Source organism: Pedobacter nutrimenti (assembly GCF_003208655.1).
In the GTDB taxonomy this organism is placed as follows: domain Bacteria; phylum Bacteroidota; class Bacteroidia; order Sphingobacteriales; family Sphingobacteriaceae; genus Pedobacter; species Pedobacter nutrimenti.
The window spans coordinates 230,687-288,357 of the sequence record NZ_QKLU01000009.1; the positions used below are offsets into that span (position 1 = coordinate 230,687).

General features: G+C 43.1%; 46 protein-coding genes (2 of these 46 running past the window's edge). 20 read left to right on the plus strand and 26 right to left on the minus strand.

Annotated features, from left to right (window positions below):
• The 12 genes from B0O44_RS22065 to B0O44_RS22120 all read left to right on the plus strand — a co-directional run.
• A protein-coding gene (locus tag B0O44_RS22065; protein WP_110834325.1) for a YceD family protein crosses the window boundary here: on the plus strand, nt 1-291 show its 3' portion. The gene continues 243 nt to the left of window position 1, outside the view; the window shows 291 of its 534 coding nt (coding positions 244-534); its start codon lies off the left edge, out of view; it ends in the stop codon at nt 289-291.
• Between the two features lie 18 nt (nt 292-309).
• A complete protein-coding gene (rpmF, locus tag B0O44_RS22070; RefSeq protein WP_108555155.1) occupies nt 310-501 on the plus strand; it encodes a 50S ribosomal protein L32 in 192 nt (63 codons plus the stop codon).
• Nucleotides 502-601: 100 nt separating this feature from the next.
• Nucleotides 602-1,540 (plus strand): phosphate acyltransferase PlsX, encoded by a 939-nt coding sequence (gene plsX / locus B0O44_RS22075; protein WP_110834262.1) that lies wholly within the window; start codon nt 602-604, stop codon nt 1,538-1,540.
• An 11-nt stretch (nt 1,541-1,551) separates the two neighbouring features.
• Entirely contained in the window at nt 1,552-2,541 is a 990-nt protein-coding gene (locus B0O44_RS22080) for a beta-ketoacyl-ACP synthase III (protein WP_110834263.1), read from the plus strand.
• Between the two features lie 68 nt (nt 2,542-2,609).
• Complete coding sequence (accB, locus tag B0O44_RS22085; RefSeq protein ID WP_110834264.1) at nt 2,610-3,098, plus strand: acetyl-CoA carboxylase biotin carboxyl carrier protein; 489 nt, start codon at nt 2,610-2,612, stop codon at nt 3,096-3,098.
• 36 nt (nt 3,099-3,134) lie between these two features.
• On the plus strand, nt 3,135-4,475 hold the full coding sequence (accC, locus tag B0O44_RS22090) for an acetyl-CoA carboxylase biotin carboxylase subunit (RefSeq protein ID WP_110834265.1): 1,341 nt from the start codon (nt 3,135-3,137) through the stop codon (nt 4,473-4,475).
• Nucleotides 4,476-4,599: 124 nt separating this feature from the next.
• Nucleotides 4,600-5,487 carry a twin-arginine translocase subunit TatC gene (gene tatC, locus B0O44_RS22095; RefSeq protein ID WP_110834266.1) on the plus strand — a complete coding sequence of 296 codons (888 nt, stop codon included), beginning with the start codon at nt 4,600-4,602 and terminating at the stop codon, nt 5,485-5,487.
• Nucleotides 5,488-5,532: 45 nt separating this feature from the next.
• Nucleotides 5,533-5,967: a ribose 5-phosphate isomerase B gene (gene rpiB / locus B0O44_RS22100; RefSeq protein WP_110834267.1), complete on the plus strand. Its 435-nt coding sequence runs from the start codon at nt 5,533-5,535 to the stop codon at nt 5,965-5,967.
• A gap of 39 nt (nt 5,968-6,006) precedes the next feature.
• Entirely contained in the window at nt 6,007-7,629 is a 1,623-nt protein-coding gene (locus tag B0O44_RS22105) for a M28 family peptidase (RefSeq protein WP_110834268.1), read from the plus strand.
• 216 nt (nt 7,630-7,845) lie between these two features.
• Nucleotides 7,846-9,228 (plus strand): LutB/LldF family L-lactate oxidation iron-sulfur protein, encoded by a 1,383-nt coding sequence (locus B0O44_RS22110; RefSeq protein ID WP_211321432.1) that lies wholly within the window; start codon nt 7,846-7,848, stop codon nt 9,226-9,228.
• Between the two features lie 34 nt (nt 9,229-9,262).
• Nucleotides 9,263-11,239, plus strand: a complete 1,977-nt coding sequence (locus B0O44_RS22115) for an alpha-ketoacid dehydrogenase subunit alpha/beta (protein ID WP_110834270.1) — start codon at nt 9,263-9,265, stop codon at nt 11,237-11,239.
• A 56-nt stretch (nt 11,240-11,295) separates the two neighbouring features.
• Complete coding sequence (locus tag B0O44_RS22120; protein ID WP_110834271.1) at nt 11,296-12,108, plus strand: hypothetical protein; 813 nt, start codon at nt 11,296-11,298, stop codon at nt 12,106-12,108.
• Here B0O44_RS22120 and B0O44_RS22125 read toward each other — a convergent pair.
• The 22 genes from B0O44_RS22125 to B0O44_RS22225 form a co-directional block, all read right to left on the minus strand.
• The gene (locus tag B0O44_RS22125) at nt 12,057-12,671 is read right to left on the minus strand and encodes a SprT-like domain-containing protein (protein ID WP_245943771.1); all 615 of its coding nucleotides are present in this window, start codon (nt 12,669-12,671) and stop codon (nt 12,057-12,059) included. The two genes, B0O44_RS22120 and B0O44_RS22125, sit on opposite strands and share 52 nt — an antisense overlap.
• Before the next feature lie 18 nt (nt 12,672-12,689).
• A complete protein-coding gene (gene feoB, locus B0O44_RS22130) occupies nt 12,690-14,807 on the minus strand; it encodes a ferrous iron transport protein B (protein WP_110834272.1) in 2,118 nt (705 codons plus the stop codon).
• A gap of 3 nt (nt 14,808-14,810) precedes the next feature.
• A complete protein-coding gene (locus B0O44_RS22135) occupies nt 14,811-15,026 on the minus strand; it encodes a FeoA family protein (protein WP_110834273.1) in 216 nt (71 codons plus the stop codon).
• Nucleotides 15,027-15,088: 62 nt separating this feature from the next.
• Complete coding sequence (locus B0O44_RS22140) at nt 15,089-17,893, minus strand: outer membrane beta-barrel family protein (RefSeq protein ID WP_245943772.1); 2,805 nt, start codon at nt 17,891-17,893, stop codon at nt 15,089-15,091.
• Nucleotides 17,894-18,032: 139 nt separating this feature from the next.
• On the minus strand, nt 18,033-18,182 hold the full coding sequence (locus B0O44_RS25010) for a lipoprotein (RefSeq protein ID WP_170123388.1): 150 nt from the start codon (nt 18,180-18,182) through the stop codon (nt 18,033-18,035).
• Nucleotides 18,166-18,492 (minus strand): VanZ family protein, encoded by a 327-nt coding sequence (locus tag B0O44_RS22145; protein ID WP_245943773.1) that lies wholly within the window; start codon nt 18,490-18,492, stop codon nt 18,166-18,168. Before B0O44_RS22145 ends, B0O44_RS25010 begins: the two co-directional genes overlap by 17 nt.
• An 84-nt stretch (nt 18,493-18,576) precedes the next feature.
• Complete coding sequence (gene gcvH, locus B0O44_RS22150; RefSeq protein WP_110834275.1) at nt 18,577-18,957, minus strand: glycine cleavage system protein GcvH; 381 nt, start codon at nt 18,955-18,957, stop codon at nt 18,577-18,579.
• 54 nt (nt 18,958-19,011) lie between these two features.
• The gene (gene sov, locus B0O44_RS22155; RefSeq protein ID WP_110834276.1) at nt 19,012-26,169 is read right to left on the minus strand and encodes a T9SS outer membrane translocon Sov/SprA; all 7,158 of its coding nucleotides are present in this window, start codon (nt 26,167-26,169) and stop codon (nt 19,012-19,014) included.
• A 51-nt stretch (nt 26,170-26,220) separates the two neighbouring features.
• On the minus strand, nt 26,221-26,805 hold the full coding sequence (ruvA, locus tag B0O44_RS22160; RefSeq protein WP_110834277.1) for a Holliday junction branch migration protein RuvA: 585 nt from the start codon (nt 26,803-26,805) through the stop codon (nt 26,221-26,223).
• A gap of 3 nt (nt 26,806-26,808) precedes the next feature.
• Entirely contained in the window at nt 26,809-29,124 is a 2,316-nt protein-coding gene (locus B0O44_RS22165) for an NADP-dependent malic enzyme (RefSeq protein ID WP_110834278.1), read from the minus strand.
• Between the two features lie 62 nt (nt 29,125-29,186).
• Nucleotides 29,187-30,461: a lytic transglycosylase domain-containing protein gene (locus B0O44_RS22170; RefSeq protein ID WP_110834279.1), complete on the minus strand. Its 1,275-nt coding sequence runs from the start codon at nt 30,459-30,461 to the stop codon at nt 29,187-29,189.
• Between the two features lie 91 nt (nt 30,462-30,552).
• On the minus strand, nt 30,553-31,977 hold the full coding sequence (gene gatA, locus B0O44_RS22175; RefSeq protein ID WP_245943774.1) for an Asp-tRNA(Asn)/Glu-tRNA(Gln) amidotransferase subunit GatA: 1,425 nt from the start codon (nt 31,975-31,977) through the stop codon (nt 30,553-30,555).
• Nucleotides 31,978-32,010: 33 nt separating this feature from the next.
• The gene (locus B0O44_RS22180; protein WP_110834280.1) at nt 32,011-32,220 is read right to left on the minus strand and encodes a Sec-independent protein translocase subunit TatA/TatB; all 210 of its coding nucleotides are present in this window, start codon (nt 32,218-32,220) and stop codon (nt 32,011-32,013) included.
• A gap of 10 nt (nt 32,221-32,230) precedes the next feature.
• Nucleotides 32,231-32,599, minus strand: coding sequence for a Sec-independent protein translocase subunit TatA/TatB (locus tag B0O44_RS25255; RefSeq protein WP_245943775.1), 369 nt, complete (start codon nt 32,597-32,599; stop codon nt 32,231-32,233).
• Between the two features lie 41 nt (nt 32,600-32,640).
• Nucleotides 32,641-33,897, minus strand: a complete 1,257-nt coding sequence (locus B0O44_RS22190; RefSeq protein ID WP_110834281.1) for a murein hydrolase activator EnvC family protein — start codon at nt 33,895-33,897, stop codon at nt 32,641-32,643.
• Between the two features lie 21 nt (nt 33,898-33,918).
• Nucleotides 33,919-34,710, minus strand: a complete 792-nt coding sequence (locus tag B0O44_RS22195) for a DUF4292 domain-containing protein (RefSeq protein ID WP_110834282.1) — start codon at nt 34,708-34,710, stop codon at nt 33,919-33,921.
• Entirely contained in the window at nt 34,688-36,058 is a 1,371-nt protein-coding gene (locus B0O44_RS22200; protein WP_110834283.1) for a tetratricopeptide repeat protein, read from the minus strand. The genes B0O44_RS22195 and B0O44_RS22200 overlap by 23 nt, the downstream gene beginning before the upstream one ends.
• 2 nt (nt 36,059-36,060) lie before the next feature.
• A complete protein-coding gene (gene dut / locus B0O44_RS22205; protein WP_110834329.1) occupies nt 36,061-36,492 on the minus strand; it encodes a dUTP diphosphatase in 432 nt (143 codons plus the stop codon).
• 4 nt (nt 36,493-36,496) lie between these two features.
• Nucleotides 36,497-37,978, minus strand: a complete 1,482-nt coding sequence (locus B0O44_RS22210; RefSeq protein ID WP_110834284.1) for a lipopolysaccharide biosynthesis protein — start codon at nt 37,976-37,978, stop codon at nt 36,497-36,499.
• A 56-nt stretch (nt 37,979-38,034) separates the two neighbouring features.
• Nucleotides 38,035-38,307: an acylphosphatase gene (locus tag B0O44_RS22215; protein WP_110834285.1), complete on the minus strand. Its 273-nt coding sequence runs from the start codon at nt 38,305-38,307 to the stop codon at nt 38,035-38,037.
• A 34-nt stretch (nt 38,308-38,341) separates the two neighbouring features.
• Nucleotides 38,342-39,298, minus strand: coding sequence for an NAD(P)H-dependent flavin oxidoreductase (locus B0O44_RS22220; protein ID WP_110834286.1), 957 nt, complete (start codon nt 39,296-39,298; stop codon nt 38,342-38,344).
• 5 nt (nt 39,299-39,303) lie between these two features.
• Nucleotides 39,304-40,473, minus strand: coding sequence for an amidohydrolase family protein (locus B0O44_RS22225; RefSeq protein WP_110834287.1), 1,170 nt, complete (start codon nt 40,471-40,473; stop codon nt 39,304-39,306).
• Between the two features lie 148 nt (nt 40,474-40,621).
• Between B0O44_RS22225 and B0O44_RS22230 the strand changes: the two genes are divergently transcribed.
• Nucleotides 40,622-41,311 carry a helix-turn-helix transcriptional regulator gene (locus B0O44_RS22230; protein WP_110834288.1) on the plus strand — a complete coding sequence of 230 codons (690 nt, stop codon included), beginning with the start codon at nt 40,622-40,624 and terminating at the stop codon, nt 41,309-41,311.
• Nucleotides 41,312-41,530: 219 nt separating this feature from the next.
• On the opposite strand, the gene B0O44_RS22235 is transcribed toward B0O44_RS22230, so the two are convergent.
• Nucleotides 41,531-44,611, minus strand: coding sequence for an AsmA family protein (locus tag B0O44_RS22235; RefSeq protein ID WP_110834289.1), 3,081 nt, complete (start codon nt 44,609-44,611; stop codon nt 41,531-41,533).
• Between the two features lie 116 nt (nt 44,612-44,727).
• Between B0O44_RS22235 and B0O44_RS22240 the strand changes: the two genes are divergently transcribed.
• From B0O44_RS22240 to B0O44_RS22255, 4 genes are all read left to right on the plus strand, one after another.
• On the plus strand, nt 44,728-45,225 hold the full coding sequence (locus B0O44_RS22240; RefSeq protein WP_110834290.1) for a DinB family protein: 498 nt from the start codon (nt 44,728-44,730) through the stop codon (nt 45,223-45,225).
• A 72-nt stretch (nt 45,226-45,297) separates the two neighbouring features.
• The gene (gene rluF / locus B0O44_RS22245; protein WP_110834291.1) at nt 45,298-46,305 is read left to right on the plus strand and encodes a 23S rRNA pseudouridine(2604) synthase RluF; all 1,008 of its coding nucleotides are present in this window, start codon (nt 45,298-45,300) and stop codon (nt 46,303-46,305) included.
• Nucleotides 46,306-46,372: 67 nt separating this feature from the next.
• A complete protein-coding gene (rlmN, locus tag B0O44_RS22250) occupies nt 46,373-47,428 on the plus strand; it encodes a 23S rRNA (adenine(2503)-C(2))-methyltransferase RlmN (RefSeq protein ID WP_110834292.1) in 1,056 nt (351 codons plus the stop codon).
• A gap of 46 nt (nt 47,429-47,474) precedes the next feature.
• Nucleotides 47,475-48,170 (plus strand): ComF family protein, encoded by a 696-nt coding sequence (locus tag B0O44_RS22255; protein ID WP_110834293.1) that lies wholly within the window; start codon nt 47,475-47,477, stop codon nt 48,168-48,170.
• A 242-nt stretch (nt 48,171-48,412) separates the two neighbouring features.
• Here the strand turns inward: B0O44_RS22255 and B0O44_RS22260 are convergent, their stop codons facing one another.
• Together B0O44_RS22260 and glyA are read right to left on the minus strand one after the other, a co-directional pair.
• Nucleotides 48,413-51,184, minus strand: a complete 2,772-nt coding sequence (locus B0O44_RS22260) for a PAS domain S-box protein (RefSeq protein ID WP_110834294.1) — start codon at nt 51,182-51,184, stop codon at nt 48,413-48,415.
• 18 nt (nt 51,185-51,202) lie between these two features.
• Nucleotides 51,203-52,474: a serine hydroxymethyltransferase gene (gene glyA / locus B0O44_RS22265; RefSeq protein ID WP_110834295.1), complete on the minus strand. Its 1,272-nt coding sequence runs from the start codon at nt 52,472-52,474 to the stop codon at nt 51,203-51,205.
• Nucleotides 52,475-52,774: 300 nt separating this feature from the next.
• On the opposite strand from glyA, the gene dxs reads away from it, so the two are divergent.
• From dxs to B0O44_RS22280, 3 genes are all read left to right on the plus strand, one after another.
• Nucleotides 52,775-54,703, plus strand: a complete 1,929-nt coding sequence (dxs, locus tag B0O44_RS22270; protein ID WP_110834296.1) for a 1-deoxy-D-xylulose-5-phosphate synthase — start codon at nt 52,775-52,777, stop codon at nt 54,701-54,703.
• Nucleotides 54,704-54,869: 166 nt separating this feature from the next.
• A complete protein-coding gene (locus tag B0O44_RS22275) occupies nt 54,870-55,181 on the plus strand; it encodes a hypothetical protein (RefSeq protein ID WP_110834297.1) in 312 nt (103 codons plus the stop codon).
• Nucleotides 55,182-55,264: 83 nt separating this feature from the next.
• Nucleotides 55,265-56,602, plus strand: a complete 1,338-nt coding sequence (locus B0O44_RS22280) for a sigma-54-dependent transcriptional regulator (protein WP_110834298.1) — start codon at nt 55,265-55,267, stop codon at nt 56,600-56,602.
• Here B0O44_RS22280 and B0O44_RS22285 read toward each other — a convergent pair.
• Nucleotides 56,587-57,671, minus strand: partial view of a hybrid sensor histidine kinase/response regulator gene (locus tag B0O44_RS22285; RefSeq protein ID WP_110834299.1) — the 3' portion only. Its footprint extends 1,417 nt past the window's final position; only the last 1,085 of its 2,502 coding nucleotides appear in the window; its start codon lies off the right edge, out of view; its stop codon occupies nt 56,587-56,589. The two genes, B0O44_RS22280 and B0O44_RS22285, sit on opposite strands and share 16 nt — an antisense overlap.

Here is a 57,671-nt window from a genome sequence, read left to right on the forward strand (position 1 = left end):
GATATTAAGGAGCGGCAGATTGTAAAGTTTGCTGAAGATGAACTGGAAAGTGATGATCTGGAAATTATTGTGCTGAGCAAAAAAGAAAGCGCAATTGATGTTTCGGAGATCCTGTACGAATTCATCAATGTTTCAGTGCCTTTTATAAAGATCTGCGGGCAGAACGGAGATGGTCAGCAATGTGACCAGGAAATGATCGACAGACTGGAAAGCCTGTCACATGGTGGCGATAAAAAAGAAGAATTAACCAATGATGACCCCCGGTGGGCAGCATTAAAAAAATTAAAATAATAATTAAATCAATTAGTAATGGCACATCCAAAACGCAAGGTTTCTAAAAGTAGAAGAGACAAAAGAAGAACACACTATAAAGCAGAAGCTCCTTCTCTGGCTACTTGCCAAACAACTGGCGCAATCCATGTACCTCACCGTGCATATAACGTTGATGGTAATTTATACTACAACGGTAAATTAGTTATTGAAAACACCTCTATAGGGTAATTTTTCTTGAAAAATAGTTTGTGTTTTGCCGGTGTTTAAGTTTATCTTAGACCTATAAAAGAAGCACAATAATGCTGTTTACACAAACTGATTTTTTACTATGAAAATAGGTCTCGATATAATGGGCGGAGACTATGCTCCCGAAGCGAATGTTTCGGGAGCAATAGCTGCCCATCAATTACTATCGCCCGGAGAGCATATTGTGCTGATTGGCGATACACATCAGATTAAACCTTTATTATCTGAAAAGGGATTCAACCCGGATCACTTCGAGTATGTTCATACCGAAGAAGTGATCGGTATGGGGGAACACCCCACCAGGGCGATCAGCCAAAAACCCAATTCCAGTATTTCTGTCGGATTCAACTTACTCAAACAGGGTAAGCTCGATTCCTTTGCCAGTGCGGGCAATTCAGGCGCAATGATGGTCGGTGCCGTGTTCAGTGTAAAAACTGTTCCGGGTATCATCAGGCCTTGCCTGTGCACTATTGTACCCAAACTTGCCGGAGGTATGGGCTTAATGCTCGATGTAGGGGCCAATGCCGATTGTAAACCAGACGTACTGGTCCAGTTTGGTATTGTAGGCAGCCTTTATGCTGAAAATGTGATGCACATCAGCAATCCCAAAGTTGGCCTGATCAATATTGGGGAAGAAGATGAAAAAGGAAATATGCTTAGTCTTGCAACCTTTCCTTTAATGAAAGATTGCAGTCAGTTTAATTTTATTGGTAATATTGAAGGCCGTGACCTGTTTAACGAAAAAGCAGATGTCATTGTGTGTGATGGTTTTACTGGAAATATTATGCTGAAACTTGCTGAATCCTTTTACATCATGACCATCAAAAAAGGACTGAAAGATGAATTCTTTGATCGTTTCAACTATGAGAACTATGGTGGCAGCCCGGTTTTGGGTGTCAATGCCCCGGTCATCATAGGCCATGGAATTTCCAGCCCTACTGCGGTAAAAAACATGATCCTGCAGTCCAGAGATATGATAACTACAGGCTTGGTAGAAAAAATACAAGCTGCATTTAAATAAAATAAAGCAAAATGAGTAAAATCCACGCCGCTATTACTGCGGTTCATGGTTATGTTCCCGATTATGTTTTAACCAATAAGGAACTTGAATCAATCGTTGACACCACCGATGAATGGATCATTTCCAGAACGGGGATCAAAGAACGCAGAATATTAAAAGGTGAAGGATTAGGTACATCGGATATGGCAGTGCATGCTGTAAATGGTTTACTTAAGAAACGTGGCATAACGGCTGAAGAAATTGAACTGATCATTTTCTGTACCACCACGCCTGACATGCCTTTTCCAGCTTCAGCAAATATCCTGGCCGATAAAATAGGTGCAAAAAATGCTTGGGGTTACGACCTTCAGGCAGCTTGTTCGGGTTTTATCTTTGGTTTGTCCACCGGGGCCCAGTTTATTGAATCCGGAAAACACAAAAAGGTTTTAGTTGTTGGTGGAGATAAGATGTCTTCCATTATCAATTACCAGGACCGCACGACCTGCATCATTTTTGGCGATGGCTGTGGGGCCGTTCTTTTAGAACCCAACAGCGAAGGTAACGGTGTTATAGATTCTATTCTCCGTACCGACGGTGCCGGCAGACAATACCTGCACCAAAAAGCAGGCGGTTCTGCCAGACCTGCTTCGCATCAGACCGTAGACAATCAGGAACATTTTGTTCATCAGGAAGGCCAGGCGGTATTTAAATTTGCCGTGACCAATATGGCCGATGTTGCTGCCGAGATCATGGAACGCAATCAACTGACCTCTGAAGAGGTGACCTGGCTGGTACCTCACCAGGCCAATAAAAGAATCATCGATGCCACCGCTTCAAGAATGGGTGTTGGTGCTGAAAAAGTAATGATCAATATAGAAAGATACGGTAATACAACGAACGGAACCATCCCCCTTTGTTTATGGGAGTGGGAAAGCCAGCTGAAAAAAGGAGATACGCTGATACTGGCGGCTTTTGGAGGCGGATTTACCTGGGGCTCTGTTTATTTGAAATGGGCATATTAATTTTTATATTACAATTAATCTTAACTTAGTTCATTCTAAGGCATACATCTTTTTAAAATCACTTAAAAATGGATATTAAGCAAATTCAGGAACTTATTAAATTTGTTTCCCGTTCAGGCGTAAATGAAGTCGCTATTGAGCAGAAAGACTTCAAAATAACGATTAAAACCAATCAGACTCCTACAGTTATTACTGCAACAGTTCCTGCGGCTCCCCTAGCAAGTACTGCACAGGTATTACCTGCAGCTGTGGCGCCTCAACCAGTATCTGCTGTCGAAACCAAAGCAGCAGCCCCTGCTGCTGAAGATACTTCAAAATACATTACCGTTAAATCACCAATGATTGGTACTTTTTACCGTTCATCCAGCCCTGATAAACCTTCTTTTGTAAATGTGGGCGATGAAATCGGAACAGGTAAAGTGATTTGCATTATCGAAGCGATGAAACTGTTCAATGAAATTGAAAGTGAAGTTTCAGGAAGAATCGTAAAAGTACTGGTTGATAATGCATCTCCGGTAGAATACGATCAACCATTATTTTTAGTAGAACCTATGTAATATTTGCCTTTGAGCAAATCATTATCTAATCAATATATGTTTAAAAAAATATTAATTGCCAACAGGGGCGAAATCGCCTTACGTATCATACGTACCTGTAAGGAAATGGGCATTAAAACCGTTGCTGTCTATTCTACAGCAGATCGTGAGAGTTTACATGTCCGTTTTGCCGATGAAGCCGTATGTATTGGCCCTCCCCCGAGTAAAGATTCTTATTTAAGCATTCCGAACATTATCTCTGCAGCAGAACTGACCAATGCAGATGCCATTCATCCGGGTTACGGGTTCTTATCAGAAAATGCAAAATTCTCTTCTGTATGCCGCGATTACGGAATTAAGTTCATTGGGGCAACACCTGAACAAATCAACTCCATGGGTGATAAGGCTTCGGCTAAAGACACCATGAAAAAAGCAGGCGTTCCGACCATTCCAGGTTCAGAAGGCCTGCTGGAAAGCGTCAAAGATGGCATCCGGATCGCTAATGAAATGGGCTATCCGGTGATCCTTAAAGCAACTGCCGGTGGTGGTGGCCGTGGGATGCGTGTCGTATGGAAAGATGAAGACTTTGAAAACGCATGGGACAGTGCAAAACAGGAGTCCGGTGCTGCTTTCGGAAATGATGGTTTATATCTGGAGAAGTATATTGAGGATCCCCGCCATATTGAAATCCAGATCATCGGTGACCAGTACGGAAAAGCCTGTCATCTTTCAGAACGCGACTGTTCTATCCAGCGCAGGCACCAAAAACTCGTTGAAGAAGCCCCTTCCCCTTTCATGACACCTGAATTGCGTGAAAAAATGGGCGAAGCGGCCATCAAAGGCGCAATTGCAGTTCAATATGAAGGTGCCGGAACCATTGAATTCCTGGTTGACAAACACCGGAATTTCTATTTCATGGAAATGAACACCAGGATCCAGGTAGAGCACCCGGTTACTGAAGAAGTGATCAATTACGATCTGATTAAAGAACAGATAAAAGTTGCTTCGGGTGTTCCGATTTCCGGCCGGAATTATTTACCGGACATGCATGCTATTGAATGCAGGATTAACGCGGAAGACCCTTTCAACAACTTCCGTCCTTCTCCGGGAAAAATCACCAACTTCCACTCACCCGGAGGTCATGGTGTAAGGGTTGACACGCATGTTTATGCAGGTTATCAGATCCCGCCGAATTACGATTCTATGATTGCCAAACTGATCTGTGTTGCTCAAACCAGGGAAGAAGCCATTAGTACAATGGAAAGGGCTTTAAGTGAATTTGTCATTGAGGGCATTAAAACCACAATTCCTTTCCACTTAAAACTCATGAAAGATCCAAATTTCAGGGCTGGTAACTTCACCACCAAGTTTATGGAAACTTTCGAATTTTCGGAATAAGCAGGTGCCGGACCTTTCCGGCATTTTAAACAAAATAGATGAATTTAAATCTATTTGTAATATTTAAAACGTAAATACCATTCTATATAAAACAGAATGGTATTTTTGTTTAACACTAATTTACATGAGCGACAACAAAACGCAGAATCTAATTGATTCCATTAAAAACAAAGGTAAAAATCTGGAATCGGAAATGTCTTTCTTCGACCATATTGACGTTTTAAGAAAACATTTGCTAAGGGCATTACTGGTTATTGTGATCTTCACCGGTCTGGCTTTCTGGTATTATGATTTTATCTTCAATACGGTCATCATGGGCCCTAAAAAACCTGATTTCTGGACTTACAGAATGATGTGTAAACTGGTCGATTTTTTCCCCTCCCTGGGTTCTGACTTTTGCATTACCAAAATTAACGGTAAAATCATCAATACAGAGATGGCTGGTCAGTTTACCTTACAAATCAATTCCTGTGTCATGACCGGAATTATTTTTGGTATTCCTTACCTTCTTTTTGAAATCTGGCTTTTTGTTAAACCCGCCCTGCATGAAAATGAAAAAAAATCAACCAGCGGCTTTGTCTTTTTTGCTTCCAGCTTATTCCTGATCGGGATTCTTTTTGGTTATTACATCATTTGCCCCCTTTCGATAAACTTCCTGACCAATTTTTCTGTCAGTAAAGAAATTGAAAATACCTTTACAATTGATTCCTATCTATCTTCGGTGGCCACGCTGACCATAGGAACAGGAATAATTTTCGAGCTGCCGGTGGTGATTTACATTCTTTCCAAGTTTGGAATTATGACGCCAAAATTCATGAGGGCAAGCAGAAGATATGCAATTGTCGTGATCCTGATTATTGCAGCCATTGTTACCCCTACTCCGGATATCATTACCATGCTGGTGGTTGCCTTCCCTCTTTTTATTCTTTATGAATTGAGTATTTTCATTTCGGCCAGCATTGAAAAAAGACGGAATAAAGAACTATACGGCACCGCAAAAACAAGGGCCTAACAGAAAAATTACTTTTGATATTTATTATTCTCTATACATTTGAATATGTCAGCTAAGCTAAAAATTGCCATCGGTTCTGACCATGCAGGTTATGAATACAAAGAAATGCTAAAAACTTTCCTTCAGGATGATGAACTGAAAGACTTTGGAACAGATTCTCTAGCATCTGTTGACTACCCTGATTTTGCACATCCTGTCGCCTCAGCGGTAGAAAGCGGAGCCTATAATTTTGGGATATTGGTTTGTGGCAGTGCCAATGGTGTGGCAATTACAGCCAACAAACACCAGCACATCCGGGCGGCCATTTGCTGGGAAAATGAAATCGCAGCTTTGGCCAGACAACACAACAATGCCAATATTATTTGTATCCCGGCCCGATTTGTCTCCCAGGACCTCGCAAAGGAAATGGTAAAAACCTTTCTACAAACTGCTTTTGAAGGAGGAAGGCATGCTGGCCGGGTCGATAAAATATCATGCTAAACCACTGTCTGACCAGCAGTATAACCAACTAACTAAAAAATGAAAAAACCATTACTTTACGCAGGCCTTGTTCTTTTTATGGGTTTTGGTGCTTTTGCACAAAACAAAACCGCTATAAAATTTAGCCAGAGCATTTCTAAGGACAATGCCTACAAACACCTCTCGGTCCTCGCATCTGATGAATATGAAGGAAGAGAAACCGGTAAAAAAGGCGCCTGGATGGCTGCTGATTATATCCGGAACCATTTCAAATCCCTCGGGCTGAAAGGACCTGTAGGCGGCAATTATTTCCAGCCTATTGATATGGTCAGTTATGATGTCGTTCAAAGCATCCTGACCATCAACGGACAAGCCAAAGAACTGCTTAAAGATTTTATCATCTCACCTTCCAGTGTAACCCAAAATGGTTTCACCCTGAATAAAAATGCGGTCATTTTTGCGGGTTACGGACTTTCTAAACCTGATTTTAATGAGTTTGAAGGGTTGAATATAAAAGACCGGATTGTCATGGTTTTTGCTAGCGGGGATCCAACGCAAAAAAGTACGGAAAAACCTGCTACCGACAGGGCAGCCATGCGTGCTGCACTGGTCGCCCGACAGGCCAAATTAAAATACCTGAGCGACAATGGGGCATTAGCCGTAATTCAAATTGATCCTTCTCTGGACAATCCTAACGAAGAGACCATTGCCCGCTACAACAATGGTGCAGGTCGTCTGACCTTAAAAACGCCGGATCTGCTGGAGAAAATGAAAGAACAAAAATCATTACCGGTCATCAATATATCAACAGCAACCGCTAATGAGATTTTAAAACAGAGCGGCAGCAATGTGCAGTCTGTACAACAGCAAATAACAAATACCGGCAAACCTGCTTCAAAAGAACTAAGTGTTGTTTTATCGGTCAGTGCCCTGAAAAAAGAAGTAAAAGTCCGTGCAGAAAATGTACTTGGCTTTCTGGAAGGTTCAGATCCTAAACTCAAAAAGGAAGTTCTTGTTGTGACCGGCCACTACGATCATATTGGACTGACCACCTCGGGAACAGATAAAGTAAATAACGGGGCAGACGATGACGGTTCGGGAACCACAGGGGTACTGATGATTGCCGAAGCTTTTGCCAAAGCCAAAAAAGCAGGCAAAGGGCCAAAAAGAAGTATCCTTTTTATGACAGTAGTTGGAGAAGAAAAAGGTCTTTTAGGCTCTGAGTGGTATTCTGAGCATCCTGTGTTTCCTATGGAAAATACCATTACCAACCTGAACATTGATATGATTGGAAGAGTTGATCCCGACCATGAACAAAACCCCGATTATGTGTACATCATTGGTTCTGATATGCTGAGTTCGGACCTGGATAAACTTGGAAAAAAAGCAAATACAGATTATGTAAAAATGAATCTGGATATGAGATACAACAACCGTACAGATCCTAACCGGTTCTACTACCGTTCAGACCATTACAACTTTGCAAAACATAATGTTCCTGTCATTTTTTACTTCAATGGTGTGCATGCGGACTATCATCAACCTGGTGACGAAGTGAGTAAGATCAATTTTCCACTTCTTGCCCGGCGGGCAAAACTGGTTTATTTTACGGCCTGGGAGCTGGCCAATGGAGCTAAAAGGCCCCTTGTCGATAAAAATGAAGACGGTACACCCAAAAAATAATCTGTTTAAAACAAATAAACCTGCGATGAGCAGGTTTATTTGTTTTAAACCCATTTCGAGATTTAATTCTTTTAGCTGTTTGCGAATTATTTATATTTGAAAGGATGAAAACGTCATAAAGACGGAGAAACACGATTACACCTATGAAAACTGCCAGAGCTTTATTCCTTAAAAAGAACAAGCTGGGGCAGGCTTCCTAACCAACATAATATATCTATGAAACTTGCTGAGGAATTTTTGGTAAAGGCGGATGAGAAAGCATTTGATCTGGAACATCGAACAATAATTAACCACAATATTGGTAAATACAATACTGCCGTAGACAGGGGGCTGTCCAGGTTTGAGAACCTGGATAATTCTAAAAAAAGGGCCCATGTGATCAAATGGAGGGTCATGGAAAACCTCGATAAATTCCTGCCTGAATTTGAATCTAATTTTCAGCGCAGGGGCGGAAAAGTGATCTGGGCAAATGACGCCAATGAAGCCCAAAAGGAAATTTTAAACATCATTAACCGGGCAGGTGGAAAATCAGTGATCAAATCCAAGTCCATGACCACCGAAGAAATCCACATCAATGAATTTCTGGAAAAACATGGTATCGAATCCTTAGAGAGCGACCTGGGAGAATACATTGTACAACTTCTCGGCCAAGCCCCTTACCATATTGTTACCCCGGCGATGCACTTGAGCAAGGAAGACATTGCCAAGCTCTTTCATGAAAAATTTGGGACGCCCCCGGACGCAAGCCCTGAGCAGTTGACCCAAAAAGCCCGTGAACTGCTCCGTGAAAAATACCTGCAGGCCGATATTGGCATCAGCGGAGGAAATTTTCTGATTGCAGATACTGGCAGTATCGCGCTCACAGAAAATGAAGGCAATGCCAGGTTATGTACTACATTTCCCAAAATACATATCGCTGTTGTAGGTATTGAAAAAGTAATCCCCTCGATGACCGATCTGGACCTGTACTGGCCCCTTTTGGCCAGCCATGGAACCGGACAAAACCTTACCGTATACAATACCATTTTAAGCGGCCCCAGACAAGTGCACGAAACCGATGGCCCTGAAGAAATGTATGTCATTCTGCTGGACAATGGCAGAACAAGTTTGCTTGCCCAGAAAGAACAACGTCAGGGATTGTATTGCATCAGGTGCGGGGCTTGTCTGAATGCCTGTCCGGTGTACAAAAATGTTGGGGGACATACTTATAATACCACTTACAGTGGACCGATAGGCGCTGTGATTACGCCGCACTTAAAGGGAATGAAAGACTTTAAACACCTGAGTTATGCTTCCAGTCTTTGCGGAAAATGTTCTGAGGTATGCCCCGCCAAAATTGACATTCACAAAATGCTGCTGCTCAACAGAAGAGATGCTGCAGCGCAGCATGACAATACAAAAACAGAAGAGATGGGTTGGAAGTTGTGGAACACCGGCATGAAAAAAAGATCCCGCATGGACATGTTCGGAGGTAAACTCAAGAATTTCTTTTTAAAATACTTTTTCCGGAAAGTCTGGGGCAAATACCGTTCTATGCCGGAGATCGCCCCAAAATCTTTTTCGAAACAATGGCAGGAAAGGAACAAGGAGCAAAATTAAATCTGTAACTTAAGCCCAACCAAATAGCCATCCTATGCATTTTGACAGAAAAGATAAAGACGACCATTCTTTGTTAAATCTATATGAGCAACTCCTTTATCCCAGAATGATAGAGGAAAAAATGTTGATATTGCTTCGTCAGGGACGCATAGGAAAATGGTTTTCCGGAATTGGCCAGGAGGCCATTGCAGTTGGAAGTACCCTGGCCATGCAGTCTTCGGAGTACATCCTGCCCATGCACAGGAACCTTGGGGTTTTTACCACCAGGGAAGTTCCCTTAAAAAAACTGATGGCCCAGTGGCAGGGTAAACTGACCGGCTTTACCAAAGGAAGGGACCGCTCCTTTCATTTTGGTACGCAAGACCATAAAATCATAGGCATGATCTCTCATTTAGGCCCTCAAATGGCCCTGGCAGATGGCATTGCCCTGGCAGATGTCCTTGCAGGCCATGCACATGCAACTTTGGTATTTACCGGTGAGGGTGCAACCAGTGAAGGCGATTTTCATGAGGCCCTGAATGTGGCTGCCGTTTGGGACCTGCCTGTTATATTTCTAATTGAAAATAATGGTTATGGTTTGTCTACGCCTGTCCAGGAGCAGTTCCGTTGTAAAAACCTCTCGGATAAAGCCATTGGCTATGGCATAGAGGGTATACAAATCGACGGCAATAATATTCTTGAGGTCTATGATACCTTGCATGAAATTGCAGAAAAAATACGTAAAAATCCCCGGCCGGTCCTGGTCGAATGCCTGACATTTAGAATGAGGGGGCATGAAGAGGCCTCCGGAACAAAATATGTCCCTGCCCAGCTTTTTGAAGAATGGGAAAAAAAAGATCCGGTAAAATGCTACGAACAATACTTGTATGACCTCGGGATTTTAACAGAAAGAATAGCCGATGAGCTCAAAAGCAGGATAAAAATTGAAATTGAAACAGAAATTGAATCTGCTTTTGCCGAACCGGAACCCCATGCAGATCCGGAAACAGAAGCACAGGACATGTATTTTCCTTTTCAACAGCAGCTCATCCACGCTGAGGGACCTTCAGCAGAAATCCGTTATCTGGACGCTATTACCCAGGGCTTGAGCATGGCCATGCAGAAATATCCAAACCTGGTTTTAATGGGGCAGGACATCTCTGAATACGGTGGCGCGTTTAAGATTACAGAAGGCTTTACCAAAGAATTTGGCAAACACAGGGTACGCAATACACCTATTTGTGAATCGGCCATTGTCGGGGCAGGCCTGGGCCTTTCCATTAATGGTTATAAAGCCATGGTAGAAATGCAGTTTGCAGATTTTGTGAGCTGTGGTTTTAACCAGATTGTGAATAACCTGGCCAAAACCCATTACCGCTGGGGGGAAAAAGCAGATGTCGTGGTCCGCATGCCTACTGGTGCGGGTACAGGCGCCGGTCCTTTCCATTCGCAAAGCAATGAAGCCTGGTTTACCAAAACCCCCGGGCTTAAAATTGTCTATCCTGCCTTTCCTTATGATGCCAAAGGCCTGTTGCTTGCGGCCATTGAAGATCCCAATCCGGTGATCTATTTTGAACATAAATACCTCTACAGGAGTTTAACTGGTGCTGTGCCTGAAGGTTATTATACCCTGGAAATTGGCAAAGCCAATGTATTGAAACACGGAAATGACCTCAGCCTGATTACTTACGGTTTGGGTGTTCATTGGGCCCTTGCTTATCTGGAACAACACCCCGATCTGTCGGTCACGCTGATTGACCTGTGCAGCCTTCAACCCTGGGACAAAGAAACTGTGGCAAGCGCTGTAAGGGCTACAGGCAAAGTCCTGATCCTTCATGAAGATACAATGAGCTCTGGCTTTGGTGCCGAAATTGCAGCCTGGATTTCTGAAAATTGTTTTGAATACCTGGATGCCCCGGTCATGCGCTGCGCAAGCCTGGACACCGCCATCCCTATGAATAAAGTACTGGAAGACAGCTTCCTTGCAAAAAGCCGTTTACACCAAAGCATAGAAAAACTACGTAGCTACTAAGCGGCTTGGCACGATAATCGCCCTGATCGGGGAGTTGCTCATCAAACCACATCAATATGAAGTTTTTGTATGTCCTGCTCCTTAGCCCGTTCTGTGTACTTTACAGTTGTAACCTGAAATCCAGTCATCCCCAGGCCGATATAGCCCAGGACCCGGCCGCAACGGCAATGAATGAAAAAATCATTAGCCATTATGCCGACAGCCTGGATAAAAGTATAGATACTGCACACAAAAAAATCAGTTTAATTTATACAAAAGGACAACATTCTTTTTATGCAGAACAATATGAGTTTAATGGAAAAACCGTTTTGCTATCGGTTTATGAAGACAATGGGGCTTTAAAAAACACCCGAAAAAAATATTACTTCAAGAACGACAGCCTCATTCTTGTCAGGAGCAGTTCCATTCAAGATGAGGGGACCAGCCCCATTTTAAAGGACAGTGTAAGTTATTTAAGAAACCATACGGTCTTCAAAATTACATTCAGGTCGGCTGCCAGTCAGGCACAACTCAAAGCAACACCTTTCCACAGCCTTGCCACAGATCAAAAAAAGAATGCCGAAACTTACCTGCAGCAGGTTGACCTTTTAAAAGATGCCATACAGCAGCAAAATCAATTTGAAATGGTGTTTGAAAGTATAAACGGAGCTCCCGATGAAAAGTATCTGATCCTGAAAAGTAAAACAGATGCTGTTTACGAAGCATCGGTCCTTTTAACAGACAAAGATGCCCTTATCGACAGTCTGCAAACAGACCCATTGAAATTTAAAGGAGAAAAGATCCATTTGAACTGGACCATCAAAGACAAACAGGCGATTTATGTTCCTGTAGCCAGTAAAGTCACTTCTGCCAGGGGGTTAAATAAATAAGTATTCCCATTATCCAGACAGACACATCTGTATCTTTTTCGCAAACGCTCCCCTTTTTTAAACTTCCTTCCATCCTTTATCGTAAAGAGCGTATTTAACGGGATTTCTTCCAGGCGGGAAGACCTGAGTTCGGGATCATGTTTTTTCAGCGCCCTGGACAGCTGTAAATCCGTACAGCTCGAAGCCGAAGGGTTACTCAGGTAAATTAAAATCGCTTTGCGGACATCTTCGGGAAAAACATTCTGTTCCAGAAAGGGGCTCATCATTCTTTTAAAGTTGTTCTTCCATTCTGCCCCATGGGGCTTTACCTTATTTTTATGATCATTCCAGGTCAGTAAATGGGCAAATTCATGCACAGTGGTCACCAGAAAAGCATAAGGGTTCAGGTTGTTGTTAACGGAAATTTTATGCCCGGAATTTTTAAAAGGGTGCCGGTAATCACCCAGTTTGGTTGCCCGGCTCTTGGAAATTTTAAACTCACACTGGAAATAATCTATCCACCTGGCAATCACAGCTGCTGCTGCCTGCGGCATATACTGGGCAAGAACCTGAACCTTTTCCACAGCAACTAAGATAGGAAATTACTTTAAAAGCTGGTAGGCAATTAAACTTGCTATATAAGCCATTCCTGTCATATACACAATCTGGATCATTGGCCATTTCCAGGATTTGGTTTCCCTGAATACCACTGCCACAGTACTCATACACTGCATGGCAAAAGCATAGAACAGCATCAACGAAAATCCGGTTGCAAATGTAAAAATAGGTAAGCCTGTATTTGCATCTTTTGCGGCCAGCATTTTAGACCTGATGGTCGTCGCCTGGGCATCTCCACCTTCTACACTATAAATGGTGGCCATGGTGCCCACAAAAGCTTCCCTTGCGGCAAAAGAAGTGATCAGTGCAATTCCTATTTTCCAGTCAAAACCAAGAGGTTTTATAACCGGTTCTATGGTTTGTCCCAATATCCCTGCATAAGAATTCTCCAGCCTTTCAGCGGCTTTATCCCTTTCCAGTGTGCTGATCTGTAAACTATCCTTAGCGGCCTCAATCCGGGCGTACTTTTGATCTACCTGGTCCATGCGTCCGGGAGGACCAAAAGTAGCCAGTACCCACAGCACAATAGAAATGGCAATGATGACCTTACCTGCTTCAAATACAAATGTTTTTGATTTTTCATACATGGTAAAGAGCACATTTTTCCATCTGGGCATCCGGTAAACCGGTAATTCCATGATAAAGTAAGATTTCTCTTTCGCTTTAATGACAAGTTTCATTACAAAAGCAACCAGGATGGCTGCTGAAATACTGATCACATACATCCCCATCAGGGTAAGTCCCTGCAGGTTAATGAAGCCGAAAATATGCTTGTTTGGAATAATCAGGGAGATCAACAGGGTATATACCGGTAAACGTGCAGAACAGCTGACCAAAGGCGCAACCATAATGGTAATGATCCTGTCTTTCCAGCTTTCAATATTCCTGGCACTCATGATCGATGGTACCGCACAGGCAAGACTGCCAATCATCGGGACCACTGACTTTCCGCTCAGACCGAATTTTCTCATGATCTTGTCCATCATAAAGGTAACCCTGGCCATATAACCGGTATCTTCCAGTATAGAGATAAAAGCAAAAAGAATGGCAATCTGAGGGATAAAAATCACAATTCCACCCAGACCGGCAACAATACCATCCAGAAACAAATTGGTCAAAACCCCATCGGGCAAATGCTGATGGCCATAATTGGTCAGCCAGGCAAAACTGCCCTCGATGAGCTCCATTGGATAAGAAGACCAGGAAAAAATGGAATTAAAAATAAAAAACAGGATCAGGATAAAGATCAAAAAGCCAGAAAACTTATTGGTCAGTACCGCATCCAGTTTATCACTGAAAACAAATTTACGGGCAGCTCCGGTATCTTTAATCAGCCCCGTCATCACGGTGCTTAAATACCTGTACCTCGCGATGGTTTCGGCTGCCTGAAGTTTAGAAGATTCAAAGCCAGTTTCTGTTTTGATCTTTTCGAGTTTGCCGTGTTCCTCACCGGTTAAAGTATCCAGGTGCTGGTGCTGGTGCAACAGCTGCATGGCAAAATAATCCCGATCAGAAGAAAGTACCGATTTTGCCTTTGAGACTGCCTCAGGTGCAAGGGCATGCATATCGGCGCCCGCAACCTGTGTTGGAACAGATGTACGGTTCCCAATGGCCAATTTCAACTGGTCAAGGCCTGCATTGGCCCTGGCCGAAATGGCCACCACTTGTACGCCCAATCTTTCCGACAGCAGGTCAACGTCGACTTCAATCCCTTCTTTGCGGGCCATATCGGTCATATTAAGCGCCAGAATAACCGGAAGGCCTAAATCTGCTACCTGGGTATACAGCAGCAGGTTTCGTCTCAGATTGGTTGCATCAGCCACCAAAATGATTAAATCAGGATGGCTTGGATTTTTTTGATCTGCAAGCACCTGAAAAACAATACTTTCATCCTTACTTTTTGGGTAAAGACTATAGGTACCCGGTAAATCGATAACGGTTGCCTGTTTCCCATCAGGCAGTTTACAATAACCTGTTTTTTTATCGACCGTAATTCCAGGAAAATTTCCTATTTTCTGGTTTAAACCGGTCAATAAATTAAAAAGTGTTGATTTTCCTGTATTGGGGTTTCCAACCAGGGCTATTTTCAGATCAGAAGCCAAACCTTATTGAATTATAATAACAGATGCTTCATTTTTACGTAAACAAAGCTGATAACCCGCAACCCTGATTGCCATAGGGTCCCCAAGTGGCGCAAAACGTTCCACCTCAACGACCTCACCAGGCAAACAACCCATTTCCATAAGCTTTACAGACATCTCAAGATCTGTAAATGCGACAATAGTTCCCCGTTCTCCTTGACTTAATTGCGATAGTTTCATTATCCTGAATTAGGACGGCAATTTAGTCTTTATCTATAATAATTCCAAATAAAGAATCAATATTACATCCTCATCCGCATTCCTCCACGGCCACCAGGTCCTCTCATATCGCCCGGAATGTTTTTACCACCCATACGGTTCAGGGAATAAGTGAAGGAAACCATGTAATAACGTTTCAACACATTATAATTCAAATCGGTAATGGTGTTGTTGGTAGAAGTCCTGCTGATGCCCTGATTTTGATTCAGTAAGTCGTTGACTGCAAATTTCAGGGTACCCCTGTTTTTAAAGAACTGTTTGCTCAGGTAAGGATTAATCAGTGTATAGTGGCTGTCGAATCCAGCCCCTCTTCCGGTATTCTGAAAATAATCTACATTGACCGCCAGTCTGATTTCTGCAGGGAAAAGATAACTGGCATCTACAGTTGGATTTAAAGTGTAATAGGTTGTATTGGCACTTGGCTGGGCAGAATAAGTGGAACGGTATAGTGTTCCGGTAATCCCTACTGTAAAATCAAATTTATCATAATTGGAAACCAGTTTATATCCATTGGTCAGGCTAAAGTTGTTGGACACATTTTTCAGGGAATTGGTAAAGTTTACTCCTCTGGCATAAGAAGTACTCAGGTTAATGTTCAGGTTTAGTTTATTACCAGGAATCAATGGAATTCCGCTAAAGGCACCACCATTGATCTGGTATACGCCATTCACATTGACCGGAAGCACAGCCAGTTTGCCATTTTTAGTGCTATCGGGATCATTAACAATTAAATGACTGTCGTTGGCAAAGGCATTGAAAGTCTGGCTGGCATTCATAAAGATAAACAGGGAACGATAGTGCGCAAAATCAAAGTTGTTGTAAAAAACACTCAGGTTATTGGTAAAAGAGGGCTTTAAATTTGGATTACCAATAGGGTAACTTTGTGTATTTGAGTTATCTGGAATCGGCTGGATCTGGGTAATGCTTGGCTGTTGGGTCGTTCCACGATAATTGATCCTTAAACGTTTACTGTTGCTGAAAGTGTATCTGAATTGTGCGCTTGGTGTCAGGTTATAAAAATTTTGTTTAAAAGCGTAACCGGTGCTGATGTTATCATTTTCGCGACTGGTATTCTGCACCGCAAGCCCGGCATTCATGGTATACTTTTTACCGGTTTTATTAAAACTAAAACCTAGTGCATTTGTAAAAGTTGTGTTTTTATAAGTGTTGCTATAGGTATTGTCAATGATGTCATACTCGGAGGTAACCGGGTTAAAGTTATACGTGAAACGTTCAGACTTGTCATAATTATAGGTGTTCTGGTAGTTCAGTTCCAGGCTTAGCGTTTTTGACAAAGGTTCGGTATATACCAAACGGGCAATGTTTGCAATAGAATTTGCCTTCTGGTCATTAAACTGATTGGTCACACGCTGGGAAGCGACTCCGCCAGTAGTGGTATTTTCCAGGATATCATTATAATTATCAGATTTATTATCATTGACACTGGTGTTCACATTCAGGGACATGGTACGTCCTCTGCGAAGGAATTTTCTACGCAACAAGATATTATTGCTTAATGTCGGTGAGGTAGATTTTGTCGTAAAGGTTTGTTTACCTATGGTCTGCGAATTTGCATAAGTATTGGTGTAATTGCTGCCCTGATCCAGATCGGTTTCCGTGTAACTCAGGTTTGGTTGTATTTTGATGGACGTTGCAGAGTCTATTTTTGTGTCAATCATCAGATTAAGCCTGTGATTTAATTTTTTCGTGGTACTCAGCAGGTCATTGCCAAAAGTAGTCTGGGTATTTCCCAAAAGGTTTTGGGTTAAACTGTTCTGATCATTGAAAAGAGAGGTTTTATTAAAAAAGTAACTGGCATTAACCTGGGTCTGATTTTTAAACTGGTTCGCATAATTAAAACCAAGGGCATTGGTAGTTGTAATTCCGGATGGCGTAGAAGAACTTCCTCCACTGAGCTGCATCATCCGGCCTCCGCCTCCGCCACCGCCGCCGCCGGTCACACCTCCACCAAAATTCTGTTTATTGACATTGTTAAACTGCCCTACCACAGACATTTGTTCTTCACCTTTAAATTTGTTGACATTCAGGTTCACGTCGTAACGGTCATCGGAACCATAACCGGCAGAACTGTTTCCAAAAATTCCATTTTTGCGGTCTTTTTTGGTGGTGATGTTAATCACCTTCTCCCGGTTACCATCATCCACCCCTGTAAACTGGGACTGATCGGACATTTGGTCAATGACCTGAATTTTATCGATCATATCTGCCGGCAAATTTTTAGTTGCCAGCAAAGGATCATTTCCAAAAAATTCTTTCCCGTCCACTTTAACTTTGGTGACGGTTTCTCCCTGCGCCTTAACAGTACCATCTTTAGCCACTTCAACCCCAGGTAACTTTTTCAAAACATCTTCCACCACCGCGTTTTCCCTGACCTTAAAAGAGGAGGCGTTAAACTCAATGGTATCTTTTTTGACCACAACAGGGGGTGCTTCCCCTTTAATTTCTACGGTTTTCAGGTCGACACCTTCATTTGCCATAGCAACACTTCCCAGATCTACGGTCTGGCCTGTGGCAACAGTAAAATCTTTGGTTATATTTTTTAAGCCGAGATAAGCGACATAAAGACGATAATTGCCTGCAGACAGACCTTTGATTTCAAAACTGCCATCTTTGTCTGTATTGCTTGTACCCACAACACTGGAGTCCTTTAAACTTTTTACTGCTACAGTGGCATAGTCTATCGGCTGCTTGTCTTTCGTATTTACTACTTTTCCTTTTACAGATCCGTTTTTTGTTTGAGCCATTGTAAAAGAACTCATCAGCATCAGTACAAAAAGGATCAATCCCTGCGTTAAATTTTTAGTCATAAATATAAATATATGTATTTTACCTGATCTGACTATAGAAGCGCGCGATGGATTAGTCAGTGGTGCTGAATTATGGGTAACAATTTAAATACAAGAACAGATTAGCCCGTTCCTGTAGTAAAAAATGCTAAAAAAGAGCTTAAGAATTTAAAATGGTTTTTGTGGTTTTATAACCACCCAGGGGCAGTGCACTCACTTTGGGGCAACCACAACCAGGTTTAAAAACAGCGCAGCCACTGAGCAGAAAGATGGCCAGCAAGAAGAAGATGACGTTAATTTTTCTTTTCATTATAATCAGATTTATGGAGTAGCACATAACTAAATACCCCCATCAGTACACCAATCATGTCACAGCCAAAGTCCCACCATTCAGCAGAACGATAGGGAAAAAATTCAAGCTGGATCAATTCAATTCCTCCGCCCACAAAGGCGGTGATCACCATAATTTTAAAGATCGTCAGCGAACTGAAAGTATAGTTATGCTGGTGCCGGATTTTACCAAAAAAAAGAAGTACGGTAAGGACAAAAAAGAAACCCAAATGCACCAGTTTGTCAAAACCCTTAAAAAAAATGCCAGACCCACCTACGGAGTCTGGCATTTTTATACAGCAAAGAATTAAAATAAAAACGGTCCAAACCAGGGCCCAGACCTGATATTTTAATTCTTTAAAAATATTCATAAACTAAGCGCCAACTAAAGTTTTGTAAGCAGCAGCATCCAGTAAAGCATCTACAGCAGCAGCATCAGTTAAAGTTACTTTAACCATCCATCCTTCTCCGTAAGGATCAGAATTTACCAGTTCAGGATTATCATTTAAAGCAGCATTCACTTCTGTTACTGTACCAGTTACAGGCATAAAAAGGTCAGAAACTGTTTTTACAGCTTCTACAGTACCGAAAACATCGTCTTGTTTTACCTCATCCCCTACGGTATTGATGTCAATATAAACGATATCACCCAGCTCACGTTGTGCAAAATCGGTAATACCAACATAAGCTTCATTGCCTTCCACTCTGACCCACTCGTGGTCTTTAGTGTATTTTAATTCTGATGGAAAATTCATTCTTCTTTTATTTTATGTGTCAAAGTTAATTATTCTTGTGTTCTTATACCAACCTTAATTCAGGGTAATCCTTAAACTAAAACCAAAATTACTGAAAGAAGTATTAAAGGTCTGCGAGGTATAAGGCTTGGTTACATTGGAATCATAAAATAGCTTAACGTTAAATCTTTGATTAAGTATATAATCCACACTTGGTCTTAAGGTAATATTTTTAGCACCTGAAGATACCTCTGCTTCTGTAACATCTGCCCTGTAAATAACCGTCTTGTTGTCCCTCACCTGTACATCCAGCTTAAAGTCCATGTTGTTATCCATTTTCAGTTGCTTAAACAAGCCAAAAGGGAACCTGAATTTAGACGTCCTGTAACCCAGTCCGAAAGTCAGGTTATTTTCCGACAACTGTGCCAGCTGGCTGTTTGCGAGACTTAAACCAAGCAACCTGGTTTTTCCAATTTCAAAGCGGGCCGTAATGTTATTTTTAAGGCGCGTATCAATCCCGATCAGTGGTGCAAACTGCTCGGCAATGGTCACCTGGGAATATTGATAAAAAGGAAGGAAATTTCCATTTTCATCCCTGCTGTACACATGGCCTTCATTTTCAGCATACCTCTGCAGAGAGTTAAAACCATTCACAGAATAAACCGAGCGGTAAGAATGGCTTAAATCTACAGATTTGAAATACTCTTCCACTAAAGGAATCCTTGTCAAGCCGCTATAATTAAGTCTCCAGTTTGGAAGCGGGATCTTGGGAAAAGAGTTCAGGCTTACCGAAGAGGCACTCTTTCCGGTATAAGCGGCAAGAAATGCAGAAATCACCACATCCTGTGAGCTCTTATCGTACCCATCTGAAAATCCGCCCGAACCTCCATTGGAGTTTGGATTTTGTACACCCAATCTCTGAGAAATCACCTGCCGGTTTGCCATAAACTGGTTAAATAGTTTAGATACCGTGCTGCCATTTCCATCAGAAAATGCCGTTCCGATAGAAATAAAGGAAACACTGTAATCTCCAGTGGTGGAAGGGCTCAGGTTATTAAAACTATGGGTATTGTCATTGTAACGGAAATTGGTTGAATAATTCAATGTCCGGTTTTTATTTGCTGTCAGTGTAATCCTGAGGTCTTTGATCGGCTCCAGGGTACTGGTAAAACTCATGTCTTCCCGAAGGGTATTGATGTAAAGTTGCGACTGCAGGGTGTCTGTTGTGATCCAGCCATTGTTAATGGCCATTTGACGGATGTCCCTTTGACTACCAAACACGAAACCAAGACCCGGGGCACCAGTTGCTCCATCTATACCAAAAAACTTGGTCTTAGGCAAGTAGCCAGGTAAAAAGATCCCTTTGGTTTGAGTATAAGCTCCATTAATGGTTTTAATACTTGTTAACAAACCAATCCAGAAATTTTTGCCTTTCTCCTGATTGGAACTTCTGCGGATAAAGCCAAATTTATTATACAGGCTCGCTAAATTCAAAGTCGGGTTAAGCTGGATTGTCCTGGAGTTCTGAATGGTATTTCCCAGGTTAATGTTCGGGTCCCTTAAGGTGGCCAGCGGTTCGGTTTGCCAGTTAAAATTGGTTCCGTAACGGGTGGCCACATTTACCCAGTCCAGACCAGGTATTTTATTGATCGGCAAAGCATAAGTAATGTTCAGGTTATGGGTATAATCTGTTGTTCTGCCCAAACGCAGCAGGTTCTGCCATACCGTATCTCTTTTCAGCCCGTTCACCCTACCATTAGGCTCATCAACAATAGAGTAGTTGGTGGCATCAAAATCAAGCGTCAGTGAACGCGTCAGGTTCCAGGAAATGCCATACACCCTGGTGATCAGGAAATTTTTATTGTATGTCGTATTAATTGGTATTCCATTTACAGGGCTGTTGTCCCGCAGGCTGTTCTCGGAATAATAACGGTCTACATCTATCCTGAAATTGATCGCACTCGGAAGAATACTAAAATTCACATCCTTCAATAAGGCAAGGGTATTGGATTTGATCAGTTTGTCAAAAGGGGTAATCACTTTTGATGGCCCGGAATAATTATAGGCCAGTGAAGCCCTGTAGGTTTTCTGAATGGCATTCTCGGTTATAAAATCCCGGTGCGAATAACTGGTATAGGCATAGCTGGCACTAAGGTTTTCCACATCCCAGAGCTTTGGTTTTTTATTTGGATCGGTCCGTTCTTTATGGACATTGGTAAAATTAATGCTGTTCCGGGTGGTATAATCCTGTGCATAGTTCAGGATGGCTTTTTTCTCTTCTTTGGTTGTATTTTCCAATGATTTTTTCAACTCAATATCTGGTTTCAAAGGATCGTACTGAGGGGTGCTCACCTGATTGGAATAGCTGATGAACATCGGTACTTTTATACCTGTTTTCTGAGGAAAAAACTTACCCAGCTCTATACTGGAAGAAATATCAAAAAACACATTATCTGCCCGGTTCCGTTCACTGACCCTTTTTTCCAGGGAACCAAAACCGATGGTCGATTTACTGCCGGAAATGTTCACATCAGCAAAATCTGCCAGCTTCGCATTAAGCCTTGCCGTCGCGGCCCAACCTCCTCTTTCATCAAATTCGGTTAAACGCAATTCATTAAACCAAAGCATTGCTGTTTTATCCAGGCCATCATCTGCCCCCGGATTGGCCAGGTTCCTCTTCGGGTTTTTAACCCCGAGCATATATACCCGCACTTTACTCATATCGGGCTGACCCTTGATAATCACTTTGTTTTTTCCATCAATATATTCATAGGGAATATTCGGTGGCCAAAGCTGACCACCAGGAAGAGTTGCCTTATTACGGGCCAGTTTGGCTTTCTGGAAAAGCTCCAGCTGGATGTCCATTTTATTCTGATCCGGCCAAATGGCATAAGGGTTATTTGTTCCTGGTTGGGTAACCACGAGCGGCATATTGTACTCATAATAATTGTCCTGGTTATCTGTCCCGATTCTTAAAAAGGCACTTAGGTCGTAGTCTTTAACCACTGAATTGTCAATGGCCTCCAGGTGGACAAACATTTCCAATCGTTTATAAGACCTGAAATCGTTATAAGCCGTTTTAAAAGTAGCCCTTCCATAACCATCGCGCAGGTTTTTCACCGTCAGGGTCAGGGATTGCTCATTCTGTTTGGTATCTCCACGGTAATTGCTGTAATCTCTTTCCCTTTGAATCCCCGGCGGAACCACATAAGGAATCGGGGTCCTTTTTCCATTTTCCTCAATGTTGATGGTGGCCACTTCTATAGAAGAATTATCCGGGCCAACCGGGCCGAGCAAAGGATCTACGATGATTTGAGAAGCCTCGTTATTGGAATTGTATTGTCTCCACTCCCCTCTCACCAATTGCATTTTTGCAAACCTTAAAACAGTGGTATCTGAAAAGTCTGTCATAAACATCCGGATAAAACGGATGGATTTAAAGTCCGATATGCCCCCTACCCGAAGGTCATAGGCCGCCACTGGAATCCGGATCTGGTACCAGGTCACGGGCTGGGTTTGCCCATTGGCCAGCTTCACCTGTGAGGTAACTTTATCGGTGATGTATTTTTTCCCTACCATAAGATCTGCAGGACGCATGGAAATCTTATACTGGTAATACTCATCACTTTGGGTCATGTTGTTGTCCCGGTTGATGTCTTCTCCATCGGGAAGGGAGGTTGAAGCTGAATTGTCCACTCCAAAATCTTCCTGGCTTTGCTGAGAGGTTTTTGAATTTCCTTCTGTTCCGTTGTAACTTTCGTAACGTTTTAAAATCTTGGCCCTGGACGCATCAAGCGCTGATCCTCTGAAGTAAGCATAATCGTCGGAAGATGGGTCATTTACAAATTTCGCTGCTGCATCGGGGTTGAGCTGTCCTCTGATCTGGTTGATCTGTGCTGCAAATTTTCTTCTTTCCTGATCATTTGACAAACCATCCAAACCCACATCCTGCGCTTTCCTTGCATCAGGATTGTTGTCAAAGGCCTGTACCACCGGCTGCAACTTTGGCACCCTGCCCCAATTGGTTTCGTCAAACTTCGATGGATCGCCATCAGGTGGCAAACCATTTTCTAAAGATTTACGGCCATCCTTAAGAATGTCTTCGGAGATGTTACCAATGTTAAAATACAAATCACCACCAGCAGAACCCGGTTTATAGATAAAAGGGTCCATCATCCAAAGCTCAATATATTCTATATTCAATGCTTCGAAATCATTGGTTTCTATTCTTCTGAACAGGCCTCCCCAGCGGCTTCGTGGATTTTTTAAAGAACCATCCGGATTAAAGCCTGTAGTCACATAGTTATACGGACCCCTGACCGTCGGATAAAAAGCAATGTCCAGAGTCGGAAGGGTAGTTGGTTGCCCGGTAGGAATTTCTTTAAATGGAAAAACTTCCTGTTCCAGGACCTGTCTTACATAATGATTGGACATCTCGGCCTGATCATTTTTCAGATAACTCGGAATATTGGATGAGGTCTTGTCGTAAAAAGTAGGGTCTATATTATAAAAGGCAATTTTTGCCCTGTTGTAACCATAAGCCAGGTTATCGATCAACGCAGACTCGGGGAACTGTTGGGGGGTTCCCGACAACTGCCAGGAAATGGCGCTTTTTAATTCTATAATTGACCTGGAAGCCTCAAAATCGTCCAGATAGCTGGTTCCACCCTTGCTTCCATCTGAATTGATTGCACTTGGATGCCCCGGAATCAACTGGGCAAACTCTCCTGAAAAGGTAATGCTGGAAGGGGCTTTTGTGGAGATAAAAGGAATTTTATCTACCAGTTTTGTTAAAAATCGGGAAGGCGAACTGTAATTGATATCGAATCCCCACATCGTATTGGATATAGGTTCCTCTCCGATATTGACCTTTGCCGTTAATGGTTTTTCGGTAAGGTTCATATACGTTGCTCCCAGGTTCAGCTTATTGTTCACCTTATAGTCAAACCGGGTCCCAAATAAAGACCTTTGCTGCAACCCAAACATTTCGCTGTTTTCGGTCGTAATTTTAATGGGCTGGCCCGAGGTTAGTAAACCCGTATTGAGGATTTTTACCCGGCCACCCTGATAATCGACCGTAAAGTCTATACCTTCCTGCAAAGGGATCGTACCTGCAAAAACCCGTACAGAACCTTCAGGTACATTGATTGAATTCAATGGAAATTCCGTTGAAATTTCAGACTGATAAGTTCCTTTGATGATGTACCTGTTTTGTTTTAAAAACAATTGCTGGGCAATCACCTGTGTCGAATCATAGAGGGCCTGATACGTGTATTTATCAATCAGGTTTTGCTCTGATGGAAGGAACTGCGATTTCAGGTCCTTACCAAAAGGCTCTAAAACGGGAAAAATTACCCGGCCGTTCAGCGGATCAATGGTGATGTAACCACTGCTCATATTAGAAGCAAAACCAGCCAGACTTGCATTCGAATTAATGGTTCCCGGACTGGTATTGCTGTTGGTGTTATTGGTAAAATTATTGCTGCCGGTAAAGGGTTTGTTCTCGGCCTGGAAATCAAAGACCCCGTCGGGTTTTCTCTCTCCCTGCTGGTTCAAACGGTCTAAACGCGTCACCTGGATCCACTGTTTGTTTTTCAAAATGGTCTTGGTTTCCTGATCCAGTTTTTCGCCTTCAGGAATAACCGGATTTTCTACACCCGTAGATTCATCGATCCGGAAGATGTCCAGTTTAAAATTCTGCTGGCTGATCTGGTAACCCCCAATAGAATAAATGTTTTTCATCATTAAGTTCCAGGTAGGAAGACCTGTTTTAATGGTTTCATTTTTCAACAACTTTACATAAAGTAATTTTGGGGCTGTAGGGTCAAAAGCCACATCTGTTGAAAATTCCCCGACCTGGTATTCCTGTCCGGAATAGGTATACCGGTAAGCTACGGTAAGGATTTCATCAGCATTGAGTGCGGTATTCAGGGAAATATAACCCAATTGAGGATTAAATTTGAACTCCCTGTCGGTCAGTTTTCTTGCATAAGTCAACTTCCCATAATTGTCCGTCCCGCCACTGCCCTGAAAAAAAGTAATCAGGTCATTGGAATTGGTCAGTTTAGCCGTAGCTGGTAATCTGGACAAGAGGTTATTGGATTGCCTTGGAAACTGGTTCGAACTAAATCCAGAAGGCAGCAAAGAACCATTTCCCTGCAAGGTTGTATTGTAAGGGCTGTTTTCACCCAAATCCAAAAACCCGACCACATCCCTGGAATCCTGGGTATTGCCGGTTTTATTGGTGATCCAAACCTCTATTCTGGTGATGTTCAGGCCCGAAGAAATGATAGGCGCGGTGGACATCCATTTGTTATAATTATCCCTGAAAAACTGGGCCAGAAAATAATGTTTGTTGGCCTCATATTTATCACCGGTCAGACGGTACTCATTTTGCTGGGCGCCATTGTTGATTTTAATCTCCCGGCTTTGGGATTTCTGCTGGGAAAACACTGAAGTAACACTCAGTTTTCCGAACTGTAACTGGGTCTTGATCCCAAACAAGGCCTGGGTACCATTGATCAGGGAACTTTTAAGCGGCATACTGACGTTACCAGCTTCGATTTTTTTAATAATGTCGTCTTCACCACCTGTGTAATCCAGCTTAACCTGATTTTCAAAATCGAATTGCGCCTCGGTATTGTAGTTCATGTTGATCTTCATCCGGGTACCAATATTTCCGACCACATCCATTTGGATCCGCTGGTTAAAATCAAAATTGCTCTGGACCCGCTGACGTTCATTAAAAAGCGGGTTCGCATTTTTATTGATCCTGCCCAGCAAGGTCAACTCGGCCTCTCCCCTTGGTTGGATGTCAATGACATTACTTCCAAATATTTTTTCAAAAGCCTTACTGTTCACTTTCAGGCTCGGAATGATCCCGGTTTGTCTGACCCCTTCCACTTCTGTATTGGAAAACATCCTCCAGTTTTCTCTTTTGATCTCACTGTTGATCAGCCGCTGGTATTCTTCAATGCTCAGGTATTGGGGCGGGCCGAGGAACCTTCCACCGATCCTTTCCCGGATGACATAGCGTTTATTGACCGCATCGTACTCTACCTCTCTGGTCACATTGGAAGGCAGGGGATTAAATGGATTATAGTCGGGCCGCAAACCCAGTCTTTGTTTTTCTTTTAAGCTAAAGGTATTTCTTGTGGTATCTGTTTTGGTCTTTGCCGGGGCGACCTGAGAAAAAGTCTGCTCTGCCCGGAAGGCAACCACCACAAAAATCATTAGGATGAATATTTTTCTCAAGAGCTGATTTAATTTAAGAGCGTGAATAATTTAGAGGTTTTTCAAAGCTATTTTAATCATTTCCTCAACCGTAAGATCAGGTCCGCCGCTTTTAACGGCATTGTCTATGGCCTTTTCAGCCGGTTGTTTGGCAAATCCAAGCATCATTAATGCAGAAAGGGCTTCTTCCCTTACCGTGTTGTTTAAAGGAGCAGCAATCAATGATCCTGTACCTTCTTTTTTCAGTTTGTCCTGCAGTTCCAGTACCAATCGCTGGGCCGATTTAGCTCCGATTCCTTTAATACGCTGTATAAGGGGTAGGTCACCCTGTACAATAGCGGTTTGAATTTCGGTTGGGGTAATCGAGGAAAGCATCATTCTTCCTGTGTTGGGCCCAATGCCCGAAACAGAAATCAAATGCAGGAAAAGCCGTCTTTCTCCTTCATCGGCAAAACCGTAAAGGGTATGGGCATCCTCCTTAATATGCAGCCAGGTAAATACTTTGCACCGCTCGGTATTTGCCAGGCTGCTATAGGTGTTTAAAGATATATTAATGTGATAACCTATCCCCCCCGCCTCTACAACAATATAAGTGGGGCACTTAAAAGTTAATCGTCCATCAATATATTCAAACATAATTTATGCTTTAATTTTTCTTTTTAGTAATCCGCCTTTTTTTGTTGCGGCTTCACTTTGTTTTGCCTGTACATCCAGTACGGCAATGGTCACCATATTTACAATTTCACGAACAGAACTGCCAAGCTGCACAATATGTACTGGTTTTTTCAAGCCCAGTAAAATTGGCCCAACGGCTTCCGCACCTCCAAGTTCCTGCAACAGCTTATAGGCTATATTGCCTGATTCCAGGTTAGGGAACACCAGGGTATTTGCCGGAGCATCTGCTAATCTACTAAAAGGAAAGTTATCTTTTAATAAAGAATTGTTAATTGCAAAATTTCCCTGCATTTCGCCGTCAACGAGTACTTCAGGATGTTTTTCATGAAGAATTTTAACCGCTTTTCTGGCTTTTTCAGGAATAATACCTTCGTTTGAACCAAAATTTGAATAAGAAAGCATCGCAATTCTTGGCTGGATGTTAAACTTACTTACAGAGCGTTCAAGCAGCAAGGTCAGATCGACCAGTTCTTCTACAGTAGGATCTACGTTTACCGTCGTATCCCCAAAAAACACAGGTCCTTTGGTGGTCATCATCATATACATTCCTGCCACGCGGTTTACCCCTTCCTCTGTACCAATGACCTGCAATGCAGGCTTAATGGTAGACACATAGTTTTTGGTCAGACCGGAAATCATTGCATCCGCTTCACCAAACTCTACCATAGAAGCTCCAAAATAGTTCCTGTCCCTCAGTAGTTTACTGGCTTCAAAAAGGGTAACCCCTCTTCTTTGTCTTTTCTGATATAAAGATTCTGCATATTTTTTCATACGCTCAGGTTCCTCAAAGGGATCGATGATCAGAACACCTTCCAGTTCCAGTGCGTTTTCTTCAATGATGGTCCGGATGATCTCCCGGTTACCCAACAGAATCGGAATGGCAATATTGTCGTCTTTAACAATTTGCGCTGCTTTCAGAATTTTATAATTATCTGCTTCAGCAAAAACAACACGTTTTGGATCAGACTTCGCTTTATTGGTGATGGCCCTCATAATGGCATCGTCCTGTCCGAGTCTGGATTTAAGTTCTTCGGCATAGGCATCCCAGTCGGTGATCACCTTACGTGCAACACCAGATTCAATTGCTGCTTTGGCCACCGCCATAGAAACATTTGTAATCAGTCTTGGGTCCATCGGTTTAGGGATGATGTACTCTTTACCAAATTTAATATTTTTTTCATTATATGCCATATTAACGGCCTCTGGGACAGATTTTTTTGCAAGTTCAGCAATTGCCTTCACAGCAGCGATCTTCATCGGTTCGTTAATACTGGTAGACCTTACATCCAGGGCGCCCCTGAAGATGTATGGGAAACCAAGCACATTGTTCACCTGGTTAGGATAATCCGAACGGCCGGTAGCCATAATAAGATCCTTTCTGGAACTGATGGCCAGTTCATAGGCAATTTCCGGATTCGGATTGGCCATAGCAAAAACGATCGGGTTTTTAGCCATAGATTTAAGCATCTCTTCAGAAACACAATCTGCCGAGGACAGTCCTATAAATACATCAGCATCTTTAAGGGCATCTTCCAGATTGTCTACATTCCTTGAAGTGGCAAATTCTGCCTTAATCGGATCCAGTTTTTCACGGGTGTTTTTAATCACTCCGGCCCGGTCGCACATGATGATATTTTCTTTTTTTGCACCCAGGGATACATACAATCTGGAGCAGGAAATGGCCGCAGCCCCTGCACCGTTCACCACTATTTTAACTTTATCGAGTTTCTTTTTTTGCAATTCGCAGGCATTCAGCAATGCGGCTGCAGAGATAATGGCCGTACCATGCTGATCATCGTGCATGACCGGAATATTCATTTCTTCTTTTAAGCGGCGTTCTATTTCAAAACACTCTGGCGCTTTGATGTCTTCCAGGTTCACTCCTCCAAAAGTAGGCTCCAATGCTTTGACGATTTTCACAAAATCATCTACATTTTTGGTATCCAGCTCCAGGTCAAAAACATCAATATCTGCAAAGATCTTAAACAAAAGACCTTTACCCTCCATCACCGGTTTACCCGCTTCAGGACCAATATCGCCCAATCCAAGTACAGCAGTACCATTACTAATTACCGCAACCAGGTTTCCCTTGGCCGTATATTTGTAAACATCTTCAGTGTGTTCAGCGATCTTTAAACAAGGCTCTGCTACACCCGGGGAATAAGCCAAAGTTAAATCTCTTTGAGAATTAGTCGGTTTAGTCGGAATGACCTGTATTTTTCCAGGCCGCCCCTGCGAGTGATAATCTAAAGCGTCTTGTTTTCTATTCGTCTTGCTCATAAATTTTATGTTGTAATGGCCAAAGTTACAATTCTTTTTAGGAGCCTTAAAATAAAAACCCTCTAGATTTTACCCCCTTGCTGTGAATGTCGTCCATCTGCTTTATAAGAAATGTACTGTTTGGACGTTTTCACCGCAGCAGCCTTGTCCGGATTGGCATGTTTGGAAACTATTAACCGCTGTCCGGGAACGATCTGGCTGCTTTTTAAATTGTTCCAGACTTTCAGGTCCTGCACCTCAACATGGTATTTATTTGCAATGGTCAAAAGATTTTGTCCGGCTTTAACCTTATGGTAGGCAGTCACATTTCCCGAAAGCTCTTTTTTTCTTTTGCCCAGCCGGCGGTCATCATTCGCGGCCAGAACCACCCTGGTATCTACCCCTGTTTGGGAATTGTTCAGTACTTCATAGATCATTGCAAAACTTTCCAGGCTCACCCTTGGCATAATGATCCGCTTGGGGATCTCGGGCGTCCCGTTCACAATCTTCTTCTTATAGGAAGGATTTAAGCCACAAAGCAGTTCTTCTTCTACTTTCAAAGCCTCAGCGAGATCACCAAGAGACACAAAACGGTTCACCTGTATGGTATCGGTTTTTATGGCCAGGGTTGAGCTCTGCTTTTGAATCTGATGTGCCCTGGAAAAATTCATCATGTACATGGCTGCTATAAATGCAGGAACGTAGTTTCTGGTCTCTAAAGGCAAAAACGGTCTTATTTCCCAAAAATCTCGTGAATTTGCTTTGGCAATAGCCCGGGTTACGTTACCTTTTCCACAATTGTAGGCGGCAATGGCCAGCAGCCAGTCTCCAAATTCCGCATAAGCATCCCGGAAATAAGCCGCAGCAGCATAACTGGCCTGTACGGGATCTTTACGTTCATCGACAAAATTATCCATGTTCAGTCCATAGTCCCTAGCTGTACTGAACATAAACTGCCAGAGGCCTGTTGCCCCTACTTTTGAAACCGCATGAGGATCCATTGCAGATTCAATCACCGGCAGGTATTTAATTTCTTCAGGAATATTGTAACTGCGGAGCGCCTGTTCGAAAATGGGGAAATAATAGCCGGCAAGCCCCAGCATTTTCCCAATCATCTCTTTTCTTTTGCTGTAAATATCTATGTACTTCTGTACAACCTCATTGTATTTCAAAGGCACATTTTTCTGGATAGAGTCCAGGCGTTGCTTATACTGAAAATTGTAATTATAAAAAGAGGGGGTTTCTATCAATACCGGAACACGGCTGGTGTCTGTCTGAAGGGATTCGGTTTGGGCAGTTGCCTTGAAGCTGAATAAAGCGATAATACAAAATGAGCGCAGAAGTACATTTTTTTTCATAGGCTAATTTGTCTGCTGATCCGGGCGAACAGGGATCAGATCTGGTTTGCTGTTGTGGTTATAGGTGGTCCTTTCTAAAAAACTTAAAAAGCTAATTTAGAAAACTTTCTGATAAGGAAAGCAAAACATCTTCTTTGAAATGTCCTGCCATTAACTGTACACTTAACGGTAAACCTTCCGGATTATTGCCCAGGGGCACTGCAATTGCCGGTATTCCGGCCAGAGAAGCCAAAACCGTATAAATATCCGCCATATACATCACCAGGGGATCTTCTGTATTTTCACCAATCGGGAAAGCCGGAGTGGGCGCTACCGGACTAACAACGACATCAAAATCCTGAAGCAGCAGGTCCATCTTTTCACGGATCAGCATTCTTACTTTTTGTGCTTTCTGATAGTAAGCGTCATAGTAACCTGCACTCAGCACAAAGGTTCCCAGTAAAATCCGTCTTTTGACTTCCGCTCCAAAGCCTTCCGCCCTGGACAATTTATACAAAGTGTTCAGCCCATCTGCTTCCATGTTCCGATGGCCAAAATGTACACCATCATAACGGGACAGATTTGAAGAGGCCTCGGCAGTTGTCAGTACATAATAAGCCGGCACAAGGTAGTCCAGCAAATCAAAAGAAACGTAATCAATGCTATGCCCTTGCGCTTTAAGCTTAACCAGCGCAGCTTCAATAGCTTCCCTGGTCACCGGATCGAGCGCAGGACTCTCTATGGTTTCTTTTAAAACGGCTATTTTATATTTTTTGGAACCTGTGGTTAAAGCGGTGTAAACCGGCACAGGCTTAGTGGAGACGGTGCTGTCATAATCATCAGCACCTGCAAGTACTTCCAGTAAAAGGGCTGCATCGCTGACTGATGAAGTGATTGTACCTACCTGATCAAAGGAAGAAGCATAAGCAATAACACCATATCTGGAAATACGTCCATAGCTGGGTTTCAAGCCAATACAGCCACAAAATGCAGCGGGCTGACGCACTGAACCACCTGTATCTGTTCCTAAAGCAGCCAGACAAAGATCTGCCTGGACAGCAACTGCGGAACCACCGGAAGAACCACCGGCAACCCTTTGCGGGTCTGCTGCATTTTTTACCGGACCGAAATAAGACGTTTCATTAGATCCGCCCATAGCGAATTCGTCGCAATTGAGCCGGCCAATGATCACTGCATCCTGTTCCAGCAATCTTTGTACAACAGTAGAAGAGTATGGGGAAACAAAGCCATCCAGCATTTTTGAAGATGCAGTCACCTGGTGTCCCTGATAACAAATGTTGTCTTTAATTCCGATCACCATACCTGCCAGTTTTCCGGCGGTACCCTGATCTATTTTATGTTGTATTTCCGCAGCCTGTTGACCTGCCGACTCAAAAAACACCTCATTAAAAGCATTGAGGTGCTCAAACTTACGGATCTGATCAAAATAATGATCCAATAGTTCCGGCAGGCTGATTTTTTTTTCGTCAATAAGGGTTCTTATCTCTTTTAAAGAGTTGTATTTCTTCAGGATCACAGAAAAGGTTATGGGCTCGGAAAGATTAAAAAACTATAAAGGTTTGTTGTTGGAATTAGAGCGGTCGCGATCATAATTTTCCGCATCATTTCCATCTTTACCTTCTTTAAATTCTTTTACGCCCCTGCCTAAACCACGCATAAGTTCCGGGATTTTTTTACCCCCGAAAAGGAGTAATACCACGACTAAAATAATTGCAATCTCCGGAGCACCTAATGCTGCCAATACGGTTGTGTTTAACATGATTGTTTAGTTAAATTTTGTTATCTGATTCTCTCTTTATCCCATGATCAGTGCCAGTCGCATTTTCAATGGGTGTTTCCCTTGGTAAATCACTTTTCACTTCATTATTTGCCGAAGAATTGGCCTGATCGCCTGAGGCAGGCTGAGCCGGACGGTTATTGTAGCGGTCCTCTTCTTCTACATCTACGGAATTAATGTTCCTGTGGATTTCTCTTTTTACACCTTCTGAAGCATCCTTAAAATCACGGATTCCTTTTCCGAGTCCGCGGGCCAGTTCGGGTAATTTTTTACCTCCAAACAACAAAAGTACCACGGCCAGGATGAGCATAATCTCACCACCACCCATATTTAAGAACTCCAACAACATTCCTGTATACATTTTAAACTGTATTTAATAAAAGTTGATACAAATATATGTATTTATTTAGCAATCCATGCTTCCGGGTTTTGTGCGGTTGTCCCCCTCCAGATCTGAAACTGAAGTTCAGGAATATCACCTGAAGTAGATACAGTCCCTATGGTTTGTTTAGTGGTCACATTATCGCCCGCAGCCACACTGACCGAATGAAGGTTCTGATAAACCGTAAAATATTCGCCGTGTTTGATCAGCACAAAATATTTACCCAATGAACTCATCACCCGCAGAACCTTTCCGTTAAACACCGCCCTTATACTTGCCCCTTCTGCAGTCTGTATGGTAATCCCAGTATTGTCATAATTGGCCTGACCTTCTTTGTGGCGGCCAAAACTTTCTGTAATAGAGCCCTGGGCAACCGGCCATGGCAAAGAGCCCCTGTTGCTTTCAAAAGCGGCTGAAAGCCGGGCGGCTTCTGGGGTGGCCGTCAGGTAAGCTCCGTTACTTTTGGTTTTGGCAGCTACCGGAACAGGCCGGTTCTCTGCTTTGGCTTTGGCAGCCTCCAGCCTTTCTTCCTCTTCCGCCCGTTTTTTTGCCAGGGCAATTTCCCGTTCAATCGCATTCCGGATTTCGCGGTCTATGGCCTGCTGCTGTTTTTTACGCTTGGCAATATCCTGACTGAACTGCTTTTCCTGCTTGCTGAAGCGGTTCAATACGGCGGATTGTTCAGATTTGTCTTTTCCAAGTTTCTGACGCTCGCTTTCCTGTTCTTTCAATAAACTACTTTTTTCTTTCAGGCTTTTATCCAGAACAACGATTTTGTTGTTCAGGTTTTTTTCTGTTCCCTGAATATAATCGGCCTGTTTTTTACGGTATTGCCCAAACTGTTGCAGGTATTTAATCCTTTTGTAAGCCTGGTTAAAATCCTTTGCGGCAAAAACAAACATCATTTTATCATAGGCATTTTTGTTCCGCTGCGCGAAACGAATCATACCAGCGTATTCTTTCTTTAACTGACCCAGCTGGTCCCTGAGGGAATGAACCGTATTGGTATTCTCATGAATCTGGTTGTCCAGATTTTTGATTTCGGAGTTGATCACCGTGATTTTACTCTGCATCAACCCTATTTTTGCATTTAAAGCACGGATTTCACCCAGTGTCAGTTTCTTAGCACTTGCAGCTTTATTTAAATTCTTCTGCAGCAATTCAATTTCCCTCTGTATAGCTTCCTTTTTTCTTTTGAGCTCGGCACTGTTCTGGGCATAAGCCTGAACACCAAGGAATATAAACAGGAAAAGAAAAAATATTTTATGTCGCTTCATTAATCCAAAAGTATAAAAAATTTAATTCATTGCTTTAAAGCGTTTGGGAACGGTAAAGGGAAAATCCACTTCAACATTACGCTCTATTTTTGAAAAACTAAGGTTCAACTCTATCTTATTTCCAGTAGTAACCGTGTTCAGCTTCATACTTGAAGGAAAAAGATAATCATCCACCTGCTGGTATTCTCCATAAACGACCTTTAATGCCCTGGCCGCACCAACATCATTCAAATCCGTTTCTGAAGCCTTCAATAAAGTATTGAACAAAATCTGGTAGTTCAGCTCCCCTTGTTTGCCCCGCAACTGCCAAAGCCCTTGCTGCAAATCAAGATCTGCATTTTCATTCATAAAAGCACCAACCACATTACCCGCAAAAACATCCTGCAGCAATTTAAAATTCACCTGTTTACTGGTAAACCGGTGAATATAACTAAAAGGGGCATTCAGATAAGTTTCCTGAATTTTATTAATGATCCGCAGACTGTCCGGGGTAATCATTGCCCTGCCAACCTCTATTCCCGCAAAAGCAGTTAAAATAATCCATATCTTCTCATCTTTACGAACCCGGATATTGACGGAAACATTATTGGAATTTCCATCCAGGCTGAGCTGCGCTTTTCCTTTCAACGAAAGGGTATTGAAGTCAATATTTTTACCATTGAGTAAAGCCAGATTCTCAGACTTTTTTAATTTCATGGTATCTGTTTTGACAACTGGCGGGGCGGTCACCACAATTTTACGCGTTTTACAGGCCGAAAATGCCAGTAATACAGTCCCCAGTAACAGAACTTTATTTAATGTATTTCTTTTCATCAATCTTCTGTTTTAGTTTTTCAGAGGAATTCCCAGCCAATTTGGCCAGTTTCCACTGCTTCAGCGCCTCATCGACTTCACCTTTTAAAAATAAGATGTCCCCCAGGTGTTCCAGATAAACGGATTTTTTTGACCCATTATTTTGCAGAGCAAATTCCACTTTTGTTTTTGCCTGCTCATACTGTCCCTTTTTCATCAGAATCAGGGCGTGTACATCATTTATAGAAGCCAGTAATACTTTCTCATCTGTACCCAGCTGGTCGGCCACCTTAATGTTTTCCAGCGCCTGGTCGGTCAGTCCCTCCCGGTATTGCGCAAAAGCCAGGTAATAATACAAAACGGCCTGATTTGGGTAAAGGCTCAAACCTTCTTCCGCCTTTTTTATTGCCTTTTGAAAATCATTCTGCTGAATATAAATGCTCAGGATCTGTTCCCAAACCACATATAAATTTCTGGAAAGCGTTTGCGATTTAAGGTATTCCTGCAGGGCCTGCTGCAGCTTCCCTTGTTTATACAATAAGTCTCCGTACATGGCAAAAAGCCGGGGATCTTCTTTATTTACAGCGGTCAGCCCCTTAAGCAGGTCCGCAGCGGCCGCAATGTTATTTTCTGCGACATAATAATCAACCATCGCCAGGTTAAGCTCCAGGTTTAGACTATCCATCGCCCTGGCTTTCAGCAACAGGTTAAAAGCCTCCTGTTTTTTTCCATTTTTCATCAGCAAGCCACTGGCATACAGATAACTTTTCAGATCCGGGGGGCTTTCGCTCAGCAGATCGGCGGCTTCACTTTCTACGCTCTTTGTGCCTTTTGGCCGGGTAAGCATCTTTTTTGCCCTCTGGGAGGCTGTCGAAACACCAAATTTTTGCTCCAGCTCTTCATAGCTTTTAAGTGCCTCGGTTACATTTCCTGCAATGGCCAAAGCATTAGAGCGGTCAAAATAATAGGCTTCCTGCCCGGGCTCCATAACAATCAGGCGGTTTAAGACTTCCACCAGCCCGGTCATATCTCCCCTTCTTTTATGCAGCTCGCCCATCAACTTCCAAAACCATATGTTTTCCGGATTCAGTTCAATGGCTTTGCTTAGTGCAAACTCTGCTTCCTGAAGCTTATTTTGCCGGTAGGAAAGACTGGCAATTTCATAATAAGCATCTGCCTGTTTAGGATCCAGTGTTATAATTTTATTAAAATTTTCCAGGGCCTTATTGTAATTGTCACCAATTTTATAACGCAAAGCATCATAAAACAACAACTTTATAGCATTGCTGTCTGCCAAAGCTGACTTGCTTTGGGCAAAGCCCATAAAAGCGCTCAGCAACAACAACGTTAAAGCACCGGTCCTTTTCATGTTTATTTACCTGTATGTCCGTATCCTCCGGCGCCGCGCAGGGTTTCTGTCAGGGAATCTGCATTCTCCCAGACGATGGTTTCGTGTTTTGCGATCACCATCTGGGCAATCCGATCTCCGTTATTGACCACAAAGTCGGTATCAGAAAGGTTCACCAGCAACACTTTAATTTCACCCCGGTAGTCCGCATCAATAGTTCCTGGTGCATTAACAATACTGATCCCGTGTTTATAGGCCAGGCCACTTCTTGGACGGATCTGCGCTTCATAACCCGCTGGAAGCTCTATCTGAAGCCCGGTAGGCACAAGTGCCCTTTGCAAAGGTTTAAGCAAAAGGGCTTCCTGTACAAAAGCCCGGATATCCATTCCGGCAGCATGCTCGGTTTCGTATTGTGGTAAAGGCAGCCCGGAAGTATTGATGATATTGATTTTCATGTTTTTATTTTTTTGATAAAATAACTTTGAGCTCCTTTTTCTCAAAATAAGCAATTGCCGCTAAAAAGCCCAGCAGCAAGGCGTTTCCAATATAAATATTTCTGTGGAATACCCAGAAGGATAAATACACCAAAACTATAGCGCAAAAAAGATACATGAGCATTCTTTTCAGGTTGTAAGGAATCGGATAATATTTTTGTCCTAACACATAAGAAATCACCATAATAATCAGGTAAGCAAACATGGATACCCATGCCGAACCCATATAACTGTATTTAGGGATTAAAATAATGTTCATTACAATGGTAAAAATAGCCCCTACCAGAGAAATGTACAAACCAAACCGGGTCTGGTCAGAAAGACGGTACCATATCGATAAATTCATATAAATGCCCAGACAGACATATCCAAAAAGCAAATAAGGGACTGCAGGCAAACCAACCCTGTATTTTACATCGATAAAATGTTGCAGGATTTCAATGTTGGCCGTAAGCCCCACAAATAAAATCGCCAGGGCCAATACAAAATAATACAAAATGGTCGCATAGGTTTTTTTCGCATTTGCATTTTTAGCATGACTAAAAAAGAAAGGTTCTGCCCCAAGCCGGAAGGCCGTATTAAAGATACTGATGAACACCGCCAGTTTGCAGACCCCACCATAAATACCAATATCATGATCTGCAATGGCATCGGGCAGGTATTTGCCCAGCATAATCTTGTCCAGGTTTTCATTGACAATAAAGGACAGGTTGGCCACCAATACCGGCCAGCTGTACCCGAACATATCTTTGAAAAGCGGCTTGTTAAATTTAATTTTAAGTTCTAAAAACTGAGGGATCAGCATTAAAAGGGTGACCACGCTGGCAATGAGGTTAGCGATAAACACATAGCCCACCCATTTTGGTTTAAACCAACCCGAAAGCCAGGCTTCACCAATGTGATGTTTGATCATTGCGGGAATCACAAAAATAAAAAACAGGTTAAGACCAACAAACACCCCAATATTCAGGAACTTAATGACACTGTACCGCATCGGCTTACCATCGGCCCTTAGTTTGGCAAAAGGAATCACTGAAATGGCATCCACAAATAAAATCCAGACAAAATACTGCACATATTTACGTTGATCCGTCAATTCAGAGAGGCCACCATTCAGGGTATACCGCGCAAAGTAATCTGAAAACACCAAACCGGTAATCAGGAACAAGCCCGCAATAAAAGTGATGACCAGGAAGCTGTTGTTGTATACCTCCTGCTTGCGGTCTTCATGTTTATTGAGGTAACGAAAAAAAGTTGTCTCCATCCCAAAAGCCAAAATGACATTGATGATAGAGGCATAACTGTACATTTTTGTAAAAATACCATATACACCTGTTGGATAAACCCGGGTATAAATAGGTGTTAAAATGAAATTGAACAGCCGGGAAAAGATGGTACTGATGCCATAAACCGCAGTCTGGCCAGCAAATTTTTTAAATACGGACACCCTTAGCTTGTTTTAAATAAGACAATTGCAACCTGGGGCTGCGCTGCCATAATCTTTTATCTTTTAATGACCTCAAAATTACGATAGTTTTTGACTTCAGCAGATTGCTGTTCTACATTTTCAATCTTGGCGCGGTCAGGGCCTTCATGGCACCATTCCAGGAAAACTTCCAGTTGCAGGTCATCTCCTTCGGCCTCAATATAAACCGTTCCGTCCTTTTCGTTTTTGATCATTCCTTTAACCCCCATCTGGTCGGCAATAGCCTTAGTGGTCGCCCGAAAAGATACCCCCTGGACTTTTCCTGTTATTCTTATATTTAAATGTTTCATATCCTGATCGTTATTTATTTATCACTGGCCCCCTTTATCCTTCTGTAAAATCTAAAGCCGCTATTCGTTTTTGGGTATCCAGAAACTCTTTCCAGATGCGTTGCAAAATCTGTGCTGCAGGTTCAATGTGCTGCAGGGCTGCCGAAACCTGGCCAATTTCAAGTTCTCCTTCTTCCAGGTCACCTTCAAACATGCCCGCTTTGGCCCTTGCCCGTCCCAGCAATTGGCTAAGCTGCGCCGCATCAGCCCCGGCAGCCTCTGCTGCAGCAACAGCCTGGGAAAAAGTATTGTGCAGCAAGCGCACCGGAACCAGCTTTTTCAGACTCAGCCGGGTATCCCCTTCTGCAGCCTGGATTATTTTTTCTTTAAAATTCTGATGCGCGGAAGATTCTGCTGCCAAGGCAAAAGCAGAACCAAGCTGTACCGCTTCTGCACCCAGTGAAAAGCAAGCCATCATGGCCTCTCCGCTACCAATTCCACCTGCAGCAATCAGCGGGATCTGCACCGCCTGCCGCACCAGGGGCAGCAAACAAAGTGTGGTGGTCTCTTCCCGTCCATTATGCCCTCCTGCTTCAAAACCTTCGGCAACAATGGCATCCACACCACAAGCCTCCGCTTTTAAAGCAAATTTGGTATTGGACACCACATGCACAACCCTAAGCCCTTTTTCTTTAAGAAAGCCTGTCCAGGTAGCCGGATTTCCGGCCGAAGTAAATACAATTTTCACCTCTTCCTCTATCAGGATCTGCATGATTTGATCTATGTTTGGATAAAGCAGAGGGACATTCACGGCAAAGGGCTTTGTGCAGGCTGCCCTGCATTTACGAATGTGTTCCCGCAGTACCTGCGGATACATTGAACCCGCACCGATAATCCCCAGACCTCCGGCATTGGAAACCGCAGAAGCCAGTTTCCAGCCACTGCACCAGATCATTCCCGCCTGGATAACCGGATATTTGATTTGAAATAATTCTGTAATACGATTGGGCATTTATATTAAATTAATCTTTTGATGATGGCTTTATTTTGGGGCCGGTCCCCTTCAAACTGAAGCAGGTTGATCCCTGGTCTTTTTCCGGCTTCCAGACTGCCGTACTGCTGCGAAATCCCTAAAAACTCTGCTCCGTTTAAGGTTGCCCAGCGCAAGCTTTCCTCAAAGGTCGTTTGCCCTGCCCGGACCAGGGTTTGCATTTCGGCCAAAACGCTCAACTGATGATTACTTGCCAGGCTATCGGTTCCAAGGGTAAATTTTGCCCCCGTCTGCCGCAACATGGCCACATCAGGCAACCGGTTTTCTATATATTGATTTGCATTCGGACAAAGGCACCAGTAAATGTCCGGGTTGAATTTCAATGCGAAATGCACATCTGAAGCTGCTGTAAAAGTGTTGTGCACCATTAAAGCTTTGCCCATAGGCAGTTCTGGCAAAATGCTTTTTAATGCACTTTGTCCGCTGGCCTGAAAAAAGGAAATGTCCAGCCCCAGAAATTCGTAGAGTTTTAAAAAGGCCCCTTTCTTATGCTCAAAAAATTCATTTTCATCTGCTGTTTCCTGGTTGTGCATACTGATCAGGTTTTCCTCCTTTTGGCTATAGGCCCTGATTAGCGCAAAGAGCTCTTTGGATACCGAATATGGGGCATGCGGGACAATAGATGCTTTTAAGGGGGCAAAAGCTTGTTTAAGCCCTATGGCCTGCCCCATGACCGCAGGTGCCTGCTGGGGATTAAAACCCAATGTTTCAATAAAAGTATGGTAATACAGATCGCTCTGCTGTTTTGTTTGTCTGGAAATCAGTTGATTGGAAATATCCCCAACGGCCACAATTCCCTGTCTGTGCATGTCCTGGTCTGCTTTTGTGATCGCCTCCAGGATCAGTTCCTCTGCCATGGTCCTTTGACCGATCACCTGGCGGACAAATTCCTGTAAACCGGTGCCTTCCTGGATTTTTCCAAGCAGGTGCGAGAGCTCCAGGTGACAGTGTGTATTGACAAAACCGGGAACAAGTATTCCCTGGTGCTTTTCTATATTTTCTATTCCTCTTGACTTTGCCTGTTCCGGGCTAAACACCGCTTTTATGGTCCCCCCCTCCCCAAGTTCAAGCACACCATGTGCTATAGGAGCTGAAGAAACCGGATAAAGCCAGGATGCGGAAATATATTTAAGCATAAGCACAAATTACGGCTATCCTGTCCATTCAAACAAATTAACTGCTAAAGAACTCCGGGACTGCAGCTTGTTTTGAGGTTCCTTTCGGGGAAAAGCCTTTCATTAATTATATTTGTTTCAAAAAATTTAACCCCAACCTTATTGCAACATGAACCGGATAGACAGGCTCCTAGGAATTTTGGTACTTCTGCAAACCAAAAAATATACCAGCGCAGAAAAAATCGCCGAGCACTATCAGATCAGCATCAGAACCGTATACAGAGACATCAAAGCCCTGATCGAACAGGGCATTCCCATTAGTTTTGAGCAGCCTAAGGGTTATTTCATTGTACAGGGGTATTTCCTGCCGCCCGTATCCTTTAATTCAGAAGAAGCCAATGCCCTTTTGATTATGGAACGCCTTGTTGCCGGCTTTGCAGACCAGTCCATACACATGCATTACACCAATGCGCTGAATAAGGTCAAGGCTGTATTGCGCCACAGTCAGAAAGAGCGGTTGGAGTTTTTAAACGACAACATCAAATTGCAGCTGCCGGACTTTATAAAGAACGAATACCAGCACCTTTCTGTATTGCAACAGGTCATTTCTACCAAGTCTATTATTGAAATTGACTATACCAACAATGAAAAGGAAAGCAGTACCCGGCGACTGGAGTCCATAGGCCTTATTTTTTATGCCTTCAACTGGCATCTGATTGCCTGGTGCCACAACCGCAAAGACTACCGTGATTTCAGGGTTTCCAGAATTGTTAAAATCAAATGTCTTGATCTGCCCTTTGAAAAGACCCAGCACCGGTCTGTTTCAGATTACATGCAAGAACTCCCTGTCAATTACTAAACAAAGCCGGGCAGTATCTGATGGATGCTTTAGAAGTACTTTAGTACTGATGGAAAAACAACCGGAACACTGCCCGGATTTTGAACGGATTTTAGCCGGAGATAGTCCGGGTAAAATCCGGACGAAGTCTCTGTAATCTCCCTATAATCTCCCCGTTAGGACTAGAAAATCCCTCCACTGTTTCCCGGGCATTTATCTTCCAAAACTTAAATTTGCGTGCTAATTTTCCGGGTCTGTGCTCTCCTCCAGTTTTCCATCCTTGTTTCGCTTTAAGCGCACCACGGGTTTTTCCTGTGTACCGGTAATGCTCAATGGGATCCCAAAAATTCCAAAGGGTGGCAGGCCCAACCTTCCACTCATGTTCAGACGCCCATCCAGACTCACCTGCCCTTCAAATCTTGGTCTGAAACCGGCAATTTTCATTTTAAAACGTTCAATGGTGATGATGTTTTTGTTGATGCTGCTTTTAATGTTTACTTCCGAAAGATCAGGATTGGTCAGGGTGTCCCTGTGGGTCTCTTTACTCACCGCATTCATCAGCTTAAAACCAAGAAGGCTTACTTTTTTCAGGGAAAGTACCCCTTTACCTTTTATGGATGGAAGAACAGGGAACATATCCTGATTGAGCCTTCCGGAAAGCTGGTAGTCTAACCCAACTACGCCTTTTACTTTAGAAGCAGAGCTGGCCAGTTCACGGAATAATTTGACCTCTTTATAGGCTTTGGCAATATCAAACTCTTTTGCCCTAATGTGATAATCAAAAAGGGCCGATGTTGGCTTCAGACTTTTATAACTGCCATCCATTTGCACAGCGGCACCGATCAGGTTAAAGCCGGCATCTTTCAGGGCAAGACTTCCTTTATCGAGCGCCAATGTACCTTTAACATTTTTGAGCTCCAAACCATTATAATGCACCGAGCCTGCATCGGCAGAAAAAGAAACATTCAGGTTGCCGGGAATCAGAATGACGCCCTGCCCTTTTGCAGCAGCAGCCGGAGCCCCGCTGTGGTAAGCCATAAATTCATCCGCATATAAGTTTTTACTCTGCAAATTAAACGTTCCGCTCAGCGCGGCCTTCTGGGAGAGGATATAACTGATTACATTGTCCAGCGCCCCGTTAATGTTAAAGTCTGACTTTCCGTAAACAGCTTTAAACTGCTCAAATTTCATTTTATCTTGAACAAAGGAGAATACACCATTTTTGATCAGAAATTCTTTAGGGAAAAGGTCTGACTGCAAGCTAAGACCTTTAATGGTCATGCGTCCTTTATTGTTCAACCGGTCATAGCGTCCTGCCATGGCATCACTTTGCAAGCCTTTTAAAGAAAGATTGGTGCTCACCGAGCCCTTCACCTGATAACCCTTTACGGCAAAAAGCTGGTACATTTTGCCCAGGTCCACCGTTCCTTTTGACTTGACGTCATAGGCCACGTTTTCAAAATTCCTGACCTCTGCTTTAAGCAAAAACGGCTGGCCGGCCATCTGGAAAGAAATTGGCTTAATTTGTAACTGGGTTCCCCTCAGGGTACCACTTTGGTTAAAAAGCGTACCATCTACAACGATATGCTCCAAAGCCTGGTTAAAGGAAGCCGTTTTCAGGTAACCATCGCTGAGTTTAATGCTGGCCCTGGTGAGGGGGAAAATTTTTCTTTTTTTATGGTAACTGCCTTTGCTTTGCACATCAAGGTTCAGCTTACCCCTCAATTCCAGTCCTTTCAAAGGGTAAAATTGTTTGAGTTCCGCAAAATTGAAAACGGATTTTAAATCTGCATCCAGGCTTAACTGCTGCGCGGTACTGAATTTCACAAAGCCTTTCAGGTAATTACTCAGTGCCCGGATGTCAATATCTCTGAAATCCAGATGCGTGTGTTTATAATCGCCGTCCGGATTTCCCCCTTCTGCACGAAAATTAATGTGATCAATGGCCGCCGGTAAAGTACTGTATTTAAAATAACCTCCTGATAAAGAAGATTTTAAATTAAACTTAGGAATGGTAGCAATTACGGTATCTACCTGTCTGATGCCAGAGCGGACCACTTTTTTGGTGTATTTACCATCGGCATCCAGGTCCAGGACCAGATGTCCTTTAAGCTGCGCTATTCCAAATACTTTTGCCCATTGCTCTAAATTGACAGAAGCACGGGTTTTGGTAAAGATTTCCGGTTCTTTCAAACCTTTAAACCTCAGCACCGAACTCAGGCGATCTTTTCCCATGGTAAAATACAAGCTGTCCATATTGATGTACAGGCTGTCCGGATTTAAACCAGGCAATCGGGTCTGCAGGTTCAGAAACAAATTCCGGATGGGCTGAGGTGCCTTTGGATTGTTGATTTCACCCTGCCGGATTTTCATATTGAAAGCAAGGGTGGGCATACTTTTACTACTGGCCTGATATTTACCAATCAGCGAAGCATTGATTTCGGCATAGCCCTTAATATTGGTTTCCTCCATACGACTGGCCATGGCAGGCGGAAGGGCGGTAAAAATATTGTGCAAATCTGTTTCTTTGGCTACCGTTTTAAAATTGATGTCATAACCATCTTTCAAAAAGGAAAACTTGCCCACAAAGTGTATAGGAAGGGAATTAATTTTCAGGTCATTTTCATCGAACATCAGGTCCAGGGAACTGGTATTGATTTTAGTGAGCAGTTTGGCATTGACCTTTTTATGAAGCAGGTAGGGATTGTTGTTGTAATAAAGGTCAAGGGTATCTATCTGTGCATTGCTTTTTAAGTCAAATACGGCCTTGCTCAGGTCGCCTTGTCCGGTATAGTTCAGTCCCACTGCCCTGACCAGCATCGGCACAGAGAGGTCATGATAAATCAGTTTACTTTTTCGGATAGAAATACTTTCAATTTTTATCGCTGCAGAGCTGCTGTCCGTACTGCTGCTTTTGGTGTCTTTTTCCTTTTTCCAGATGTTGTAATTTGCATTTCCTTTTTCATCGACCTTAATATGAACATTGGCCTGGTCCAGATAGATCCGGTCAATTTTAATCTGTCCGGAAAAAAGACTGCTCAGGTCTACGCCGAAAGAAAGGTCTTTTGCCTGCAACAGGGTATCTTTTTCAAATGGAGCAGCACCCCTGATGCGAAGCTCGTGCAGGTTTAACGTCAGGGAAGGAAACTGTTTAAAGAAAGACAATCCCGAACTTTCAAACTGGACTTCTCCGTTGATATTCTGATTGAGCCATTGCTTTACCCCTTTGGAAATCGCAGCGGGCATCAGGTATGGAACCAAGAATAAAAGAAGTAAAATGGATGCAAAACTGATCCCGAGAATTTTTATAGCTTTTTTCAATCTGACGAAATTATAATGAGGCGCTGCAAAGTTAATTTTTTTTATCCTAAAAAATCAGGCTGCCATAAGGTTGTCAGCGGCGCCTGTTTGCTTTGTATTCTAAAGAAAACAAAACTATGGAAATGATTAAAATGTATCTGGAAGAATTGGAACAGGAAGCAAAGGTGAGCAAAAAAATGCTGGAAAGAATTCCTAATGACCATTTTGGCTGGAAACCGCACGAAAAAAGCATGGACATTAAAAATCTGGCCGGCCATTTGGCAGACCTGCACAGTTGGGCAGGGTTAATATTAAGTACAGATGAACTGGATTTTATGAACATGCCTTATCAGTTAGAGGACATGAACAACACAGCAGAACTTCTGAACTGCCTGGAAAAAAGCCTCGATAAATCCAGGGCACAACTTGTTCCTGAAATGGAAAAAGCGCTGAACGACAACTGGACCCTAAGAAGCGGTGAAACCATTTATGATGTGTCTCCTAAGACAAAAGTCATCCGCATGTCCCTGAACCAGATTACACATCACCGGGCACAATTGGGTGTTTACCTTCGTTTGCTGGACATCCCTCTTCCCGCCAGTTATGGACCAAGTGCAGACGAAAAGGAGTTTTAGCACAACATTTTAACCGAAATATGGGTTTTAATTGATTTCTTTGCAAAAGGAAATCAATTAAAACCCATCCTCATGTCGGATTCCAGTACAAGATTAAATAAATACATCAGTGAAAGTGGTTTGTGTTCCAGAAGGGCCGCAGACAGGTATATTGAACAGGGCAGTGTATATATTAATGGCAAAAAAGCCAAGGTTGGCGATAAAGTCTTTTTTGGGGACCTGGTGGTCGTCAATGGACAAAGTATAGAACCGAAGCAGGTGGAAAACTCCATCCTACTGGCTTTCAACAAACCCACCGGAATCACAAGCACGACAGAGGCAGGCGTAAAAAGTAATATTGTGGATTATGTAAACCACAGTGAGCGCGTTTTTCCGATCGGCAGGCTGGACAAAGATTCGCAGGGACTGATTTTCCTGACCAATAACGGAGATCTGGTGAATAAAATACTCCGTGCCGGCAACAATCATGAAAAAGAATATGTCGTCACGGTAAACAAGCCTTTGACCGATCGTTTTATAGAAGGCATGGCCAAAGGGGTCCCCGTCTTAGGCGTCATGACCAAAAAATGCAAGGTAAGCAAAGAAAGTCCCCTGATTTTCAGGATTACCCTGATCCAGGGCCTAAACAGGCAGATCCGCAGAATGTGTGAGTATTTTGGTTATGAAGTGGTCAAACTGGAAAGGGTGAGGATCATGAACATTAGTCTTAAAGGGCTTCCACTGGGTGAATGGCGGGAGCTGACCACGGAAGAACAGCAGGAAATTTACAAAATGGTTGCCAAATCCAGCTCCGAGAAATCGGCTGCCCCAAAACGGGTTTCCAATAAAAAGAATACAGAACCGGCAGAAAGTCCTGCGCCTTCTAAAAGAAGCAATACCTCGCGTCCAAAAGGCGGCAATGCTGCTGGCCGCAGCAAAGCAAAGCCAGATGGCAGATCTGCTGCTGCTCCTAAAAGAAATACCAATGCTGCCGGGGTAACAGACTGGCATAAATCCAATGGCCCCAGCAAAAGACCTGTCAGACCATCCAAGGGAAGACCAGGCGCACCGGCCGCTAAAACCAGAAGCCCAAAACGTTAGCCCGGAGAATTGATTAGTAAGTCATTGTGACAATAATCGCATTTTTTTTAGGTAACTTTGCGGCGAAATGGCAATGATTAAAAAAACGGATATTCGTGCGCTGACCCTGGACCAGCTGCAGCAGCACTTTATTTCCATCAAGGAACCTTCTTACCGGGCCAAACAGGTATACCAATGGTTATGGGAAAAGTCTGCCCGTAGTTTTGAGCAGATGAGCAACCTGTCCAAGGACCTGAGGAAAAAACTGGATGAAAATTTTGCAATCAATGTAGTAGAGGTCAATAACGCTCAGTTTAGTAATGACCATACCATTAAAAACACCTTCAGGTTATATGACGGCAACATTGTAGAAGGCGTTTTGATTCCCATGGATGAGCGTATGACCGCTTGCGTCAGTTCACAGGTTGGCTGCAGCCTGACCTGCAAGTTTTGTGCAACGGGTTATATGGACCGCAAAAGAAACCTCAATGCAGATGAAATTTATGACCAGGTGGTTTTGATTGACCAGCAGGCCAAACAAAATTACAATGCCCCTTTAACAAATATCGTTTACATGGGGATGGGAGAACCCCTGCTCAATTATGCCAATGTATTGAAATCGATTGAGCGCATTACAGCGCCCGATGGCTTAAACATGTCTTATAAACGCATTACCGTATCCACTGCCGGGATTGCTAAAATGATCAAAAAACTGGGTGATGACGGCGTAAAATTTAACCTGGCCATTTCCCTTCACGCTGCCAATGACAAAAAGAGGAACGAGATCATGCCCATCAATGAGCAGAATTCGTTAAAGTCACTGGAAGAGGCCCTCAAATATTATTTTTCCAAAACAAAAAACCCGGTGACTTATGAATACATCGTCTTCAATCATTTCAATGATGAAATAGAAGATGCGATGGAACTGGCTAAATTCTGCAAGCATGTCCCTTGTAAAGTGAACCTGATTGAATATAATCCGATACAGTTTGCAGATTTCATTAATGCCGAGGGAGATAAAATCGATGCCTTTTCCAATTATCTGAAAAGTCAGGGCATTAATACCAATATCAGGCGCAGTCGTGGTAAGGACATTGATGCCGCCTGCGGACAGCTGGCCATCAAAGACCAGACAGTTTCCTGAATTTAAATAACCAGAAAAACAAAATAAGGAACGACATTGGCTTTTAATGAAGCCAAACTTTTTCTCAGACCTTTTTGCCTTACTTTTTCCCAGGTTGTGCGGCGCCTGCGCTACGCCTTTGTATAACGGAGAACAGGAAATTTGTCTGACTTGCCTGCAGGACCTGCCATATACAGATTTTCACCTGTACAAAGACCACCCACTTGCCAAACAGTTCTGGGGAAGGGTCTCCTTGAATGGGGTTTTTGCCTTGCTGTATTATAAAAAGTCGGGCAGCACAAAAAACCTGGTCCATCAGTTAAAATACAAAGACCAGTGCCGGCTGGGCATCTTTTTGGGAGAAAAAATCGGAGAACGCTTATTACTTTCTTCGGAATTTAAGAACATTGACCTGGTTCTTCCTGTTCCGCTTCATTGGAAAAAGGCTTTTCAAAGAGGCTACAACCAAAGTACTTTTATTGCCATGGGCATTGCTTCGGTTTTAAAAATACCTCTCTGTGAAAAGGCCATCCATAGAAAAACCCCTACCCGGAGTCAGACCAGAAAAGACCGTTACCAGCGGTTCAGTAACCTCACCGAAGTTTTCAAAGCCCCCCGGCCGGAACTACTTTCGGGAAAACATCTTCTTTTGGTTGATGATGTGATTACCACAGGGGCGACCGTAGAATCCTGTGCACTTGAACTCTTTAAATGCAGGCCCTTAAGCATTAGCGTGGCCGCCATTGCTTTTGTACCCACTTAAATCCAAAGCTGCATCGTATAAAAAATTTATTGCAGAAACAACAAATCAAATCTGCCAGCGTTTATACTATTGAGAGCGTTAATTTAGATGGTAAAGGCCGGTATTTTCTTCCCAGAATCACCGGCCTTTCTTTTTTTATATTTTTTTTTGAAAAAAAGCGGTACTATAAAAACATTTTTGTTTCTTTGTCCCGAGAGCGTTAATTTTAAGGGTCGATATTTCTTCATAGAAATTTCGGCCCTTTATTTTTTTGCTGTATTTTCAAAAATATCTAAAAGTAAATCTTTGATTTCCTGAGGATTAAAAGGCTTCAACAAATGTCCATCCATTCCGTTCTGTTTGAACTTTTCCAGGTCTTCGGTTAAGGCGGCGGCAGTTAGGGCAATCACGGGAAGATGAGTTGGCAAGTCCATTTCACGGATCAGGGCAGTTGCCTGAAAACCATCCATTTCCGGCATTTTAAGGTCCATAAAAACCAGGTCAAAAACCTGCTCTTTTATTTTTTCAATGGCCTGAAAGCCATTATAAGCGACCTCCAGCTCAAAGCCCCATTTCCCGAGTACTCTTTTTGCAATCATCACGTTGATCTCATTATCATCAACAATTAAAATGCGCTTGTCCAAAAAGGCGGCGGGTATATTTTCCATTTTATTCAAAACGGGTTGCTGAACCTTTTTAAAGCTGATTGGGAAAGAGAAAGAAGTCCCTCTTCCTTCTGTACTGTCTACCTTAATTTCAGAATTGTATAATTTAAGGAGTTTTTTAGTAATGGCCAGGCCCAGGCCTGTACCACCATATTTTCTGGAAATATCTGTTTTAGCCTGGGTAAAAGTTTCAAAAATATAGGACTGCTTATCTTTTGGGATACCAATACCGGAATCTTTTACTTCAAAAAACAAAACCACTTCATTCCTGCTCTGCTCTTCCAGCCGGACACGGAGCTCAATCAATCCTTTTTCTGTAAACTTTATGGCATTGCCCAGCAGGTTCATCAGTACCTGGTACAAACGGGTCTTATCCCCTACAATCTGTTCCGGGATCCGCTCATCATAGATCAGCTCCAGTCTATTTTCTTTTTTATATACATTGACCTGCAGGGAATTGATAATATCATGCAACAGGACAGAAAGGTTAAAAGGTATCGACTCCAGTTTTAGGTTTCCGGTATCAATTTTTGTGAAATCAAGAATATCATTAACGATATGAAGCAGGTTTTCTCCTGAAAATTTCAAAATATTCAGGTCATTGATCTGCGTTTCTTTGGGGTCATTATCCAGCAAAAGATGCGTCATGCCTATTATCGCATTCAAAGGCGTCCTGATTTCATGGCTCATCACGGTCAAAAACATTTCTTTGGCTTCACTGAGCTGAAGGGCTTGTTCTTTGGCCTCAACCATTTCCTTTTCCACCTGTTTGCGTTGGGTAATATCTGCAATCAGGTCAATCTGCCGCTCTACTTCACCCTTATTGTTGGTGATGGGTGTATTGGCCACAGACAGCCATATGGGTGTACCATCTTTTTTTCTGGCCTGGACTTCTATGGTATAAGATTCCCTGTTCAGGGCCCGTTGTCTGGATCTGGAAATCAGGTCCCTGTCTGAATCATCAGTAGACAGGATATCCCCCAGTTGCCGGCCCTGTAATTCGGAAAGGCTATACCCGGTTAGTTTTTCCAGGGATTCATTCACCCAGGTCGTCCTTGAATTTTTATCTGATATATTGACCCCGGTATTGGTTTTACTGGCCACCAGTGACAAGACCTGCAATTCTTCTTCGGCTTTTTTCTTATCCGTGATGTCGATAATAATCTCCACTTCTGAGTTCACATGGCCATGATCATCCAGGACAACGGTATTGTATATGGAAAGCCAAATGGGTTTTTTATCTTTCCGGTAAGCCAACAGGTCTACCGTAAAAGACTGGTTGCGCTTATTGAGTTCCCTGGCCCTTTCAATAAGCCCCACATCGGTTTTAGGGCCGGTAATCAGGTCACCCAACCGTCGCCCTTTGAGGTCATCCAATGTAAAACCGGTAATGTTTTCGAAAGCGGCATTGACCCAGGTCACATGATTGTTCGCATCATTGATCACAATCGCATTATTCACTTTACTGGCCACAAAGGAGAGTTTCATCAACTCATTTTCTACCCGTTTATTTTCGGTAATGTCCCTGCCATAGGTATACCAGCGATTGTTTTTCACGACCATGCTCCAGCTGATCCAGCGGATAATTCCTTCCCTGCTGACCACCCTGAAATCCAGGTTAAATTCCTTCCTTTTATCCCGGAGCCCCTTTTCCAGAATATAAACCACCCGGTCTACATCTTCCCGGTAGCACACTTCCCAGATCCGCAGATTTAAGGCTTCTTCTACAGAGTAACCCAGCAACTGGGTCACCGCATTATTGATAAAAATGATTTTCCCGCTGTAATCAAGAATACAGTGAATTTCAGGCGAAATGGCCGACATGGCCAGCAATTCTTCAAACTGCTTAATGTTGGCCTTTAGCTCCAGGTCTTTTTTCCTTAGCGACAAATGGGTAATCACTTCTTTAGCCAGGGTCAGCAGGGCATCATTTTGCTCTGCACTCAGCGACCTTGGCTTGGTGTCATACACACATATTGCCCCCAGCTTAAAGCCATTTTCATCTTTTAAAGGCGCACCTGCATAAAACCGGATAAAAGGGGCAGAACTGACAGAAGGGTGTTCAGAAAAATCCGGATCCAATAAGGTATCCTGAACCTCAAACACCCCCTCACCTTTAATCACCTGTTCACTAAAAGAGGAACTGCGGGGAATTTCTTTAACATCTCCGGAGGTACCAAAAGAGGATTTCAACCAGAGCCTGTCCTGATCGATCAGAATGATCAAAGACCTGGATGTATTACATATTAAGGCCGCCAGTTTGCAAAGATTATCAAACTGGCGTTCCCGGGGAGTATCTAATATATGATAATCATGAAGTGCTTTTATACGTTCATGTTCATCATTATTTAACTTCTCGTCACCTAACATGTATCGAATTTATTCCTTCTATTTGTATAATGGAAAGCGGCCGACCAGTGCCAGTACCTTTTTCTTTACACCTTCAAGATGCTGATCATCTTCGGCATTGCTCAGGGCCTGATCAATCAGGTCTACAATGTTTTCCATATCGCCTTCTTTAAAACCACGGCTTGTGATGGCTGCAGTCCCCACGCGGATACCTGAGGTTACAAAAGGTGATTTATCATCAAAAGGAACCATGTTTTTATTCACGGTAATGTCTGCTTTACCCAGGGCAGCTTCAGCCGCTTTTCCTGTAATATTTTTATTTCTAAGGTCAATCAGCATCAGGTGGTTATCCGTTCCTCCTGAAATGATGCCGTATCCTTTTGCAACAAATGCCTTCGCCATGGCCTGTGCATTGACTTTTACCTGCTTAATGTATTCCAGATACTCTTCGCTGAGTGCTTCACCAAAAGCAATGGCCTTTGCAGCAATAATGTGTTCCAGCGGTCCGCCTTGTGTTCCAGGGAACACGGCCATGTCCAGTACCGATGACATCATGCGGGGCTCTCCTTTTGGGGTCTTCAATCCGAAAGGGTTTTCGAAATCCTTACCCATCATGATCATTCCTCCGCGTGGCCCGCGTAAGGTTTTGTGTGTGGTGGTCGTTACAATATGGCAATGTGGAAGCGGATCGTTCAGCAATCCCCTGGCAATCATTCCGGCAGGATGGGAAATATCAGCCAGCACAAGGGCACCGATTTTATCTGCAACACTGCGGATGAATGCATAATCCCATTCCCTTGAATAAGCAGAAGCACCGCAAATGATCAGTTTTGGACGTTCGGCCAATGCAAGTTCTTCCAGTTTTGCATAGTCGATCAGTCCGTCTTCTTTTTTAACACCATAAAATAAAGGATGATACAATTTACCTGAAAAATTCACCGGGGAACCATGGGTAAGGTGTCCGCCATGTGAAAGGTCAAAGCCTAATATTTTATCTCCGGGCTGGATCACTGCCAGCATCACCGCTGCGTTTGCCTGTGCACCTGAGTGTGGTTGTACATTGACCCAGGCAGCACCGAATAGTTTTTTTGCACGCTCAATCGCTAAATTTTCAATTTCATCTACAACCTCACATCCACCATAATAGCGTTTGCCTGGCAGGCCTTCCGCATATTTATTGGTTAAAACTGAACCAGCAGCTTCCATAACCTGTTTGCTGACGAAGTTTTCAGATGCAATCAGTTCAAGTCCATTTTCCTGACGGTCCAATTCCCTGTCAATCAAATCAAAAATTAAAGTATCACGTTTCATCTATATTTTGTTTTATTATTTATTAAGCTGGTGGAGGACCCGGTCATCCGTTTGATTTTATTTTGTAAAAATAATGATTTCCTACGGAGTTTTAGTAGTAAAATCCAGTTAAAAGACTTCTAAGAAACGATTTAATTTCTCTGCTATTAAATTAAGAGCCCTGTGGCTAAAAAAAAGATGTTTCAACGCTTATTTAGGACTTAGGTCCAACGGTTGAGCAGGTGCAATCAGGAATAGCCCAAAAGATGCTGATTATATTAAACAAATTCCCTTACTTTGTAAATTCTTTGATGACCCCGTATGGAAGACACTAAGCGTCCACTATTACCCAACATAAACTATCCTGCTGATTTAAAGCAGTATAAGGAAGAAGACCTTGAACAGATCAGTCAGGAACTGCGCCAGTACATTATCGATGCAGTAAGCACCAATGGTGGCCATTTTGCCGCCAGTCTAGGTGTTGTAGAGCTCACTGTAGCGTTGCATTACGTGCTGAATACACCTTATGACAAACTGGTTTGGGATGTTGGTCATCAGGCTTACGGACATAAAATATTAACCGGCAGAAAATCTGTTTTCCACACCAACAGACTTCTTCACGGCATCAGCGGCTTTCCGAATATTGCAGAAAGTGAATATGATACTTTTGGGGTCGGCCATTCCTCTACTTCCATATCGGCTGCACTGGGTATGGCAGTGGCTTCCCACTACAAGGGAGAAAAGGACCGTCAGCATGTTGCTGTCATCGGAGATGGGGCAATGACCGCCGGTCTTGCTTTTGAGGGCCTTAACCATGCAGGTATTGAAAATTCGAACTTACTGGTGATCCTTAATGACAACTGCATGTCTATTGATCCCAATGTTGGGGCTTTAAAAGAATACCTGACCAGCATTACCACATCTAAATCTTATAACCGCTTCAGAGATGACATTTCCAATGTACTGATCAAACTTTCTGAACTGGGTCCCAATGCACATAAGTTTGTTAAAAAAATAGAAAAAAGCATTAAAGGTACTTTGCTAAAACAAAGCAATTTATTTGAAGCGCTTAATTTTAGATATTTTGGTCCGGTAGATGGTCATGACGTCAAAAAACTGGCAACAGTTTTAAGAGACCTTAAGGATATTCCTGGCCCTAAGTTATTACATTGTGTCACTTTAAAAGGTAAAGGTTTTGCCCTTGCCGAGAAAGATCAAACCAAATGGCACGCACCTGGCCTTTTTGATAAAATTACCGGAGAAATCAAAAAGAGCAGCAGCGATAAACCGCAGCCACCTAAATATCAGGATGTGTTTGGCCATACTCTGGTCGAACTGGCCGAAGCGAATAAAAATATTGTGGGCATTACCCCTGCCATGCCTTCGGGCTCTTCCATGAACATCATGATGAAAGCCATGCCTGACCGGGCTTTTGATGTGGGTATTGCAGAACAACACGCAGTTACTTTTTCTGCAGGACTGGCAACACAGGGCCTGGTCCCATTCTGTAACATCTACTCCAGCTTCATGCAGCGTGCTTATGACCAGGTGATCCATGATGTGGCCATACAAAACCTTAATGTGGTTTTCTGCCTGGACAGGGCTGGTGTTGCGGGTGCCGATGGCGCCACCCATCACGGCGCCTATGACCTTGCTTTTATGCGCTGCATACCAAATATGACTGTTGCCGCGCCCATGAACGAGGAAGAACTGCGGAACCTTATGTATACTGCCCAGCAGGAAAACATGGGCCCGTTTTCGATTCGTTACCCAAGGGGAAGTGGAGTCATGCCAGACTGGAAACGTCCGTTAAAAGCCATAGAGCCCGGTAAGGGACGAAAAATCTGTGACGGCGAGGACGTTGCCCTGCTGACCATTGGCCATGTTGGCAATTTTGCTGTTGAGGCCTGTAAAGAACTTAGTCTGGAAGGCATCCATCCTGCACATTATGACCTTCGTTTTGTGAAACCTTTGGACCAGGCCATGCTTCATGAAGTGTTTAGACGTTATCAAAATGTCATCACTGTGGAAGACGGCTGTCTGCAAGGCGGTATGGGCTCTGCTGTTTTGGAATTTATGGCCGACCACAACTACCATTCGAAAGTGGTACGCCTGGGAATGCCGGATGTGCTGGTTGAACATGGCGAACAACCCGAACTTTGGGCACTTTGTGGCTATGATACCGCAGCAATTATCAAAACGGTAAAAACCATGGCAATTGGCCGCACAACAGAAACCATAGCCTCCTAAACGGAAAAATTCAGCAAGCTGTAGAGAACTTCCACAGTCAGCTTTTATCGGAAATTAAAATAAAACACTATTAATCAATTAGTTATAAATATAATTGGATTATGGCACTATTGTGTACCTATACCAATCCTATTAACATGAATAATTAATTTAAAATAATAGTTTTATGAAAAAGTTCATTTTATCAGCCGCATTTTTAGCATTCGCAGCAGTAGCAACCGTAAACGCAAACGACATCAAAGCCCCTTTGGCCATTACTGCTCCACAGGACAGTACAACAAAAACCCCTGTTAAACCAGAAGAACTGCCTGACGCTGTAAAAGCAACTTTGCAGTCAGACAAATATAAAGAGTGGGTTCCTCAAGCTGCTTTCCTGGTTACAGCCGCAAACAAAACAGAGTGGTACCAGGTAGATGTTAAAAAAGGTGAAGAAACTGCTTCCCTAAAAATTGGTAAAGACGGATCAGTTATCCAATAAAATAATTAAGATTTAGCACCCAATAAAAGCCGGATATCGTTCCGGCTTTTGTATTTTTGCTATTATTGTACTAAAAACTCCCTATGGCAAAAATACTGATTATTGAAGATGACCTAACGTTTTCTCAGTTATTAGAAGGCTTTCTGACCAAAAACAAATATATACCTTCGGCCGTCCATGACGTAAAGGCTGGTCTGAAAGCAATTGCTCAACAGGATTTTGACCTTTTACTGGTCGACTACCGTTTGCCGGATGGTACGGGACTGGACATCCTTTCTGCCATCAGAGAAAAAGGATTGCATGTTCCATTGGTCATTATGACCAGTTTTAATGATGTCAGAACAGCCGTAAAATCCATTCGACTGGGCGCCTTTGATTACATCACCAAACCTGTGAATCCCGATGAGCTTTTAATGATTGTTAAAAGCGCGTTGGAACAGGGCAATCAACCAGAAGCATCATCATCACCTCAGGCGGGGCAACATGCGGATACCATTAAGGGAAAGAGTGCCACCTCCGACAAATTATATGAGCACATCGGTCTGGTTGCCCCTACAGATATGTCTGTTGTTATTCAGGGGGAAAGCGGAACAGGTAAAGAATACGCTGCCAGAACCCTCCATCTCCAGAGTAAAAGAAATACCAAGCCATTTGTTGCCATAGACTGCGGCGCCCTATCCAAAGACCTTGCTGCAAGTGAACTTTTTGGTCATGTGAAAGGTGCTTTTACCGGTGCGCTGAATGATAAAAAAGGACAATTTGAAGCTGCAAATGGGGGCACTTTATTTCTAGATGAGGTGGGCAACCTAAGTTATGAAGTACAGGTTAAACTGTTGCGTGCTTTACAGGAAAGGGTAATCCAGCCCATTGGCAGCACAAAAACAATAGCTGTTGATGTGCGCATTATTTCTGCCACCAACGATGACCTGCTCAACAGCGTGGCTAAAGGAACTTTCCGGGAAGATTTGTACCATCGTTTAAATGAATTTAAAATCCAGCTTCCTGCGCTCCGGGACAGAGGTAAAGACATAGATCTTTTCATTCAGCATTTTATAGAACTTTCCAACCATGAACTGGGCCGGAATGTTAAACAGATCTCTAAGGAAGCCAGAGAACTGCTGGACAAATACGACTGGCCGGGAAACCTGCGGGAATTAAAAAATGTCATCAAAAGAATGGTGCTCCTGAGCGCCACTGAAACTGCAGGTGTAGACGCGCTTCCGGATGAAATGATCATTTCAGTGAATCAGAGTCCCAGACCTGCTACCTCGGATCTAAAAGCCATTAATGAAGTCAATGAAAAAGCGCTGATCGTAGAAACCCTGATCAAAGTAAAATACAATAAATCCCAGGCCGCCAAACTTTTAAACATAGACAGAAAAACCCTTTACAGCAAAATGGAGCGCTACGAAATTGAATAGTCTTCCATCAGGTGAATAAGCTCGTCCAAATGCTGGCATAGCAGCAGAATCCCGTCTTTCTGCTTCTGGACATCTGCGTTCTGACTTTCCATACGTATTTCTGCTTTCCTAAAATCAGCCGCGAGCTCACGGCTTCCGATCTGGGCAATCCTTCCGGCAAGCCGGTGCAACAGCAAAGAAACCTTTTCTTTATCGTTTTGTTTCAGGCCTTGTTCCAGTTCGGTTTTATCATTCCGGCAATCTTCCCTGAAGCGGTCCATAATTTTATGGAATTGCTGGGGATCACCGAAAGTCATTTTTTGCAGGTAAGCAGGATCAAATACAAGTCCGCCTGGTATTTGATCATTGATTTCTTCAGTTAGGGCTTCCAGATTGAAAATAGACAAAAGCTCCCTTTCCTTGAAGGGCTTCATCAGGATTCCGTCAAAACCACCGGCAAGAAGGTTTTCCCGTTCTCCGGGCAACACCTGAGCGGTCATGGCATACATCTTTACTTCCTTTCCTATTTTTAAACGCATTGCCCTGCACAGCTCAACACCGGAAAGTTCAGGCATACGGATATCCATAAGCAAAACGCCAACTTCGTTATCCCAAGGTTCGTTCAACAAGTCCAAAGGAGAATTAAAACAGCGAAATGCCATCTGATGATTACTGAAAATTAAACTGCAAAGGTCCAGGATCAGCTGGTCATCATCAACAATCCATACTTTCTTCCCCAAAGCTGCAGGAACAGCCCCCTCTTGTATCTTGGACAGATCGGGCGCCTCCCCAATTTTAAATTGCAGGTAAAAGGTGAAACTGCTTCCCTCTCCTTTTTTACTTTTAACGTAGATTCTGCCCCCCTGGTTTTCAACCAGCGCTTTGACAATCGTCAGCCCCAAACCCGCCCCATTCTGGTTTACAACAGATTGTTCCGGCGATTCCGCCTGCTCAAATTCATTAAAAATATGTTTGCTTTCTTCTTCAGAAAGACCTATGCCAGTGTCTTTTACCATAAAGGTAAAATGAAGGTTGTCCCCCTGCCGTTTATAAAAAACAGAAAGCAGGATCTCCCCTTCCATCGTAAATT

Bases quoted from the DNA above. Each gene is read 5' to 3' on its own strand.
- rpmF (WP_108555155.1), top strand. From the start codon at position 310: ATGGCACATCCAAAACGCAAGGTTTCTAAAAGTAGAAGAGACAAAAGA.
- plsX (WP_110834262.1), top strand. From the start codon at position 602: ATGAAAATAGGTCTCGATATAATGGGCGGAGACTATGCTCCCGAAGCG.
- B0O44_RS22080 (WP_110834263.1), top strand. From the start codon at position 1,552: ATGAGTAAAATCCACGCCGCTATTACTGCGGTTCATGGTTATGTTCCC.
- accB (WP_110834264.1), top strand. From the start codon at position 2,610: ATGGATATTAAGCAAATTCAGGAACTTATTAAATTTGTTTCCCGTTCA.
- accC (WP_110834265.1), top strand. From the start codon at position 3,135: ATGTTTAAAAAAATATTAATTGCCAACAGGGGCGAAATCGCCTTACGT.
- tatC (WP_110834266.1), top strand. From the start codon at position 4,600: ATGAGCGACAACAAAACGCAGAATCTAATTGATTCCATTAAAAACAAA.
- rpiB (WP_110834267.1), top strand. From the start codon at position 5,533: ATGTCAGCTAAGCTAAAAATTGCCATCGGTTCTGACCATGCAGGTTAT.
- B0O44_RS22105 (WP_110834268.1), top strand. From the start codon at position 6,007: ATGAAAAAACCATTACTTTACGCAGGCCTTGTTCTTTTTATGGGTTTT.
- B0O44_RS22110 (WP_211321432.1), top strand. From the start codon at position 7,846: ATGAAACTTGCTGAGGAATTTTTGGTAAAGGCGGATGAGAAAGCATTT.
- B0O44_RS22115 (WP_110834270.1), top strand. From the start codon at position 9,263: ATGCATTTTGACAGAAAAGATAAAGACGACCATTCTTTGTTAAATCTA.
- B0O44_RS22120 (WP_110834271.1), top strand. From the start codon at position 11,296: ATGAAGTTTTTGTATGTCCTGCTCCTTAGCCCGTTCTGTGTACTTTAC.
- B0O44_RS22135 (WP_110834273.1), bottom strand. From the start codon at position 15,026: ATGAAACTATCGCAATTAAGTCAAGGAGAACGGGGAACTATTGTCGCA.
- B0O44_RS22140 (WP_245943772.1), bottom strand. From the start codon at position 17,893: ATGACTAAAAATTTAACGCAGGGATTGATCCTTTTTGTACTGATGCTG.
- B0O44_RS25010 (WP_170123388.1), bottom strand. From the start codon at position 18,182: ATGAAAAGAAAAATTAACGTCATCTTCTTCTTGCTGGCCATCTTTCTG.
- B0O44_RS22145 (WP_245943773.1), bottom strand. From the start codon at position 18,492: ATGCCAGACTCCGTAGGTGGGTCTGGCATTTTTTTTAAGGGTTTTGAC.
- gcvH (WP_110834275.1), bottom strand. From the start codon at position 18,957: ATGAATTTTCCATCAGAATTAAAATACACTAAAGACCACGAGTGGGTC.
- sov (WP_110834276.1), bottom strand. From the start codon at position 26,169: ATGATTTTTGTGGTGGTTGCCTTCCGGGCAGAGCAGACTTTTTCTCAG.
- ruvA (WP_110834277.1), bottom strand. From the start codon at position 26,805: ATGTTTGAATATATTGATGGACGATTAACTTTTAAGTGCCCCACTTAT.
- B0O44_RS22165 (WP_110834278.1), bottom strand. From the start codon at position 29,124: ATGAGCAAGACGAATAGAAAACAAGACGCTTTAGATTATCACTCGCAG.
- B0O44_RS22170 (WP_110834279.1), bottom strand. From the start codon at position 30,461: ATGAAAAAAAATGTACTTCTGCGCTCATTTTGTATTATCGCTTTATTC.
- B0O44_RS22180 (WP_110834280.1), bottom strand. From the start codon at position 32,220: ATGTTAAACACAACCGTATTGGCAGCATTAGGTGCTCCGGAGATTGCA.
- B0O44_RS25255 (WP_245943775.1), bottom strand. From the start codon at position 32,599: ATGTATACAGGAATGTTGTTGGAGTTCTTAAATATGGGTGGTGGTGAG.
- B0O44_RS22190 (WP_110834281.1), bottom strand. From the start codon at position 33,897: ATGAAGCGACATAAAATATTTTTTCTTTTCCTGTTTATATTCCTTGGT.
- B0O44_RS22195 (WP_110834282.1), bottom strand. From the start codon at position 34,710: ATGAAAAGAAATACATTAAATAAAGTTCTGTTACTGGGGACTGTATTA.
- B0O44_RS22200 (WP_110834283.1), bottom strand. From the start codon at position 36,058: ATGAAAAGGACCGGTGCTTTAACGTTGTTGTTGCTGAGCGCTTTTATG.
- dut (WP_110834329.1), bottom strand. From the start codon at position 36,492: ATGAAAATCAATATCATCAATACTTCCGGGCTGCCTTTACCACAATAC.
- B0O44_RS22215 (WP_110834285.1), bottom strand. From the start codon at position 38,307: ATGAAACATTTAAATATAAGAATAACAGGAAAAGTCCAGGGGGTATCT.
- B0O44_RS22220 (WP_110834286.1), bottom strand. From the start codon at position 39,298: ATGCCCAATCGTATTACAGAATTATTTCAAATCAAATATCCGGTTATC.
- B0O44_RS22225 (WP_110834287.1), bottom strand. From the start codon at position 40,473: ATGCTTAAATATATTTCCGCATCCTGGCTTTATCCGGTTTCTTCAGCT.
- B0O44_RS22230 (WP_110834288.1), top strand. From the start codon at position 40,622: ATGAACCGGATAGACAGGCTCCTAGGAATTTTGGTACTTCTGCAAACC.
- B0O44_RS22240 (WP_110834290.1), top strand. From the start codon at position 44,728: ATGGAAATGATTAAAATGTATCTGGAAGAATTGGAACAGGAAGCAAAG.
- rluF (WP_110834291.1), top strand. From the start codon at position 45,298: ATGTCGGATTCCAGTACAAGATTAAATAAATACATCAGTGAAAGTGGT.
- rlmN (WP_110834292.1), top strand. From the start codon at position 46,373: ATGGCAATGATTAAAAAAACGGATATTCGTGCGCTGACCCTGGACCAG.
- B0O44_RS22255 (WP_110834293.1), top strand. From the start codon at position 47,475: ATGAAGCCAAACTTTTTCTCAGACCTTTTTGCCTTACTTTTTCCCAGG.
- B0O44_RS22260 (WP_110834294.1), bottom strand. From the start codon at position 51,184: ATGTTAGGTGACGAGAAGTTAAATAATGATGAACATGAACGTATAAAA.
- glyA (WP_110834295.1), bottom strand. From the start codon at position 52,474: ATGAAACGTGATACTTTAATTTTTGATTTGATTGACAGGGAATTGGAC.
- dxs (WP_110834296.1), top strand. From the start codon at position 52,775: ATGGAAGACACTAAGCGTCCACTATTACCCAACATAAACTATCCTGCT.
- B0O44_RS22275 (WP_110834297.1), top strand. From the start codon at position 54,870: ATGAAAAAGTTCATTTTATCAGCCGCATTTTTAGCATTCGCAGCAGTA.
- B0O44_RS22280 (WP_110834298.1), top strand. From the start codon at position 55,265: ATGGCAAAAATACTGATTATTGAAGATGACCTAACGTTTTCTCAGTTA.